The organism is Terrabacter ginsenosidimutans (assembly GCF_039539425.1).
Classification (GTDB): Bacteria; Actinomycetota; Actinomycetes; order Actinomycetales; family Dermatophilaceae; genus Terrabacter; species Terrabacter ginsenosidimutans.
Genome location: NZ_BAABDC010000013.1, coordinates 1 through 57,296, shown reverse-complemented (window position 1 = coordinate 57,296; position 57,296 = coordinate 1). Strand labels below are relative to the sequence as shown.

At 66.2% G+C, this 57,296-nt stretch carries 53 protein-coding genes and 1 riboswitch (1 of these 54 running past the window's edge); of the genes, 22 read left to right on the top strand and 31 right to left on the bottom strand.

Annotated elements, in window-relative coordinates; translation table 11 throughout:
* Positions 1–268, top strand: the 3' end of a protein-coding gene (locus tag ABD831_RS21255; RefSeq protein WP_344951775.1) for an MFS transporter. The gene continues 989 nt to the left of window position 1, outside the view; the window shows 268 of its 1,257 coding nt (coding positions 990–1,257); its start codon lies off the left edge, out of view; its stop codon occupies positions 266–268.
* On the opposite strand, the gene ABD831_RS21250 is transcribed toward ABD831_RS21255, so the two are convergent.
* The 7 genes from ABD831_RS21250 to prfB all read right to left on the bottom strand — a co-directional run bounded on the left by ABD831_RS21250 (position 188) and on the right by prfB (position 8,303).
* A complete protein-coding gene (locus tag ABD831_RS21250; RefSeq protein ID WP_344951772.1) occupies positions 188–2,164 on the bottom strand; it encodes a DUF2207 domain-containing protein in 1,977 nt (658 codons plus the stop codon). The genes ABD831_RS21255 and ABD831_RS21250 overlap by 81 nt on opposite strands.
* Before the next feature lie 136 nt (positions 2,165–2,300).
* Positions 2,301–2,774, bottom strand: a complete 474-nt coding sequence (smpB, locus tag ABD831_RS21245) for an SsrA-binding protein SmpB (RefSeq protein ID WP_142179900.1) — start codon at positions 2,772–2,774, stop codon at positions 2,301–2,303.
* 110 nt (positions 2,775–2,884) lie between these two features.
* A complete protein-coding gene (locus ABD831_RS21240; RefSeq protein WP_344951767.1) occupies positions 2,885–4,387 on the bottom strand; it encodes a peptidoglycan DD-metalloendopeptidase family protein in 1,503 nt (500 codons plus the stop codon).
* Positions 4,388–4,544: 157 nt separating this feature from the next.
* Positions 4,545–5,450: a permease-like cell division protein FtsX gene (gene ftsX / locus ABD831_RS21235; RefSeq protein WP_142179898.1), complete on the bottom strand. Its 906-nt coding sequence runs from the start codon at positions 5,448–5,450 to the stop codon at positions 4,545–4,547.
* 24 nt (positions 5,451–5,474) lie between these two features.
* A complete protein-coding gene (ftsE, locus tag ABD831_RS21230; RefSeq protein WP_344951763.1) occupies positions 5,475–6,416 on the bottom strand; it encodes a cell division ATP-binding protein FtsE in 942 nt (313 codons plus the stop codon).
* A gap of 178 nt (positions 6,417–6,594) precedes the next feature.
* On the bottom strand, positions 6,595–7,098 hold the full coding sequence (locus tag ABD831_RS21225) for a hypothetical protein (RefSeq protein WP_344951760.1): 504 nt from the start codon (positions 7,096–7,098) through the stop codon (positions 6,595–6,597).
* 92 nt (positions 7,099–7,190) lie between these two features.
* Positions 7,191–8,303 carry a peptide chain release factor 2 gene (prfB, locus tag ABD831_RS21220; RefSeq protein ID WP_344951758.1) on the bottom strand — a complete coding sequence of 371 codons (1,113 nt, stop codon included), beginning with the start codon at positions 8,301–8,303 and terminating at the stop codon, positions 7,191–7,193.
* Between the two features lie 251 nt (positions 8,304–8,554).
* Here prfB and ABD831_RS21215 point away from each other — a divergent pair, with 251 nt between their 5' ends.
* Both ABD831_RS21215 and ABD831_RS21210 read left to right on the top strand, forming a co-directional pair.
* On the top strand, positions 8,555–9,778 hold the full coding sequence (locus ABD831_RS21215; protein ID WP_344951755.1) for an alpha/beta hydrolase: 1,224 nt from the start codon (positions 8,555–8,557) through the stop codon (positions 9,776–9,778).
* Between the two features lie 122 nt (positions 9,779–9,900).
* A complete protein-coding gene (locus tag ABD831_RS21210) occupies positions 9,901–10,830 on the top strand; it encodes a hypothetical protein (RefSeq protein WP_344951752.1) in 930 nt (309 codons plus the stop codon).
* 94 nt (positions 10,831–10,924) lie between these two features.
* Here ABD831_RS21210 and ABD831_RS21205 read toward each other — a convergent pair whose 3' ends face one another.
* From ABD831_RS21205 to ABD831_RS21180, 6 genes are all read right to left on the bottom strand, one after another.
* The gene (locus ABD831_RS21205) at positions 10,925–11,443 is read right to left on the bottom strand and encodes a matrixin family metalloprotease (protein WP_344951749.1); all 519 of its coding nucleotides are present in this window, start codon (positions 11,441–11,443) and stop codon (positions 10,925–10,927) included.
* Positions 11,444–11,738: 295 nt separating this feature from the next.
* Positions 11,739–12,197 carry a lamin tail domain-containing protein gene (locus tag ABD831_RS21200; protein ID WP_142179888.1) on the bottom strand — a complete coding sequence of 153 codons (459 nt, stop codon included), beginning with the start codon at positions 12,195–12,197 and terminating at the stop codon, positions 11,739–11,741.
* Between the two features lie 195 nt (positions 12,198–12,392).
* Positions 12,393–12,938: a pilus assembly protein TadG-related protein gene (locus ABD831_RS21195; protein ID WP_344951743.1), complete on the bottom strand. Its 546-nt coding sequence runs from the start codon at positions 12,936–12,938 to the stop codon at positions 12,393–12,395.
* Between the two features lie 8 nt (positions 12,939–12,946).
* Complete coding sequence (locus ABD831_RS21190; protein WP_344951740.1) at positions 12,947–13,438, bottom strand: pilus assembly protein; 492 nt, start codon at positions 13,436–13,438, stop codon at positions 12,947–12,949.
* Entirely contained in the window at positions 13,435–13,794 is a 360-nt protein-coding gene (locus ABD831_RS21185) for a TadE family protein (RefSeq protein WP_425582866.1), read from the bottom strand. Before ABD831_RS21185 ends, ABD831_RS21190 begins: the two co-directional genes overlap by 4 nt.
* Before the next feature lie 176 nt (positions 13,795–13,970).
* Positions 13,971–14,186, bottom strand: a complete 216-nt coding sequence (locus ABD831_RS21180) for a hypothetical protein (protein ID WP_344951734.1) — start codon at positions 14,184–14,186, stop codon at positions 13,971–13,973.
* A 174-nt stretch (positions 14,187–14,360) separates the two neighbouring features.
* On the opposite strand from ABD831_RS21180, the gene ABD831_RS21175 reads away from it, so the two are divergent.
* Positions 14,361–15,779 carry a recombinase family protein gene (locus ABD831_RS21175; RefSeq protein ID WP_344951731.1) on the top strand — a complete coding sequence of 473 codons (1,419 nt, stop codon included), beginning with the start codon at positions 14,361–14,363 and terminating at the stop codon, positions 15,777–15,779.
* 440 nt (positions 15,780–16,219) lie between these two features.
* Here the strand turns inward: ABD831_RS21175 and ABD831_RS21170 are convergent, their stop codons facing one another.
* From ABD831_RS21170 to ABD831_RS21155, 4 genes are all read right to left on the bottom strand, one after another.
* Entirely contained in the window at positions 16,220–18,787 is a 2,568-nt protein-coding gene (locus ABD831_RS21170; RefSeq protein ID WP_344951728.1) for a DEAD/DEAH box helicase family protein, read from the bottom strand.
* A gap of 2 nt (positions 18,788–18,789) precedes the next feature.
* Positions 18,790–20,430, bottom strand: coding sequence for an Eco57I restriction-modification methylase domain-containing protein (locus tag ABD831_RS21165; RefSeq protein WP_344951725.1), 1,641 nt, complete (start codon positions 20,428–20,430; stop codon positions 18,790–18,792).
* Positions 20,427–21,077 carry an N-6 DNA methylase gene (locus tag ABD831_RS21160; RefSeq protein ID WP_344951722.1) on the bottom strand — a complete coding sequence of 217 codons (651 nt, stop codon included), beginning with the start codon at positions 21,075–21,077 and terminating at the stop codon, positions 20,427–20,429. The genes ABD831_RS21165 and ABD831_RS21160 overlap by 4 nt, the downstream gene beginning before the upstream one ends.
* 1,866 nt (positions 21,078–22,943) lie before the next feature.
* Positions 22,944–23,378, bottom strand: coding sequence for a hypothetical protein (locus tag ABD831_RS21155; protein WP_344951719.1), 435 nt, complete (start codon positions 23,376–23,378; stop codon positions 22,944–22,946).
* Positions 23,379–23,734: 356 nt separating this feature from the next.
* Here ABD831_RS21155 and ABD831_RS21150 point away from each other — a divergent pair, with 356 nt between their 5' ends.
* The 6 genes from ABD831_RS21150 (at position 23,735) to ABD831_RS21125 (ending at position 29,463) form a co-directional block, all read left to right on the top strand.
* On the top strand, positions 23,735–25,471 hold the full coding sequence (locus tag ABD831_RS21150; protein WP_344951716.1) for a hypothetical protein: 1,737 nt from the start codon (positions 23,735–23,737) through the stop codon (positions 25,469–25,471).
* Between the two features lie 103 nt (positions 25,472–25,574).
* The gene (locus ABD831_RS21145; protein WP_344951713.1) at positions 25,575–26,564 is read left to right on the top strand and encodes a DUF3293 domain-containing protein; all 990 of its coding nucleotides are present in this window, start codon (positions 25,575–25,577) and stop codon (positions 26,562–26,564) included.
* Between the two features lie 87 nt (positions 26,565–26,651).
* Positions 26,652–26,766: riboswitch (SAM riboswitch) on the top strand.
* Positions 26,767–26,802: 36 nt separating this feature from the next.
* Positions 26,803–27,348, top strand: coding sequence for a hypothetical protein (locus tag ABD831_RS21140; protein ID WP_344951710.1), 546 nt, complete (start codon positions 26,803–26,805; stop codon positions 27,346–27,348).
* Positions 27,345–27,755, top strand: a complete 411-nt coding sequence (locus ABD831_RS21135; RefSeq protein WP_344951707.1) for a cyclic-phosphate processing receiver domain-containing protein — start codon at positions 27,345–27,347, stop codon at positions 27,753–27,755. Before ABD831_RS21140 ends, ABD831_RS21135 begins: the two co-directional genes overlap by 4 nt.
* Before the next feature lie 188 nt (positions 27,756–27,943).
* The gene (locus ABD831_RS21130) at positions 27,944–28,390 is read left to right on the top strand and encodes a hypothetical protein (RefSeq protein WP_344951705.1); all 447 of its coding nucleotides are present in this window, start codon (positions 27,944–27,946) and stop codon (positions 28,388–28,390) included.
* A gap of 74 nt (positions 28,391–28,464) precedes the next feature.
* Positions 28,465–29,463, top strand: coding sequence for a hypothetical protein (locus ABD831_RS21125; protein WP_344951703.1), 999 nt, complete (start codon positions 28,465–28,467; stop codon positions 29,461–29,463).
* Between the two features lie 761 nt (positions 29,464–30,224).
* Here the strand turns inward: ABD831_RS21125 and ABD831_RS21120 are convergent.
* The 6 genes from ABD831_RS21120 to ABD831_RS21095 form a co-directional block, all read right to left on the bottom strand.
* On the bottom strand, positions 30,225–32,150 hold the full coding sequence (locus ABD831_RS21120; protein WP_344951701.1) for a DUF349 domain-containing protein: 1,926 nt from the start codon (positions 32,148–32,150) through the stop codon (positions 30,225–30,227).
* Positions 32,151–33,046: 896 nt separating this feature from the next.
* The gene (locus tag ABD831_RS21115; RefSeq protein WP_344951699.1) at positions 33,047–35,326 is read right to left on the bottom strand and encodes an AAA family ATPase; all 2,280 of its coding nucleotides are present in this window, start codon (positions 35,324–35,326) and stop codon (positions 33,047–33,049) included.
* 109 nt (positions 35,327–35,435) lie between these two features.
* Positions 35,436–36,482, bottom strand: coding sequence for an EcsC family protein (locus ABD831_RS21110; protein WP_344951696.1), 1,047 nt, complete (start codon positions 36,480–36,482; stop codon positions 35,436–35,438).
* A 201-nt stretch (positions 36,483–36,683) separates the two neighbouring features.
* Positions 36,684–38,009, bottom strand: coding sequence for an NYN domain-containing protein (locus ABD831_RS21105; protein WP_344951693.1), 1,326 nt, complete (start codon positions 38,007–38,009; stop codon positions 36,684–36,686).
* Positions 38,010–38,051: 42 nt separating this feature from the next.
* Entirely contained in the window at positions 38,052–38,306 is a 255-nt protein-coding gene (locus ABD831_RS21100) for a hypothetical protein (RefSeq protein WP_344951690.1), read from the bottom strand.
* 109 nt (positions 38,307–38,415) lie between these two features.
* Positions 38,416–38,841, bottom strand: coding sequence for a hypothetical protein (locus ABD831_RS21095; protein WP_344951687.1), 426 nt, complete (start codon positions 38,839–38,841; stop codon positions 38,416–38,418).
* Positions 38,842–39,069: 228 nt separating this feature from the next.
* Between ABD831_RS21095 and ABD831_RS21090 the strand changes: the two genes are divergently transcribed.
* Entirely contained in the window at positions 39,070–40,059 is a 990-nt protein-coding gene (locus tag ABD831_RS21090) for a S1C family serine protease (protein ID WP_344951684.1), read from the top strand.
* A 915-nt stretch (positions 40,060–40,974) separates the two neighbouring features.
* Here the strand turns inward: ABD831_RS21090 and ABD831_RS21085 are convergent.
* Positions 40,975–41,310 (bottom strand): helix-turn-helix domain-containing protein, encoded by a 336-nt coding sequence (locus ABD831_RS21085; protein WP_344951682.1) that lies wholly within the window; start codon positions 41,308–41,310, stop codon positions 40,975–40,977.
* A 550-nt stretch (positions 41,311–41,860) separates the two neighbouring features.
* Between ABD831_RS21085 and ABD831_RS21080 the strand changes: the two genes are divergently transcribed.
* The 4 genes from ABD831_RS21080 to ABD831_RS21065 all read left to right on the top strand — a co-directional run bounded on the left by ABD831_RS21080 (position 41,861) and on the right by ABD831_RS21065 (position 45,790).
* Positions 41,861–42,739, top strand: a complete 879-nt coding sequence (locus ABD831_RS21080; protein ID WP_344951679.1) for a hypothetical protein — start codon at positions 41,861–41,863, stop codon at positions 42,737–42,739.
* A 78-nt stretch (positions 42,740–42,817) separates the two neighbouring features.
* Positions 42,818–43,279, top strand: coding sequence for a hypothetical protein (locus tag ABD831_RS21075; protein ID WP_344951676.1), 462 nt, complete (start codon positions 42,818–42,820; stop codon positions 43,277–43,279).
* Between the two features lie 98 nt (positions 43,280–43,377).
* Positions 43,378–43,884: a hypothetical protein gene (locus ABD831_RS21070; RefSeq protein ID WP_344951672.1), complete on the top strand. Its 507-nt coding sequence runs from the start codon at positions 43,378–43,380 to the stop codon at positions 43,882–43,884.
* A gap of 343 nt (positions 43,885–44,227) precedes the next feature.
* Positions 44,228–45,790 (top strand): hypothetical protein, encoded by a 1,563-nt coding sequence (locus ABD831_RS21065; RefSeq protein ID WP_344951669.1) that lies wholly within the window; start codon positions 44,228–44,230, stop codon positions 45,788–45,790.
* Positions 45,791–45,862: 72 nt separating this feature from the next.
* Here ABD831_RS21065 and ABD831_RS21060 read toward each other — a convergent pair whose 3' ends face one another.
* Positions 45,863–46,189 carry a hypothetical protein gene (locus tag ABD831_RS21060; RefSeq protein WP_344951666.1) on the bottom strand — a complete coding sequence of 109 codons (327 nt, stop codon included), beginning with the start codon at positions 46,187–46,189 and terminating at the stop codon, positions 45,863–45,865.
* An 868-nt stretch (positions 46,190–47,057) separates the two neighbouring features.
* On the opposite strand from ABD831_RS21060, the gene ABD831_RS21055 reads away from it, so the two are divergent.
* Positions 47,058–47,240 carry a YegP family protein gene (locus ABD831_RS21055; RefSeq protein ID WP_344951663.1) on the top strand — a complete coding sequence of 61 codons (183 nt, stop codon included), beginning with the start codon at positions 47,058–47,060 and terminating at the stop codon, positions 47,238–47,240.
* A gap of 298 nt (positions 47,241–47,538) precedes the next feature.
* Complete coding sequence (locus tag ABD831_RS21050) at positions 47,539–48,267, top strand: hypothetical protein (protein ID WP_344951660.1); 729 nt, start codon at positions 47,539–47,541, stop codon at positions 48,265–48,267.
* A 10-nt stretch (positions 48,268–48,277) separates the two neighbouring features.
* Here ABD831_RS21050 and ABD831_RS21045 read toward each other — a convergent pair whose 3' ends face one another.
* On the bottom strand, positions 48,278–49,168 hold the full coding sequence (locus ABD831_RS21045; protein WP_344951657.1) for a tyrosine-type recombinase/integrase: 891 nt from the start codon (positions 49,166–49,168) through the stop codon (positions 48,278–48,280).
* 599 nt (positions 49,169–49,767) lie between these two features.
* On the opposite strand from ABD831_RS21045, the gene ABD831_RS21040 reads away from it, so the two are divergent.
* The 4 genes from ABD831_RS21040 (at position 49,768) to ABD831_RS21025 (ending at position 52,855) form a co-directional block, all read left to right on the top strand.
* Positions 49,768–50,796, top strand: a complete 1,029-nt coding sequence (locus ABD831_RS21040; RefSeq protein WP_344951654.1) for a DUF4192 domain-containing protein — start codon at positions 49,768–49,770, stop codon at positions 50,794–50,796.
* A gap of 103 nt (positions 50,797–50,899) precedes the next feature.
* Positions 50,900–51,796, top strand: a complete 897-nt coding sequence (locus tag ABD831_RS21035; RefSeq protein ID WP_344951651.1) for a hypothetical protein — start codon at positions 50,900–50,902, stop codon at positions 51,794–51,796.
* Positions 51,797–51,867: 71 nt separating this feature from the next.
* A complete protein-coding gene (locus tag ABD831_RS21030) occupies positions 51,868–52,122 on the top strand; it encodes a hypothetical protein (RefSeq protein ID WP_344951648.1) in 255 nt (84 codons plus the stop codon).
* A gap of 130 nt (positions 52,123–52,252) precedes the next feature.
* Positions 52,253–52,855 carry a recombinase family protein gene (locus ABD831_RS21025; RefSeq protein WP_344951645.1) on the top strand — a complete coding sequence of 201 codons (603 nt, stop codon included), beginning with the start codon at positions 52,253–52,255 and terminating at the stop codon, positions 52,853–52,855.
* 341 nt (positions 52,856–53,196) lie between these two features.
* Here the strand turns inward: ABD831_RS21025 and ABD831_RS21020 are convergent, their stop codons facing one another.
* From ABD831_RS21020 to ABD831_RS21005, 4 genes are all read right to left on the bottom strand, one after another.
* Entirely contained in the window at positions 53,197–54,954 is a 1,758-nt protein-coding gene (locus ABD831_RS21020) for an MAG1210 family protein (protein ID WP_344951642.1), read from the bottom strand.
* Positions 54,932–55,681: a LemA family protein gene (locus ABD831_RS21015; RefSeq protein ID WP_344951639.1), complete on the bottom strand. Its 750-nt coding sequence runs from the start codon at positions 55,679–55,681 to the stop codon at positions 54,932–54,934. The genes ABD831_RS21020 and ABD831_RS21015 overlap by 23 nt, the downstream gene beginning before the upstream one ends.
* A gap of 134 nt (positions 55,682–55,815) precedes the next feature.
* The gene (locus ABD831_RS21010; protein ID WP_344951636.1) at positions 55,816–56,076 is read right to left on the bottom strand and encodes a hypothetical protein; all 261 of its coding nucleotides are present in this window, start codon (positions 56,074–56,076) and stop codon (positions 55,816–55,818) included.
* 204 nt (positions 56,077–56,280) lie between these two features.
* Positions 56,281–56,481, bottom strand: coding sequence for a hypothetical protein (locus ABD831_RS21005; protein ID WP_344951633.1), 201 nt, complete (start codon positions 56,479–56,481; stop codon positions 56,281–56,283).
* Here ABD831_RS21005 and ABD831_RS21000 point away from each other — a divergent pair.
* The gene (locus tag ABD831_RS21000; RefSeq protein WP_344951630.1) at positions 56,480–56,815 is read left to right on the top strand and encodes a hypothetical protein; all 336 of its coding nucleotides are present in this window, start codon (positions 56,480–56,482) and stop codon (positions 56,813–56,815) included. The genes ABD831_RS21005 and ABD831_RS21000 overlap by 2 nt on opposite strands.
* Position 56,816: 1 nt before the next feature.
* Here the strand turns inward: ABD831_RS21000 and ABD831_RS20995 are convergent.
* A partial coding sequence (locus ABD831_RS20995; RefSeq protein WP_344951627.1) for a sigma-70 domain-containing protein occupies positions 56,817–57,296 on the bottom strand: 480 nt, incomplete at its 5' end.

Here is a 57,296-nt window from a genome sequence, read left to right as displayed (position 1 = left end):
CGGGCAGTACCAGGGGCTCTACACCGGGGCCGCGACGAGCGGCACGATGCTCTCTGCACCGCTCGGCGGGATCGTGTATGCCGCCGCGCCGGGTCTGCTGTGGCCGCTCTGTGGCGTCGTGGCCGGGGTCGGCGCGGTGCTCGCACTGGCTGCCGGCAGGGTCGGTGCCGGACCGGCTACGAGCGCCCTACCAGGATCCGGACGACGAACCGCCGCCACCGCCGCCGGAGAAGCCGCCACCGCCGGAGAAGCCCGACGAGCCCGATGAGCCCGGTGTCGAGGTGAAGGTGCCGGTCGAGGTCGTCGAGAACGAGTCGACGCCGGCCGCGATGCTCGTGAAGTCGGGGAAGGCGTTGCCGCTCCAGACGTACCACGTGGGCATGATGAGTGGCTGGTTGGCCGCCTCCGCGGCCTTGGCGACCTCGGCGAACGTCTGCGCCCACCGGTCCGCCACCCCGAACACGACGGCATACGGCAGGTAGCGGCTGAAGACGTTGGACGCCTCCTCGAACTCGATCTGGCCGGCCTCTGCGGTGGTGAGGTACTCCTTGAAGCCCAGCGACTGCGAGAGCACCGCGGACCCCTCGGCCGTCTTGGCGGCCATCCGGCCACCGAGGACCCAGACGATGAGTCCGGCGACGATGAGCCCGATGCCGAGCGCCACTCCCCCGCTGAAGCTGCCGCCGAGGATGGCGCTCACTGCCGGGCGCCCGTAGAAGAGCACCAGTCCGCCGAGAGCCGCGATGACGAGGCCCAGACCCTGCCAGGCGCCGCGCTGCGCCTGAGGTGAGGAGCGGAACCAGCCGCGCGTCACGACCTCCTGGTACATCGCGCTCTGGATGCGCTTGAGGGTGCTCGCGAAGGTGTTCTTCAGCTCGGACAGGGTCACGACGTCGCCCCGGGAGGAGAAGATGCCGTCGAGGAGCTGCCGCTCGTAGGGCAGCAGACGCTCGTCCGGTGGCGGCGTGAGCCGCGTCAGGCTCCAGTCGGTGCGGCTGAAGAGTCCCTCCGCGCCGAGCTCCTCGATGCGCAGGAAGCCGCGCACCGCAAGATCGATCAGGGTGGCTGACACGTCGATCGGGTTGGCGGTCTCGTCGATGATCGTGCCGACCATGCCGGGCTGGACCCCCCGGGGTGGCTGGAACTGCACCGCCACGGTGGCCGACCCGCCCCGGACGGTGGCCGCGGCGGGGGTGCCGTCACCGGCGGCTCCGGTGCCGAACGCCGGTGACAGGCCGGGGGTCAGGTCGGCGTAGCGCTCGTCGCGCCCGCGCGTCCAGACGAGCGCTCCCATGACGGCGAGGGCCAGCACGGGGGCGCCGATGGCTCCGGCCCAGGCGGCCGCGTTGGCCGCCGGAGCGGCGTCGGACCCGACGGACGACCCGGAGTCGCCCTGCCGGACGTCGGCCCGCACGTTGCCGAAGGCCGAGGCCGGGTAGGAGGCGAGCACCGACATGGCATCGCCGGGCGCCAGGGCAGCGGCCGAGAAGCGCGCCGGGTTGCCGGAGCTGGACTGGCACGGGGTGTCGGACCGACTGACACCTCGGTAGCAGGCGACCTTCGTGGACCCCGTGGGCGCGTTGACCGTGATCGAGACCCGGTCGCGCGGAGTCAGCTCGTTGGTGCCGAAGACGTTGTAGTAGAGCTCGACGGTCGAGGCCTGGCTCGAGTCCGGAGCGGGCTTGCCGTCGGCCGTGATCGGGTTGAGCACGTCGTGCAGGGTGTAGCTGATCTTGTAGACCTGCGTGCCGCTCGTGTACTCGTTGGAAGACCCGATGCGGATCTCGCGGGCGGCGCCGTTGTCGCTGACCTTGAAGGCGTCCGGCGCCCCGCTCGGGCTCGAGACCGCGACATCGGTGAGGTCGTAGTAGCGGTAGCGGTTCTCCTCGTTGTTCCAGCCCATCCGCACGACGACGTCACGGAAGATGCCGTGCTTCTGCTCACCGGACGGGAAACGCCAGGTGATGGTCTCGGTGACCTTCATGCTGCCGTCGGGCTGCAGGTCGTAGACGGCCGCGAAGGAGTCCATGCCCTCGTCGCCCGCGGCAAACGCACTGCCCATCGGTGTGAGGAGCAGCAGGGCGGCCGCGAGGAGGAGACCCAGCACACCGAGCCGGCGGCCGCGCCTCGCAGCCGGTCGCCTCGATCCGGTCCATCCAGCCATCGGGTCCCTCCACGTCGTTGGTCCCACCCATCCTGACACCGGACGCGGCACGCGAGCGCACGGTTCCGGCCGCCCGACTGCGTGTCGTGCGGCACTCGGCGACGGGTGTCAGTGGCAGGTGGTCAGCGGCAGGTGCTCAGCGGCGGCGGTTGGCCGCGCTCATCGCGCGCTCGGCCTCACGGTTGTCCTGGCGTTCGCGAAGCGCGTGACGCTTGTCGTACTCCTTCTTGCCGGTCGCGATCGCGATCTCCACCTTCGCGCGGCCGTCCTTGAAGTAGAGGGCCAGCGGCACGATGGTGCGACCGCTCTCGCGCGTCTTGTGGGCGATCTTCTCGAGCTCGGCCCGGTGCAGGAGCAGCTTGCGCTTGCGCCGCGGGGCGTGGTTGTTCCACGTGCCGTTGAGGTACTCGGGGATGTGGACGTTCTCGAGGTAGAGCTCGTCGCCCGTGAACATCGCGAAGCCGTCGACCAGGGAGGCGCGCCCCATCCGCAGCGCCTTCACCTCGGTGCCGGACAGGACGATGCCCGCCTCGAAGGTGTCGTCGATGAGGTAGTCGTGGCGGGCCTTGCGGTTGCTCGCGATGAGCGACCGCCCCTTCTCCTTCGGCACCGGACCGTCCTTCCGACTCTGTTGCGTGCAGGACCGCACGGCGCGGTCAGCGCACCAACGCTACCCCGAAGGAGTGACCGACTCAGAGTCGGTTTCGCCTCAGACGCGGCTCAGAGCCACTTGCGCGGGTTGACCGGGGTGCCGTCCTCGTAGACACCGAAGTGCAGGTGGCACCCGGTCGAGTAGCCCGTCGTGCCGGAGTAGCCGATCAGCTGGCCACGGTTCACCGAGCCGCCGAACTTCACGATGCTCGTCAGGTGGTTGTACGTCGTCACGAGGTCGACACCACGGTGGATGCCGTGGTCGATGACGACCTGGTTGCCCCAGCCGCTCGCCCGCCAGCCGGCACGGATGATGTCACCCGGCGCCGCGGCATACACCGGGGTGCCGCACGGGATGCCCCAGTCGAGGCCGTCGTGGAGCATCCACTTCTGCAGCACGGGGTGCCACCGCATGCCGAAGCCGGACGTCGTGGGTCCGATGGCCGGGTAGCTGAGGTAGTTCGACGGAGTGGGGTCGCTCTGGACGGGCGGCGGGGTCCTGGGGACGTAGACCTGTCCGCGCTTCTTGGCCGCCGCCGCCTTGGCCCGCTCGGCGCGGAGCTTGGCCTCGCGCTGGGCCCGGAGCTTGGCCAGACGCTTCTGCTCGGCGATGCGCGCCTTGCGGGCCTGCTCGACGAGGATCGCCTGGAGCCGGGAGGACTCGGCGCGCGCGGAGGCCAGGTCGGAGGCCTCGTTCTTGCGCTGCACCGCGAGGTCGGCCGCGTAGCTCGACTGCTTGGCCTTGAGCTGGTCCAGCTGCGTCCGGGCCGCTGCGGCGTTCTGCGCGGCGGTGATCGCGTTGTTCTTCGCGACGATGGCCTGGTTCTTGGCCTGCGTGGCGGCAGCGGCCGCGGCCTCGGCCCCGCGCAGCGCAGCCTCGGCCTGACGCTTGAGGTCGGCGATCTCGCCGCGCACGGACGTCAGGTAGGAGCGGGTCGAGGTGTTGTCGGCCGTCATCGCCGCGAGCTTGTCGATCGTGTCGCTGGCGACCGCACTGGCCGTGTCGGCCATGACGAGCCGGTCGGCGAAGTCCTGCGGGGAGCTCGACCCGAACACCATGCCGAGCTGGGACTCCTGGTCCGCGCCCTGGAAGACCTCGGCGGCATACGAGTCGAGGGCGTCCTGGCTCGTGACCAGCTCGGTCGAGCTCTTGGCGAGCTGTTCCTTGGCACGCTGCTCGTTGGCCTGCGCGACGGCCAGCCTCTGGGCGACGGCCTCGTTGTGGGCCCGCGCCTTGGCCTCGGCGTCGATCGCGCGCGCCTCGGTGGCCTCGGCCGCGGCCTGCGCCGCAACGGCGCGCGCCTGGGCACCCTGGGCCGCCACGACACGCTGCTGCGCGATCGGGAGCGCCGCGTTGGTCCGTTGGAGGTTGACGTAGGCCCGGGCGAGCGAGGCGTTGGTGCCCTCGAGCTGCTGACCGAGCGCGGCGATCTTCTGGTCGTTGCGCTTCTTCTGGTCCGACACGGAGTCGGCACGTGCGACGAGGGCCGTGCCCACGGACACCGAACACGCCACGACGAGCCCCGCGGCCGTCAGCCTCGTCGCGGGACCGCTCTTCTCAGAACGCCTCATGAGCCACATATGCTCCATTGGTACCACAGGTCACTCGCGTTGGGGAGATTTCGCGCGTTTCGGCCGCGGTCAGCATGACGCCGCCGCCCCGTCGCAGGGGTGAGAACCGCGAAAACCGTCCGACCAGAGGTCCGACCGAGAGGTCAGACCGGAAAGGTCAGACCCGCAGGTAGCGGCGCAGGGTCACCCAGGAGGTGAGGCTGGAGAGCACCACGACGCCGAGGATGACGAAGGGTGCCACGTAGTAGACGTCCGCCACGCCGATGAACGCCGTGTCGGTCAGGGTCTGGCTGAGGAAGCCGACGACGCCGTAGCGCACCGTCGCCCACAGCATGCCCATCGCCAGCACCGCCCCGAGCACGCTCGACAGGACCGTCTCCATGACGAACGGGAAACGGATGGTGAAGTTCGAGGCCCCGACCAGGCGCATGATGCCCGTCTCGCGCCGGCGGCTGAAGGCCGTCTGGCGGATCGTGGTCGAGATCAGCATGACGGCCGCGAGGACCATGAGCGAGGACAGGGCGATGGCCGCCCACGAGACGGTGTTCATGAAGGTGAAGAACTTCTCGAGGAGCTTCTTCTGGTCCTGCACGTCGGCGACGCCGGGCATGCCCTTGATGGAGCTCGCGACGACGTCGAACTTGCCGGCGTCGTTGAGGTTCACGCGGTACGAGTCGGCGAAGTAGGACTCCCCTGCCCGCGCGAGCGGCGAGTTCTTGTAGGTCTGCTTGAAGCGGTCGTACGCCTCGTCGCGGGACTCGTAGTAGACCTCCTTGACCGTCGGCTTGAGCGCCTCGAGCTCGGCCTTGATGGCCGTGCGCTGCGCGTCGGTCGTGGCCTCACCCGCGCAGTTGGTGAACCGGGTCTTCTCGGCACACAGCAGCACCGTGACCTGGACCCTGTCGTACCAGTAGTCCTTCATGGTGTCGACCTGCCGCTGGCCCATGAGGCCGAGGCCGAGGAGGTACATGGAGATCATCGTGACGATGACGACCGAGACGGCCATCGAGAGGTTGCGCCGGAGGCCGTTGCCGATCTCGCCGAGGAGGAACTGGAATCGCATGTCGTGTCTCGCTCCGTCTCGGGCTCAGCGGTCGCTCGTCTGGACTGCCTTGTGCCGGCGGAAGATCCCGCCCTTGGCACGAGGTGCGTCCGCGTCGCGCCCGATGGGCGCCATCGTGGCCGACTGCTCGCCCGCGGCGTCGCCGTCGGGCTCGTCACCGTGGTCGTCGCCGTGGTGGTCCCCGGCGTATGCCGCGGGGTCCGCGTCGTCGAAGCCGTCGGAGACCTCGGGCTCGGCCGAGGACCGCCCTGACGTCTCCTCCAGCCGGACGCGCGGGATCGAGCCGGTCGTGTAGTCGCCCGCCTCCATGTCGCTGATGAGCACCCCCCGGTCGAGCCGGATGACGCGCTTGCGCATGGCGTTGACGGTCACCGTGTCGTGCGTGGCCATGACGACCGTCGTGCCCGTCCGGTTGATGCGGTCGAGCAGCTGGACGATGCCGAGGCTGGTGTCGGGGTCGAGGTTGCCCGTCGGCTCGTCGGCGAGCAGGATCGGCGGTCGGTTTACGAAGGCGCGGGCGATGGCGACCCGCTGCTGCTCGCCACCGGAGAGCTGGTGCGGCAAGCGCTTCTCCATGCCCTCCAGGCCCACGAGCTCGAGCGTCTCGGGCACGGTCTGACGGATGCGAGCGCGGCTGCTGCCGAGCACCTGCAGCGCGTAGGCGACGTTCTGGAAGACCGTCTTGTTGGGCAGCAGCCGGAAGTCCTGGAAGACGCAGCCGATCTCACGGCGCAGGGCCGGGACCTTGCGCTCCGGCAGCCGGTCGAGGTCGCGACCGGCCACGAGGATGCGACCGCGCGTGACGTCCTGCTCCTTCATGACGAGCTGCATCATCGTCGACTTGCCCGAGCCCGACGTGCCGACGACGAACGCGAACTCGCCGCGCGCGATCTCCAGGTTGACGTCGTCGAGCGCCGGACGCGTGGTCCGGGGGTAGGTCTTCGTGACGTTCTCGAAGAGGATCATGCAGCGTGCCTCGACTCGTACTGGGCTGGGCGTCAGCGGGACAGCGGCTGGGCTGGGTGGGCACGTGCCGGCATACGACGGCGGGCGTGCACGAACCGCCTACGAGGCTACGTGCACCGGGGCGAATCACCCGGAAAGCAACGGGGCCCGGCGTGGCGAGAGTCCCGAGAGGGTCCCGTCAGCACACGAGCGAGCTGAGTCCCTGGGCCGACTCCGAGCCCGAGCGGGCGAGCTTGCCCCAGCCCTGCGTGCACGACGTCGTCGTGCGCACCGGCACCGAGTAGGTCAGCTGCTGGCGGTTCGCGCCCGTGGTGAAGCCGCGCGTCTCCGGCTCGCCGCGGACGGCGACTCCGGCAGACGCCCGGTAGGCGAACCCTCGGGCGTGGTACTGGTCCCAGACGTAGACGGACGCGAAGTTCATCCACGCCGAGCCGCGGGAGTCGCTGCACCAGCCGATGTACTGGCGCACCGTGAACGCGGACATGCCGAGATCGGAGACGACCTTCTTCTCGCCGAGCTGCCGGACGCTGCCGCACGGCACCGATGTGCTCGATGTGCTCGAGGTGCTCGACGCGGTGGTGGCTGCTGGCGCGGCGGTGGCCGCGGGGGCGATTGCGACGAGGACGACGGTGGCGGAGAGCACGGCGGCGACGGCCGTGCCCAGACGGTGGAGGGGTGACATGGGCGGAACCTCTCAGGCGAGTGCGTGAGCTGCCCCGACCCTACGAGCGACGCGGGCGCCCCGCTCGCCGAAAGGCTGAGCTGTCCGTCATGTCAGTCCTGCTGGCGGTTCTGGCCGATCTGCCAGCGGATGCCCGCCTCGATGAAACCGTCGATGTCGCCGTCGAAGACCGCGCTCGGGTTGCCGGTCTCGTACTCGGTGCGGAGGTCCTTGACCATCTGGTACGGGTTGAGCACGTAGGAGCGCATCTGGTCACCCCAGCTGGCCTTGACGTCGCCCGCCATCTCCTTCTTGACCGCGGCCTCCTCGGCCTTGCGCTGCAGGAGCAGGCGCGACTGGAGCACGCGCAGGGCGGCGGCGCGGTTCTGGATCTGGGACTTCTCGTTCTGCATCGACACGACGATGCCGGTCGGGATGTGCGTCATGCGCACGGCCGAGTCGGTGGTGTTGACGCTCTGGCCGCCCGGACCGCTGGAGCGGAACACGTCGATCTTCAGCTCGTTCTCGGGGATCTCGATCGAGTCGTCGCTCTCGATGAGCGGGATGACCTCGACCGCAGCGAAGCTCGTCTGGCGACGACCCTGGTTGTCGAACGGGCTGATCCGCACGAGGCGGTGCGTGCCCGCCTCGACCGAGAGGTGGCCGAACGCGTACGGCACGTTGACCTCGAAGGTGGCCGACTTCAGGCCCGCCTCCTCGGCGTAGGAGGTGTCCATGACCTTCGTCGGGTAGCCGTGGCGCTCGGCCCACCGGAGATACATGCGCATGAGCATCTCGGCGAAGTCGGCGGCGTCGACGCCGCCGGCACCCGAGCGGATCGTGACGACGGCCTCGCGCTCGTCGTACTCCCCCGACAGCAGGGTGCGGACCTCGAGCTCGCCGACGTCCTTCTTCAGCGTGGCGAGGTCGCGCTCGGCCTCCTCGAGGGTGGCGGCGTCGCTCTCCTCCTGACCCATCTCGACGAGGGTCTCGAGGTCCTCGATGCGCGCGTCCATACCGAGGACGCGGTCCCGCTCGGAGTTGGCGCGGGAGAGGGCGCTCGTCACCTGCTGGGCCGCGTCGGGGTCGTCCCACAGGTCGGGGGCGGAGGCCTGCTGCTCGAGCTCGTCGATGGTACGGGCGAGGTCGTCGAGGTTCGTGACCCCGCGCACGGAATCCATCGTCGCGCGCAGTTCCTTGATCTCTTGCGTGAAGTCAACAGCCACGATCGAACAGCCTACGGCAGCACGGAGGCGCCCCGCGCACGCCCGGCCGGCCGGGTCCGCCGAATGCCTCCTCGACGTCACCTCTGCGCGGACGCAACGCCTCCGCGCCGAAGGACAGGGACGACGGACGCGGGACGAGTGGGACGTTCGACCCTGACGGTCCCCTGTCGAAAGGCGTCATGCTCGGATGGGGCCTGGGCGCGCGTCCGCCGTCCCCACCGCCGCAGGGGACGCAGGAGGAGGTGGGCGCGATGACCGTCATGCCGGCGCCTGAGAGGCCGCGCATCCAGGTCGGGACCTCCGTCGCCGCGCCACCGAGACGATCGCACCGGTGGAGGTGGTGGGTCGCCGCGGTCCTCGGCCTCGTGCTCGCCGGGCACGTCGCCGGCGGCTGGTACTTCTCCGGCCGCATCGACAGCGATGTGCTCGCGGTCACCCCGGGCACGATGACGCCGGCGTTCGACGACGCGCAGGTCGTGTCGCTCGTCGGGGACCGCATCACGTTGCGGCGCGGAGCCGACGCCGCCGCCAACTTCGAGGCGCCGGCCTCCTACGGGCTGTCATGGGCGGGAGGCACCGGCCACGCCGGGCCGGCCGTCGTCAACCCGGACGGGACCGTGACCCGCCCGCTCGACCTCGTGACCGGGGTGGCTCCCAAGGCGGGGCAGGGTGCCGCCATCGAGCGGGCCTACTACTTCGGGGACCCGGCGAAGGCACTCGGACTGAAGACCCGGACCGTCACCATCGCGGGCGCGCCCGCCTGGTACGTGCCGGCCGCCAGGTCCTCAGTCAGAACCGTGGCGATCTTCGTGCACGGGCGGAACGGCACCCGGATGGACGGGCTCCGTTTCGTCGAGGCGGCGCACCGTGCGGGGCTGCCGGCGCTCGTCATCAGCTACCGCAACGACGAAGGGGCACCGGCCGACCCCTCGGGACGCCTCCAGTACGGCGTCACCGAGTGGAGGGACCTCGATGCCGCCGTCGCCTGGGCCCAGAAACAGGGCCTGAGACGGGTCGTGCTCGCGGGGCAGTCGATGGGTGGCGCGGTCGTCGCGGCGTTCCTGGAGCACTCGTCGCGTGGGAGCGCCGTCGCCGCGGTCTTCCTCGACTGCCCCATGCTGTCCCTCTCGCAGATGGTGACCAACGGCGCCTCGTCGGCCCTTCCCGGGGGTCTGGCGGTGCCCGGAAGCGTCGTCTGGGTGGCAGAGCAGATCGCCGGAGTGCGCTACGGAGTCGACTGGGGCGCGGTCGACTACCTCGACGACACGAGCTGGCTCAGGGTCCCGACGCTCGTGACCCACGGGACCGCCGACCCGACCGTGCCCGTCACGACGTCGGAGCAGCTGCGCGACGCGAAACCGAAGCTCGTCAAGCTCGTGGAGTTCCCCAGGGCGCTGCACGCCGAGTCGTGGAACTTCGACATGTACCGCTGGGACGGTGCCGTCGTGACGTTCCTCAGGCCCCTGGCCCGCTGACCGGGTCGCGCGGCCGGATCGTCGGGGACCGGCCCCCATTGCGGTGACGTCCCCGGGCGGCGAGGATGCCGACACCGCGTGACCGGCCGGTCGCTCGGGAGGATCAGGGGAAGGACAGGGGTATGCGCATTCGTGCTGCGCTCGTACGGCTGCTCGCGGTCGTCGGGCTCGTCGCACCCATGGGGGTCGTCGCGGCCACCACGTCGACGGCGGCGGTGACGTGTCCGCCGAGGTTGGGACTGTCATGGTTCACCGACAACTTCGACGTGGGGACGACGATCCCCTACACGAACACCGACTACGTCTCACAGGGTGTGGCCTACTGGCCGGCCAAGGACTGGATCATCACCTCGCTCAGCGACGACACATGGCTTCCCGGCCGCAACATGCTGGCCGTCAAGAACCGCTCGACGGGCACGCTCGTCAAGCGCGTCTTCGTGCAGTACTCCAGCGGTGCCGAGATCAAGGGCCACATGGGCGGTGTCTCCGTCGCAGGTGGCAGTCTGCTGCTCTCGACGAGCTCGGGCGACAAGAACCTCTTCCGCTTCTCGCTGCGAGCGCTCGAGCTGGCTCCGCACAACACGGCCCTCAAGACCAACGGCTCGTATGCCGTCAAGGCGAGCTCCTACAACACCGCTGCCGGCGGCTACCTCTACGTCGGCAGCTTCAACGACGCGCTGACCGGCTCGTCGACGATGTGGCGCTACCCGCTGACCTCGTCGCAGGCACCGACCGGCACACCGGTGGCGATCAGCACGCCGACCCGGGTCCAGGGCGCCGTCGTCGCCGACGGGCACTACATCTTCAGCACGTCCTACGGCCGGAACTGCTACAGCCAGCTGAAGTTCAAGAAGATCAGCACCGGCCGCTACGGCCGGTCCATCGAGATCCCGCCGATGAGCGAGGGCATCGTCAACGTGCCCCGCGGCGCCTCGGGGCCGGCCAGCGACTGGGTCTACGTCAACTTCGAGTCGGGCTCTGACCAGTACAAGGACGCAACCATGCGCCAGTTCCGGTTCCAGCACGCCTACCTCACGTCACTGACCCCGTGACGAGGGTCGGCTGAGACGCGCATCGGGCCCACGGCAAGCGCCGTGGGCCCGATGTCGTTGCGGTGCAAGCTCCCCCGAGCAGTGATGCGGTCGATCAGTAGTTGCCGGCCATCCAGGTGATGTCCTGGCCGGACGGCCGCGTCATGGCCGTGTAGGAGCTCGTCGCGGCATACATGACGCTCTTGAGCGAGCTGGAGTGCGGCAGCCCGCCGCAGTGGCCGAGCTCGTGGATGGCCATGTGCTCCGAGTAGAGCTCGTTGGCGAACGCCGGGCCGAGCTTGACCGTGCAGCCGGTGATGACGCTGCCGCTGCTGACGAGGGTGGCCTCACCGATGGCCCCGCTGAGCGGCTGCTCGGGAAGGACCTTGATGTTGGCCTTCGTGGAGTCGGTCGTCATGCTGACATTCCAGCCGGACTTGCGCCATTCCGAGACTGCCTCGGCGACCTTGAACTTCGTGTTGGTGCCCGTTGCGTCGTAGACCAGGGCCGGGGTGGCCCAGTGGCCCCAGTACGCGGGGTTGATCGTGGGGGCCGGCTTGGCTGCCTGCGAGGGGGCGGCCGCGCCGACGGCGAGTCCGATCGCTGCCAGGACGACGAAGATGATCCGCTTCATGTGCCTTCTCCTGCTGTGGGGGATGTGCTGGGGGCTCAGGACTGGGTTGGCTCCATGCGGTGTGTGTTCGGACAGACGCCGAGACCACCCGTGGGTGAGTGGTCTCGAGGGGGTATTGGCGCTGTTTGTCCAAATTAACGATTTCGTGGGGCTATGAGGCTTATTTGACGATCTCTTGACCTTTGCCGACCGACTGCTGGGACAAACTCCCTGCTGGGACTCAGCCAACGGGTCGGAACGGGGTACGCCGAAGGCCCGCCCCGGGGTTCGGGGCGGGCCTTCGGTCGTCAGGGTGTCAGCAGTACTTCGCGGTGCCCGCGCCCTTCCACGTGCACGTGTCGACCGTCGTGCCCGAGGCGTTCTTGAGGTAGGCCGTGTCGCCCGTGTTGTTCCAGACGTACCAGGACTTGTTGTAGTAGCGGTGCGCCGAGGTCGCGGACCCGCGGCCGGTGTGCACCGTGACGGAAGCGCCCGCCTTGAGGGTGAAGCTCGGGAACCGGTAGGTGTAGCCGGTCTTGTCGCGCAGGGTCCAGCCGGTCAGCACCCGGTTGCTGCGGGTGGTGTTCTTGATGACGACGTACTCGGCGTTGAGGCTGGCGTTGCTGCCGGTGTCAGAGCCCGGCGAGTCGTACTGCACCTTGTAGATCATGATCGCGGGCAGCGCCTGCGCGGAGCTCGCTGCTGCGATCGGGGCGGCGACGGCGAGGCCGAGACCGGTGGCGGCCACGAGGGCCTTGGTGATGAACGTGCGCATGTCTACCTGTCTGTCGTCGCGACCCCCTCGGCCGCGGCACGTGCGGATGGCGCCGCCCGTCGGACGGCGCCATCACTCCCTGGCTCGACGCTCGCGCCGCCAGGCCTTGGACGTGCTGGGCGGCGCGGGCGTCTGCCCCGGACGTTAGTGCGGGTTCGACAGGCGTGACCGTTTTGCGCGATCTGTACGGATTGCTCACGCCAAGGGCGCGCGCGCCCGCGACGTCACGGTGATCGTGACGCTGCCACCCAGCGACTCGAGCACCCAGCCACTCATCGGGAGAGTGGCCGTGCCGCGGACCGTGACCACCGCGGTCGCGCCGTCGCTGGTGCCGGTGTCGGGGACGACGGACCATGACGTGATGCCGGGCGGCATCGGCGTGCGGGCGAGGTGAGCGTCGGCGGCTCCCGCAACCGACTCGTCGGTCAGGGCGAGCTGGTCGAGGACGCCGCCCTCGTAGGCCGCCCGCTCGTCGAGGGCGTCAGCGGCGTCGAGGGCGGCCGAGTCGGCCGCGTCGAGGAGCCGCATCCGGGCCAGCTGCGCGGCCGTGACATCGATTGCCCCGAGGATGAGCACGGTGGCCAGCACGAAGAGGCCGAGGGCGAGCACCCCGATCTGGCCCTGGTCGCCCTCCCGTCGCGGCCCGGGACGAGATCCTAGCCACCCGGAGGACGCCCGTGCGAGCTCGACGAGCCGCACGGCATACGCCCTCGTCCGCTCCCAGATCCTCGCGCCGGACATGACGCCGGTCATCGCGCCACGAACCGGTCGACGGAGGCCACGTGGGTCGACGAGATCGTCACGGAGGCAGGCACGTGGGCTGCGATGAAGTCGGGCACGAGTGGCAGCCGGACCGCGATGCTCGCCGTGGAGGTCACAGACCCGTCGGGCCGCAGGCAGGGTGAGCCGTCGCAGCGCAGCGAGATCTCGGCGCCGTCGTCGAACGAGAAGTCGGTGAAGGCCAGAGCTGCTGCTGCCCGGGCGCGGGCGTGCCCGGCGTCGTCCGACGCGGCCGTGACGAACGCGCGCCCGGCCTCGCGCCCAGCCAGGGAGGCGGAGAAGGAGGCGGCTTGCAGGCGTGCCGCGGTCAGCACGAGGTACGTGAGCGGGAGCAGGAGCAGGATGCCGAGGAAGATGAACTCGAGGATCGCGCGGCCCTCGTCACAGGACCTCTCGCCCGCAGGGCCTGCTCCGGTTCGACGAGCGGTGGCACGGACGAGGACGTCCCGTGGCCGGATCATCGGCTCGCTCCGGAGACGACCTGCTCCTCGCTGAAGGCGCGACCCGACACGGTGAGCGCGCCGGACGGGCCGATCGGACCGATGACCGGCAGGGGCGCGATGACACGCACCTCGACCACGCGCACACCCGAGGCCGTCACGGAACGCGCGGCGCGGACGTCCTGCGCGAACGACGCGCTCAGTGACGACGTGATGAGCGCCTGCGTGCGAGTCACCCCGTCAGTCGGCAGCGCGTCGGCCCGCGCCCCGTAGCGAGCGCCCTCGGACGCGGCCGAGATCAAGGTATTGCGGACGTAGAGCGCGAGCCCGAGCTGGAAGACCCCCATCGCGACGAAGAGCAGGAGCGCGGCAACCATGACGAACTCCGCCACGGCAGAACCGCCCTCGCTGCGGACACCAACGCACCGATCGAGCTGGTCGCCGCGAGTAGCACCGGATGGGCCCCGAGGGTTTCGGCGCCTCGAGTCCGACCGGTGCCGCAGCCGCGCGAGAGCTGGACCGGGGCGCGGGACTGCCGCGAGACCCCGAGGCCTCACGGGCCCTTGACGTCCGAGATGGCGTCGCTGAAGAGCTGGCCGAACTGCGGACCCGCGATGGCCCACAGCGCCGTGACGAGTCCCGCCGTCATGATGGTGATGAGCACCCAGCCGGGGACGTCGCCGCGATCCCGCGGACCGGCGATGCGCCGGGACATGGCGGACGTGAGTGCCGCTCGTGCGCGGGACTGCCTGGTGATGAAGCGGTTCATTCTCTTTCTCCCTGTGTGGTGGTGCGGTGGCAAGACACCCGGGGGCCGGCTGTCAGAGCTTGAGGTGGAGGAAGCTGAGCCCGGGGTAGAGCGCGAAGAGCACGGTCACCGGCAGGGTCAGGAAGACGATGGGGAGTATGTTTGTCTAGACCTTCTCCTTGTGGAGCGTGCGCGATGACCCTGCCAGCCGGCATCTACGTCCGGATCTCTCGCGACTCCGAGGGGCTGGGCCTGGGGGTCAAACGTCAGCTCGCCGACTGCGAGCGGCTGGTCAAGCAGCTGGGCTGGGCAGTCGCGGGCGTCTACGAGGACAACGACGTGAGCGCCACCCGTGGCAAGCCCCGGCCGGCCTACGAACGCATGATGCGAGACGTCGGTCAGGGCGTCATCAAGGCGGTCGTCGTGTGGGATGTCGACCGACTCACCCGCAGCCCAAGGGAGCTCGAGGACGTCATCGACCATGCCGACCGGCTCGGGCTCAAGTTCGCCTCCGTCGGCGGTGACATCGACCTGGCCACCGAACAGGGCCGCATGATGGCCAGGATGAAGGGAACGGTCGCCCGGTACGAAGTCGAACAGCAGCGCCGCCGGCTCAAGTCCAAGCACCGAGAGCTCGCAGCCAACGGCACTCACATCGGCAAGCGTCCCTACGGCTGGGACTTCCGCCCCGACCGGACGCTGGCGATCAACCCGGAAGAAGCAGCGATAGTCCGCGAGTGCGTCGACCGCGTCCTCTCCGGCCAAGGGCTATGGAGGGTCTGCAACGACCTGAACCGTCGCAGCATCCCCACCAGCACCGGAAAGCCTTGGCAGACCGTCGTCCTGCGACAGATGCTGCTGCGCTGGCGCAACTGCGGGGTACGCACCCACCTGGGCAAGGAGGTCGGGCCCGGGCAGTGGGACCCCATCATTGACCGACCGACCCACGAACGCGTGGTGGCCCTGCTCACCGACCCGGGCCGGCGAAGCAACAACCGCGGCACCGAACCCAAGTACCTGCTCACCTCGATCGCCCACTGCGGCGTCTGCGGCGCTCCCCTGGTCGGCACCAACGAGTACACCTACGTGCTCCAGAACGGACGCACCCGCGTCTACCCCCACAGCTACACCTGCGCCCACGCCGGATGCATGAAGGTCCGCCGCCGCATGGCCGACGTCGACCAACTCATCACCGAGGTGGTCCTGGGCGTTCTCAAGCGCGACGGAGTCCGGCTCCTCGGCGGAGACCCCGGCGCCGCTACCCACGCCCGAGACCGCATCGCCGCTCTCGAGGCCAAGCTCGCCCTCGCCGCCGACCAGTTCGCCGACGACACCATCACCGGCGACCAACTCCGCCGCATCTCCGAGGGCCTCAAGCCTCAGCTCACCGAAGAACGCGCCCGGCTGGCCGCCGCCCAACCCAACCCCGAACTGGCCGGCTTCACCGGCACGACGGTCGACGACGCCTGGAACGCCGCTGACGTCGAAACCCGCAAACGCGTCATCCGGCTTCTTGGCATGCGCATCACCATCAAACCCATCGGCTCCGGAAACGGGAACGCCTTCAACCCGGAATCGGTCGGGATCGACTGGCCAACCGCACTGCAGGCGTGACGCCTGCGGCAACCGCGGAACTCGGTGGCGGCGAGCAAGGAACATCACATAGATACCCTCGCCCCGGGTAAGTCGCCGGCCGTTCGCAATGGCAGCACGGACGACGACGCGACGAGCCAGCTGGCAAGGCTCGTCGCGTCCGGGCGAGCAATCGCGAATCTTGTGTGAAGGCTGTCCCGTCGCTCGAGCGAAGGATCGACGCGATCCAGACCAGTGGTGCGCCAGCATGCCCTCAATCGCGTCGCTCACCCTGACCCACCGCCCCGTACCAACAAACCGCGCCTGCAGCGTGGCGAGTGTCGACTTGCCGCTCAGCTGCTCGACAGCCCTGAAGTCCCCGCCGTCGATCATTGAACGCTGCGTGCCCGTCGTTCAGGACGATGGGATCGGCGGCGGTCTTCGGCAGGAGGGTGGTGATGGGAGGGATTCGGCTGGCCAGCTCATGCAGACTCGTCGTCGATGGCGACCACAGTGTCGAACAGTCCGTAGTGCGTCAGGCCCTCGTGCGAGTCGATACCCGTGTAAGCGAGGCTGGCGTCCTCGTAACGACGGAAGTTGAATACCGCGTCGTTCATGTGGGCGCTATTAAAGACGTTGAGGCTAACCAGCAAGTCGAAGTCGCCAACCGTCAGGCCGGTGACGGTGCGGAACAGCTCCGGCTCCAACTGCGTGATGACGTCCTTCAGAGTGTTTTCACGGAAGTCGGTGAGGTACATGAAGGCTGGGATACGAGTGGCGAACTTGATGAGTTTCTCCTGCACCAACTTCCGCTTCGACTTGTACTCCTTCTCCTCCTCGGAAAGTTCCTTCTTCTCTTTAGGAGTTAGGTCGCCATTCTTCTGCTTCTCTTTCAGGCCTTTGATCTTCTCTGCCTTCGAGATGATCGTCTCTATGATGTTGTCACCGAGCGCCCGGAAGCCCTCGATTCGCTGGACGGCAGCCATCGCTTCGGCGCTGTCTAGGACTTTGCGAAGAGTGTCGTTGTCGACGTTGACCAGGACCGCGGATTCCCATTTGCGGGCAAGTAACGTTGCGGAGGTGCCCGCCATTGCGATGTCAAGGACGCCACCAGCATCGATCTGCGTCATGTGAGAGCCATCGTAGGCGAGCACGGGCAAGAACGACATGAGGTCGGCAACGGCCCTCTCGGGGTTGGACTCATACGGCGACAAGCCAATGCCGTACTCACTCAGCTGACGAAGCGCCCGAGTCGGCGCGAAGTCGAAGACGTAGCAAACCGGCTTCCAGATGAGTTCCTCGCCCAGTTTGTCACCGTTGGGGTTCTTAATCGACCAAGGTGACTGCACGCGGAAGGCGGCTTGGAAGTAAGTTTCCGGACTCTTCAGGTTGCGCAACATCAGGATCGCCGACCACTGGGGGATGGTGACACCGGTGGTTAGTTTGCCAACCGTGAGCGTTATGGTCTTGGTGTCGAAGCCGCCAGCGATGGCAGCTCTTACCGGCGGCAGCGCATCGAGGCCGACTCCTATGGTGGGCGCCGACAAGTTGACGACCCTGTAGTCGTGCCAGAAGACGTTCTGCTTCTCGGCCAGTAGGTTCGCCATCGCGTCACACGACGAGCGACGGGGAAGCGACCATAGCGAGTGGTTCAGGTATGGCAGAAGACGCACGTCGGAATAAGGAAAGGGCGGCTTAGTGCCCTTCTTCAGTTCGGATTCGATCTGGCCCGAGTGCTGTCCACGGATGATGTTCAGCCACTTCTGGACCTCGTCCTTGTACTTGAACTGAGCGTCCGAACCCGTGCCTTCGGCGGTGAAGAACTCATTGAGGTCAAACTCGTCGAATTCTCCGGCTGAAGCAACGGCGAGGATCTCATCGGGCATCTTGTAAGTCAGCAGGCGCATCTGCGGCAACGCGCCGTAGGGGTTCCACTCGTTGGGCTTCGTCGCCGCAAACTCGGCACGCGCGCGCTGCTCGTCTGTGTAGGTCCAGTTAAAGATTTGCTCTTCGATGAAGTCACCACTGGCCAGAGCCCTGAACGGTGTGCCAGACAGGTACAGGTACGCCCGAGTGGTGATCGGCAGGAAGTCGTCCTCGTCAAGATCGACGTCAAGATCATCGTTGACCTCGGCAAGACCCTCGGCGTACTCCACCTTCATCGCCTTCTTGACAACAACGTCGTCCTCACCTTCGAACAGTTCCTTCGCAGTGTCGCGCCAAGCACCGAAGTGGTACTCATCGAAGATGACAAGGTCCCAGTTCGTGGTGTGCACCCATTCGTTCCTGAACTTGATGCCGCCCGACTTCTCCTTTCCGAGCAAGTCCTGGAACGAGCCGAAATAGACGATGGGCCTCGCCTGGTCCAGCTGGACGACGTCGGTGCCGGATGCCTTGGAGGCGTACTGCCAGCTGTCGAAGTCGACGTGGGACTCCAGATCGGTCCTCCATGCGTCCTCCACCGCAGGCTTGAACGTGACGACCAAGACCTTCTTTGCTCTCAGTTCGCGTGCCAACTGGTACGAGGCGAAGGTCTTGCCGAAGCGCATCTTGGCGTTCCAGAGAAATCGAGGCACCGCCTTGGCATCCTCGTCCCAGCGGGATCGGTAGTAGTTGGCCGTCTCCGCTACGGCGAGCTTCTGCTCCTTCCGCATCTCGAAAGTCTCGTGATGCGAGCCGGTCAGGCGCAGGCCTTTCTGCATCTCGACAACGGCGGACTTCACATCCGCAGGGGTGCAGCGCATCCATTCGCGCGAAGAGCCAATCTTGACGTTTTCGAAGCCCTTATCGACGAGCCGCTGACGCACGTGGTTGTCGCGAAAGACGGTCCCGTCCTGCCGCTCGGCAGGTTCGTCAACGTGCAGTGTGTAAGTCTGCTGCATCTGCCCCTGCGACTGCTTGATACGAGCGTTGACGTCGGTCTGGGCCGTCTGGCCGACCTTGATGAGACCGACGTAGTCGGCGGGGGGGTCATTCGGGGTCCAGGCGTAGATGCGAAGACGTTGTTCGGGCTTGGGTACGAGAACCTCCTCGACAGTCGGCTTCTCCACGCTCAAGCCACCTCCATCGGTCGGATCGTCGACTCGATCAGTGCTATCTCTGCGTCATCGAGGCCGTACCTGTCGTACAAGTCCTTGTCCGTCCAAATGCGATCCCAACTCTGGATTGGCACCCACGAATAGGTAGAATGAGTGGCGTGCTGTGTGATCTTCCGGAGTGACACAAGGAACCGAAAGAAGCGGGTCGAATAATAGGAACGCAAGCTCTTTGCTTCGTCTTCGGAGTCCAAATAGAAGAAGAGGAAGGACTGAGTGCACACAGAGGGCGACGGTGCGATCATCGATGGCCCTAGCACCATGTCCACGCCCGACTTCTCGCGCTCTCTCCCCGACCCGACGGCGGGGACAAGGACCTTCCAGGTGTCGATCAAGTGGGCACTCTTCGTTACCTCACTACGGGCGATGTATCCGTGCCCCCGCCTGACAGAGCGGATGTAGTAAAGCGGAACATCCCCCGGCTTCTCTTGGTGGTGAAATCCATCGAAGTTGGAGGTCCAACCGAATTCTTTGTCTCGCGCCAGAATCGTGTTGACAGAAGGTTCGCTGAACTTCATCACCTTGCGCAGGATCTGCAAGGCTCGCGCGTCTCGGACGAGTACGTCGAACTCGCCCAATGACCGCAAAGTTGGACCGATGACTTCGCCGTTGCGGATCATTGTGACATTGCAGTCGCCGTCGTAAGTCGAGTCCCAGGCGAAATAGCACACTCCCCCGTTGATGCCGACCGACGGGAAGGCCTCCGCCGCATTTGGAAAATCCACCAGTTGCCGGATCCGCCGGTCTGCCAGCATCGTCTTCCGAAACTCGTTGAGACCGAGCCCCCCAGCCATCCATCTCGAGGGAATGACCATCACCAGGAGTCGTGGCTCGAGTTTCTTGGCTTGCTCTACGAAGTGCTGGTAGATCGGAACATCCCGCGTGCCACCGTTCGATTGCAGCTGGTACGGGGGGTTGCCGACGATGACGTCGAACTTCATCTCATCTCCAAAGAACTCCGCGATGCGCGTAGTGATGTCACTTGTATGCGTGAATGCATAGGCATGGGTTTCGGCATCTGCTCCGCGGTCGAGGGTCGACTGAGGTGACCCGCAGTAACTGCACCTGCCGTTGGTGTAGCGCTTGACCTGATTACCACCTTTGTCGGCGGTGTAGACCCACTCGGTGCCGCCCACCCACGTGTGCTCAGTCCGCTGGAACCAAATGTTGCCGTCCGGGTCATGGAACGACTTCGCGATGGAGTGCTCACCGGTCGCATCTTTGGAGCAATAAAGGCTCCGTCGAGCAAGGTAGGAGCAGATTTCGGTGATGGCGATGCCGAAGACCTGCTTGGTGAGGATGTGGTCGACGCGGGCTTCCAGGTCAGGAATCTCCTTGGCCAACCCATCGACGAGGCGCTTCGTTATTTCGCGAAGGAATACCCCGGACTTGGTGAACGGGTCGAGGAACGTAACCGTCGGGTCCGCCCAGATATTGGCGCCACTGTTGGCGGCCGCCCACCCATCGGCCAGCGTTTCGAGCATCTGATTGGCGATCTCCGGAGGCGTGAAAACCTCATCATTCGACAGATTCGCAATGCACGAAAGAACGTCGGGGTTACGAGTCCGCATCGCGTAGGCGGCCTTGGATTCGCTCATCGTGCCAACTCCTTGATCGTGGCGGGCTTGTAGACCTTTAGTGGCGTGAAGATCTCGTGCTTGCCAGAATCTGCGAAGCGACTGTCCGTGACCCGGAACGCGGCGCGCTGAGTCATCGACTCGAAGCGAAAGTCACGGCGCTGGTAGCGACCGCGGCCGAGGTAGGACCATTCGGCGAAGATAATTGGGTCCCCGAGGGGCGTCCTCATCGTCAGGGCGTCGGCATGGACGATATTCACGCCGAGAACATAGGACGCGGCACGGTAGAGATCATCGGAATCACGAAGTTCGAGGTACTCAGAGAAGGGGATCAGGACCTTCTCCCGACACTCAGCGATGTTGTCTTCAAGAAGTTCTATACCGTAGGTGCACATCAGGGCATGCAGTGACTGGTGGCGCTTCTCGAAGTTGGATTTGCCGTACCGACGCTCAACCGCGGCCAACTTGCGGATGAGCACCTGGACGAGAAAGTTGCCAGAGCCGCAAGCGGGCTCCAAAAAGCGAGAGTCGATTCGCTCAGTCTCACCTTTTACTAGATCGAGCATGTCGTCTACCAGCCACGTCGGCGTAAAGACCTCACCGTGGTCGGCGACGCGCTTCCTCGACTTGACAAGTGACTCCGGGAGTGCCGGGGCGCCACCGGTCACGACGTCTTGCCCTACCTTCACATTCCTACCCTTGCTGCGTATCGGCCGCTGGTCGCGCCCTGCCCATAGTCTCTCGTTGCCGTCGGACGCTTCGCGGCCCGCCCACCGTGTTGTGACCGAAGTCTTGGCTATTCTGCCGCGACTCAGCCGTCGACCCGGGCACTACGAGTCGACTCCTCTGGTGCCGCCCGTCCCAAGGCTTGACTGGCCGTCGCACCTAGTTGACGAAGCCACCTCCGAGCCCCTGCCGAACGCAGCGAGTTGGCGGAACTGAATCGTACTGGGTTGGTTGAAGTCCCGGGCGCGGGCAGACAGGGCAACGCAAGACATGCCAACGGGCGGAGGCTAGCGCCGGAGAGCATCGCGGTCAGCCCAGGGCATGTTGCCGATGAACAGCTTCAGGCAGCACTCGCTCGCGGGGACAGGCGCGCCCAGGAACGGGCAGCATGAGGCTGTACCCGAGGTCAGCGCCGAAGTTCCACACGCTCAAAGCTAGCCTCACGGTTCCACGGTGCTCCGCAACCGCGCAGCCAAGTGCAGCACCGGGCGGCCCGCGTCGATCACCTGCACATCCACCGGTCCTTCAACAGGGGTCGCCGCCGCAGGCCAAGCGCCACCGAGGCCCCGGCCGCGAACAGGGAGCAGGCCGACCCATCCCAGAACGGGCACCCGTGACTGCCGAGATGAACGCGTGCAAGCACCAACTTGCCGAAGTTGGGGCGGATCCCGCACTCGGCGCCCTCGCTCAGCGCCGGGGTCTCATACCCGCGGGCTGAGGCGGCGACACGATCGCGGCGCGATGCTGTCACAACGTACAGAGACATTGTCCGAGAGCAGGCGCGCAGGATGAAGGCATTCGTTGTGGTGCGTGGTGAAGTGGATGAGCGCGACATCTGGCCCTTTCGCGTCCGAACAGGATCGCGAGGGAGTGGTAACGACGTTGACGGTCCACGCCCATGACTCCCGTGAGCTCGTCGGGGAACTTTTGGCCCTGACCCGATTGCGGCTCGAAGTCGTTTCGATGCGGGTCATCACCGACCCGTCGGGCAGTGTCATCACCCCCGGAACCCAAGGCATGAAACACGGAGCGGCCAGATCCCGAGCACCTCGCGATCCTCGGCTCACAAGATCCGCGTGCGAGGAGCCCACCTCGCCGGACGCCTGGACTTTTCATCCAACCCAAGCAGACGGCAACGCGCCTTAACAGCGCGGACCTCCCTGGCAGCTTCGACGTAGCCTGCCGGCGTGTCGTCGGCTCGGTGGCATAAGCCGCTAACGAGCGTAGGCGGCGGTCGCATCCGCGGGAGGTTCGCCACGTTCAATCCCGAGTGGCACTCGGTCGGCGTGCGCAAACACGCTTCACGGCGGCGGAACCAGGTCCGCGGAGCACCGAAGAAGAGGGCCAGCGCAGGACGGCGTGAGCGCGGCCCGGGGTGATCTTCGAGATCGAAGCCAGCATGAGCGCCTGCCTTCGGCAGCACTTCGTTGAAGAACGCCTCCTGCGCCTTCTCCAGCCCTGTTGGGTCCTCGGCCGTGTCACGGGCATAGCCGAGAACAAGTCTTCCGTGCTGTTGGGGACACCACCTGTCTGCTTCGATGCCGCCCACGGCGTCAGTAGCCGCTCCGACGGCGCTCCCACAGGAAACGCCTCGGCCTCTACTCATTTGGCGACGCACCACGTCCGAGCTGCGATGCGTGCCCGCCTCGAGGACGGGTGGCGTCAGCGGATGTGTGGAAGATGCCTCGAGCGGCGGGCAGCGGAGAACGTCTAGCCAAGAACTTGCGTGCGTTGGTGCACTGCGCATGGGGAGCCAGCACTACCGGAGTTGCTCGCGAAGCGCTTTGGCATTGGGGCGGCGGTAGTCGTCATGCCAGCTTGAGATCGGGGCGGTATTCCACCCGATAGCCAAGGCCGCGCAGATCCTCGGCGATTGCCTCCGCGTCCGACCACTGGAGATCCATAGCGGGTCCGTTCAACACTGAGTCGAAAGCCTGGCCGTACTTCTCGCGCACCACACGGGGCAGGGCGTCGCGCATTTTCGCGGCGAGCCACTGGGGGTAGTCACCGTCGGAGTAACCGGGGAGACGGTCAGCCTCGAACGGCCCCTCCGTAGGCATCTCGTTGTCTTGGCTCTCCATAATCGCTGCCCACTCGGTCGCGGGCATCATCTTAATGAATCCCTCCCACGTCGCCGCTGTCTTGATGGCGTTCCAGATGGCGCTGACAGCCTCGGCCTCAGGGCGACTGGCAAAGACCACGAGTTCGTCTGACATGAGGGAACGGTTGTACACAAGGTCCATGCGAGGCATCGTGCCAGCGTCCGGTGACAGTCGCTGGTATCGGCGTCATGCCTGAGCAGAGATACTTGACTGCGACCGCGACCCGGTCCTCCTCAGGGCAGGACAGGTGACCGCCCGCCGCCTCCCCGACGTCGCTCTTCGACCGGATGTCTGTTGACGACAGCGAGGACACCGGCGTCAGCGACTTTCAGTCGGCCCGCGTGCTGGCCAATGCTTCGCGGGTGTTCCTGAACCGAAGTTGCGACACCCGCGCTCGCCTCCGAGTTGGTGTGTCATGACCTCAGTACGCTCCCCCTGATCCGATCAGCGTGAGTCGGCCTGACGAGCCAGGCCTATTGAGTCAGGGGTAATTCTCGGTGTCCGACCCGACCGCTTTCCTGCGCGAGAAGACGTGGCAGGTGGAACCAGGATGGTGGGAGGTCCACCCGGACGGGTTCTCGCACTGGCCGTTTCGTCTGCGTCAGCGCATAGCTCATGAGGAACTGGACGACGGCTTCGTTCGGTGGTCGGCGACCACGGACGTCATCCGTGACGTACGGGATCTCGACCAGGCACTGTCGCTATGCCATGCGCTGAACCGTCACACGGCTGGCTGGTCGTATGTCGTCAATGAGCAGTCGCGCACGGTCGAGGGCATCGCCACCGCCGTGATCCAGCCGGAGTGGGACCAGCCCTACGCACGGTGGGTGAGCGCTGCCACCGTTGCCTTCTGGCACGCGGACACCATCGCGGACGCCTTCGCAGGCGCCGTCGGCGGCACGGTGAACTCTTCCCACCCGCTAGGGGCGTCGGGCATCCGAGCCGAACCAGACGGCATGTTCCACCTGGTCCGCAGCGAACGAGGCCGACCCGAATGGGCCTTCGACCTCACCCCGGCACGCGTCGACCTGATGGCTTTGGGTTCACAGGTGGAAGCGTGGATCGGAGCTAAGGGTGGGGACTCCTCAACCGAGCAGCAAGTGTGCGTTGACGGCATCGACCACGAACTCCTCTCTGCCTCGGCCGCAGCAGGCACAGCGCCTCGAAAGGTGCCGCCGAACGCCCGGTACCGGGTGACCGGCCAATTCCGAGACCGCGAGCCGTTCGGGCTGGGGTTCCTCGCTCGAATCCGCTTTCCTCTTCTCGGCGGCCGAACGGTCCCAGACGCCTGGCTAGCCAATCAGCTCGCACTGGACCTCGCCGCTCAGTGGTCACTGAGCGGCGCCTGGACTGTGTCCGAAGAAGCGGTCCAGTACGAGATCTTCGTCCCCTCCTTCACGTTGCGAACGATGACCAACAGCTCACCAGATCAGAGTCTTCAGAGCGTGCTGCACAACGTCGTCGCCGGATTGAGCGCGGCGATGGCCGTCGCCGACTCCGCCGGACAGGCCGGCCCCGCGCGCACCGAGACGCTCGACGATGCCGTGCTCCCGGACGTCGCCGCCGACCTCCTCGCCGTCTTTGAGCAGCCCGCCATGGAGGCAATGATGGGCGTGCCCAGCCCGACACCGGATCGGGCTGACCGCCGATGGCTCACCGCCCGAACGTTCGCCGAACTGTGTCTCTACGGGATCTTCAACCCCATAGGCCCGACGGTTGTATCTCTGAACCTTGTTGAGGTACCGGGCAGCGACGGAGAGTTCGCCGTCCTGCATCTGATGCGCCACCCGTTCCTGCCCGAGTACAAGGAACTGGGCCGAGTTCGCACCGAAGACGACGTCCGTGATCTCATCGGCTCCCAACTCGGCGATGAGCTCGGGTCGATGCCCGAGTTCCTACTCGTCCAAGCCCGCGACGGTATCGGTGAAGCGGTGGTTGACGGCCTGCGACGGGCCCTGTCACAGCATGCCGAATCGGTCGAGGAGGATCTGGCCGCCTCAGCCGCGGAGTACAACCGCTATGCCGGCCGCGCTTGGGACAGGCTAAACGGCACCCACCCCACCCCGCATAGCGAGGCCGGCCCGGCTGGCATGGACCCGTTCGAAGACTGGTTCAAGGCAGTCACCGACCTCGACCACGTCTACGGCACGCTGTTTTCCTTGCCGAGCGCGTGGGAGGGCGCCATCAACTTCCAACTTGAGCACGGCTCACTTGCACCCTTTGACATGGAGTAACAGGTCGGCGGGATATCAGGAAGACGTTTACGTCAGGTCAGGGACCAGCCGCACCACGGCCGGTCTCGAGTACCCGCCGCTACGAAGAAAGCAGGACCGACGCATGTCCGAAGACCCTTGGGCCAGCTACGAGGCGGCCGTTGTGCGGCTACATCTGCCGGACGGGTTGGTCGTCGTGGGCCCGGACCAGCCGGATAGAACTAGCGGGACATTCCCTCCCGCTGCCTCCGGCGGCGCCATCGTGGTGATCACGGCCCACAACCCGGGCGGTACCGAGGTCACGACGACGGAAAATGCACGGGCCCACCGTCAACTGTTGGAACGACTAGACCGGGAGGGAACGGAGTACCACCCGGCGGCCGGCGGCGACCAGAACTGGGCCCACGTCGAGGAGAGCGTCGCGATCCTAGGCATGGACGTGGAGGTAGCTTGTGGCATCGGGCGTGACTTCGGCCAGGACGCCATCTTCGTCTGGACCGACAACGGCTTGACCGTCACCTCCTGCACCACAGACGCGACGACACGCGCCGGCTGGCAGATCCTGGACGCCCCCGAGACTGCCCGGCGAGTGGACGAGGCCTACCGAAGGTTCGGGTTGGACAGTCCCTACGTCCAGGTGGCCCGCGCGTACGCGGCCGCGCAGCGTGTGATCGACGACACTAAGGACCCCGACGAAGCGGAGAGACTCGAGCAGCTGTCGCTGGCCTTCACCCAGGAGTACTGGCGACTCGCGGACGCCCGCGCCGGACGTGAGGCCGCCCGCCGCCGCCGGACTCGCCTACCTCCCTTGGAGGACGAAGAAGCCGCCCGCGCCCGGTACGCGCTGGCGCCAATCCTTGAGGCGGCGGCGTCTGGTGGCTTCGACCCAGACCTCTGGGTACCGGAAGCCGGCCGAGCGCTGGCCGACTCGATCGCGCCGCGCACCAGAGCCTTGGAGACGGAGGGCATACCTCGGCACCTCTTGGACCTGTGGAGTCATCTCTGCCATGCGGTTGAACAGGGCGACGCCGCCGGCGCTCGGGACGTGGCCGAGCGTCTTGGCGAATCCGCCCTGTTCTACGCCGCGGTCGCATCACGTCACCCGGAGCCATAACCGAAAGCGCGCCGCCGGCTCAAATCAATGTCCTCTTTGCGCGTTTGAGCCGCCTCGCAGTCCCCTGGCGTGGCACTCTGGTGAACAGGTTCAGAGAAGCGACGTGAACGCCTCGGAGTAGTCGCTCGGCAACCGGTCCCGCGCCGGTGCCCACCGAGGAAGACCTGACCGACTAGCGTCCGCCAGTCGGTAAGCGCGGGTTCCGGTTCTTGGGACCCAAGGAACCGAGAGGGACACCATGTCAAATGCCCCACCCGTGCGGTCCGAAGTCGCCACTCCCCCTGCGATCCTGGAGGCCGCGGTCGCCGCCGAAGCCGCGCGCGCCTGGGCCAGCACCGTACCTGCACCTGCGGCCGACTCCGACAGCCAGAATCTACGGGATCTGCCCGCAAGCGCCTGGTGCGCCCGCCCACCAACCGCCGACGAGCAGCAAGCTGAGGCCCTGCGCGCCGAGAAGGAACGCGAGTCCCAGCCCGATCCGGTCGAGGTGGAGCTCGACCAACTCGCGAGCCACCTCGTCGGAAGGGCGTACTACAGGAACCGCTCGACCTTTCCCGAACTTGGCATGGTGCCGGTCGCCAAACCAACCATGTCCGTGGAGGCGAGAAGGCGAGCGCACGGTTGCCGGATCGGCAGGGTGCGCATCTGGAAGTACTTCAGCAAGCAGGCCTTCGTCTGTCTGGACTGCCAATGGATCGGTGAACCCGTGCCCGCCCAAGTCGACGGGGTAGAACCAGATGCTTCCGCCGCAGCCGAGCACCCGTGCCGGAGTAAGAAGGCATGACCGAGCGACCAGACGCTGCGACTGGCATGGTCGTGCTGATCGATGACACTCGCCTCTTCCGCGACGGGCGCCCATGCCTGATGGCCCGCACCCCCGACCACGGGATCTACCTGCTCAATGAGCTTGCAGGACAATGGATCGACGAGCTGTGGCTGGACTACGACCTCTTCGACGAGAACAGCGAACCCATTGTGGAACACCTCATCGGACTAGCCGCGGCTGGGCACCCCGCTCGCATCCGCCAGATCCTCGTGCACAGCGCCCGCACCCTCGAGGGCTTCCAGATCACGACACGCCTCCGCCTCGCAGGGTACCCAGCGCGCCGCGAGTTCAGTGCCGGAATCTGGACTCGCAACCTAGACCGGCGGCCCCTCCCCCACGAATACCCGCGGACCGCACACACTTAAGGGTGCCCGCGGGCGCCCTGGCGAAGCCTGTCGAGCGACCGTCGCCTAGACGAAACAGGAGGGATCCTGTTCGGCTGCCTCGTTTTGCATTGTCGCCTTGGAACACAGTGCGAGTCATACATGCACTGGGATTGACGTCCCTGTCGGGGCGCGCAGCGAAGCTACGCCTAAACACGCTGCTCGTGCGGTTGAATCTGATCATGCTGGGTTGGAACATCTCCGTGTTGAGGCTTGATCCGCGACTGTCAGCGGGAGGCCCGGATTCTGGAGACTCCGTGCATGGACGGCTGACCATCGACGAGGCGCAAGCCCTTCCCGAGGTGACGACAGCCGCAGAGCGACTCGCGCTCTGGCAAGCAGGCGTAGGCGGTACCGATTGGCTGCATGCGCTGGTAGACGCCAATCGAGCGATCATGACCGCGGTGAACGGGTATCCCAGCATTTACTACGCCCTCGCAGCGGATGTGATTCCACAGCTTGAAGCGCCCCCGCACGCGAACGCGACCTGGCACTTTGACGTAGGCGACATCATCGACCCGCACTGGGTAGGAAGAGGCCCCGAGGTCGACGCTTCGGCGGCGGCCGCCTGTGCCCCTAATGAATGGCTGCTCGTGCAGGTGTGGGACGAAAGTTGATGCCTGCCGACACACCTCGCGCTGATGAACCGCGTGACGTCATGAGTTCAAGCAGCAGGTGGGGGGACAAACGAGTGACCACTCTTCCCGAGGGGTTTCTCGCAGCTTCCCCGGATGACACTTGGGCGGATCGCCGACGTGCGGATGGAACGCGCACCTTGTGGTTGCTGTCTGGATCGGGTGAGTCGCTGTTGAGGCGCTGGGACAGCGTCGACGAGGAGTGGTTGGTCGCCTCGGAGCAGGAGGTGGACTCCGTCCGTGAGGCATGCCAGCCCGGTTCGGAGTGGCTGACCCTGCTCGAGGACGAGATGACTCTTTACGGGACGCCCGATCCGTTGATGCTGGTCGACTGTCTTGCCGTGGACGGTGATGGCGGTGACCCCGACATCATCGACTGGCCTTTCGACGTGGAAAGGTTCCTTTCCGAGGACGACGTCTTCGACTATGAAGGAGACAATCTCCGGCGGTGCGCGCTCGTCAACGGGTACAGAGTTCACTTCGCGCCGTGCGGTGATCAGGCCGTGGCCTTCCTGAGCAACGAGGAGGAGGTCCTCGGGGACCTTATGGCCGAATTCCACTGGGGAAGCGAGGCCGGTATGGGCCCTGGGGCGGGCGGCTGGGTGCTCCACCGCAGCGGTGCCCAGCATGCGGTCACGACGCCTCGCGGCGACAATGCTGGCGAGAGCATGCGCGGCTTCACATTCCAGCCGGAACCCTCCGGGACGGCTCAACTTCTACGACAGTGGATGGACCACGTCGAGTACTCGTGCCCTGGGGTATTCGGCGCAGCCGCCATTGCATTGGAACCGCTGGACCCGGCCGGCATTCTGAGCGCCGAACGACGGCGGGACTGGGAAGTTCAACTAGGTGCCTTGACGAGCGGTTACGGAGAGACGATCGAGTTGACGGTTCGGACCGATCCATCGGTAACTGTCACGCTTCGAGCCATGCTCTCCAGCGACGACACTTACCGCTCGGTTCAGGAGGCTCTGGCCGACCCCGTCAAGGGCGACTGGATGCGCGCCGCGCTCGCCGAGGGAGACCTCTCGCCGTTGATGGGGCCTCGTGACTGAGGCCCGCTGCTTCGTACTGCAGCGGATCCCAACACATTCGACCCCGCCGCGTTCATGCAGATACTCATCCTCAATGCTGAGGATCCCGACAACTAGACTCAGATCGACTACCTGGGAGGAAACTTGAATAAGGCAGAATGGGCTGGCCGCCTGTCAGAGATCGTGGGGCCGACAGTCGGGACTTCGGAGCGCGTTTGGCTTGAAGGCTTTCCGGCCCCCGACCCGTCAGGGTTCCGGTTTCGGGCAGCACACCTCGAAGTTGACCCTTTAAACGGACAAGTGGACCTCAGTCCTGTCACAGCGACGCCGCAGGATGCTCTGCAGGCAGCCCGACAGATGGTCATGCGGGCAACACAACTCCGCCAAGAGACGGCCCGGGTGGCCGAAGAATTCGCAGGCAGGGCTGAGCGAGCCCGTCTCTTCAAATCTGCGGCCTCCAAAGAGGCGCAAGCGTGGGCAAGGCGACTGGCTCTGGTGGACGATTTCGTGGCCTCAGGTCGACTCCTAGTCTCCTCGGCCAGCGGTGGGCGGTCGCTAGACGTTGACACCTTCCAGAAGGGGACGAGACGACTGTTGGGTTGCTATGACTCATTCGTCGCCGCCTAAGCCCGCGCTCGCCGCTGGGCTCGTTAATCCTCTTTTGCGCCGACGCCGACTGGTCGCGCTAGAGCGAGCCGCCATGTCCGGTCGTCTGACTATCTGCGTGTCGCGTAGGCGATCTCTCGGCGCGACGGTGCGACGGTGCGACCTCCCTGAGGTGGCTATCTCTCGGCGGGCGAATCACCGGTGAGCACCCGGACCTCACGTACGGCAGTCGACAGGCGAACCAGGCTGTCGAGATCCGCGTCCGCCACCTTCACTCGCGCGCAGCCACCCGAGCCATGCGGGCGCAGTCGTGCATCTTTGGCCTGCGCCAAGAAGCCCTCAAGGTCATCGGCGTCGCACGCGACCAGGAAGGCGTCGATCGTCGTCTGGTAGCGCCTCCGCAGGGGCAATTCCATGTCAGGTCCCGCCCATGCCGCGGCGTCCCATTGAGCTGCAACCTCGACGAACCGCAGCGCACGCTCGTCCCATCCCGCAACGTCGGACAAGCGCGCAGCTTCAGCGATGATGTGGAGCCGGGCCCGGATCGCGTCCTTGAAGCCGGGCCCGCGGGCGACCATGTATGCGTCCAGGAACCGTGCTCGCAATGCCGACTCAAACGGTGAACCCGATGCCTTCCAGCGCAGGCTCAACTTCTCGAACCCCTCAGCGTCCCAATAGGGAGCACGCGCGAGGTTCTCGGCCTCGGCGACGACACTCTCCTGCTCAGCCCGCCGTTCCTCCGCATCCCGGATCGCGCGCTCCCGATCCGCCGTCGCCCGCGCCTCATCACGGGCCTCGAGATAGGCCGCTTCAACTCCCTCGAACGCTTCAGACAGCTCTGATTCGCCTTCGCTGGCGAAATGACCTGCCGTGATCCACCGCTGCTTGATCTCCCGGTACCGGCCGTCGGCAACGCTCCAGTCTGCGGTCCGCAGGAGAGCCTCCAACGCTGTGATCAGTTGCGTCTTCGTCGCAATCCGCGCCTCGCGGGCGCGCGCATCGCGCCTTGCGGCGGCCTCCGCCAATGCCCGAGCGCGCGCCGCGGCATACGTCGACTCCGCCTCCCGGAAGGCCTCCGAGAGCCAGGCCTCGTCGCCCTCTTTGAAGTGGCCCGTGCTATTCCAGCGCTTCTTGATGTTCTGGTGTCTGCGATCGGCGACCGACCAGTCGGTGGTCTGGGCGAGACCGTTCAGCTCGGCGATGAGCTTCTGCTTCACTGCGACTCTCGCGATCTTTGCGCGAGTCCGCTTGGCATCGGCCTGTTTGGCTAGACAAGCCTGCTCTGCGGCCACGAATCGGTTGCCAAGATCGGCGGTTCCGGAGCGGCCGAGGCCCCCGCCGGCTCGCCAGCGCTCGAGCACCTCAGCGAAGCGGGTGGAGACGGACTCCCACTCGGACGAGTGAGCCAATGTCTCCAGTTCGGAAACGAGGCGCTCCTTCTCGGCCAGCTCCGCACGCTGCGCGCTCACCACTCTGTTCTTTGCGCGGGAACATGCTGCGTGGAACCGAGCCCAGTGCGGATTGGCCTCGTCTTCGGATAGATGCTGCGCCCAGGTCGCAACCACCCGTTCAAGCTCGTCGAACCGTCGGATGGCCTTCTCAATGTCAACGACCTCAGCCTCGTCCTCGGCGATGGCGACGACCTTGAGAAGTCGCTCGATGATGTGCCTGGTCTGGCCCGGGGCCGACCGTGAGATCTGGATCGACCGAGGCGCTGCTCCGGTATCCAGCTCCACGAACGAGATGATGGTGTGCCCGCCTTCGTCCCACGGCCGCATCGCAGCAGCGGCTGCGCCACGAACACGTACCTCTTCATCCAGAAAGACCTGGAACTCGCGGTAGCCACCCTCCCACGTGACGCACCGCATGGCATGAGCGCCGCTGACGCGAGTCGAGGACTCGATCTGAATCGGAGCCCAACCGTCGACTTGCCAGCCTGCAAGACGGCGATCAGCGGACAGGCGCCGAGACGCCGTCGGCGCCGGTTTGGGGGCCAGAGCCACCGAGACTCGCGGGTTGTCCGTGCACGGGTGCTTCGGCCACGGAGGGCCGAGCTCGTCGAAGAGCACCCGACCACCCGAGGGTGCCTGGTAGAAGAACACGTTGTCGCCGCAGACTGGGCACCGGGCGTTGGGATCGGTGTAGCTCTCAAAGATCCGTGTGACGGGCAGCGAACGCCGACTGGCGGCTCGCCTCGGCGCCATTTGATACCCGCCCGGCGAACGACCGAGGTGACCTTCTCCGCCCCAGCCACACCGACAACCGGGTGGGTGGTTCGACGCATTACACATGTGACGCCTATCCAGGAAGCTCGAGCAAGATGTGATCGCAGCGAATCGAACGGATCCTACGAATAGGGATCAGGATCCGCTGCCCAATCGGACAACCTTCTGACTGGGCCCGGTGGTCCGAGTCGCCAACGCCTTGACAACGGTGAACCCGAGCGCGTGTCGTGGCATGCTTTTCGACGGTCACGACTGGTTCGGCCACCACGACGTCATCGCTCACGGTGGCATTCGATCACGTGAGACCGACATGTCGGCGCACGACGGCGTGCATCGTCGACCTCTCCGCGGTGGATCAACGCAAGCGACACATGATTTAGTCGAGCTCGAGGTCCCCGCCAACCCAGCAGCGGCGACCCTCGCCCTGCGACGCCAGAAATGCAACGGCGCGTTCTCAGATCCCGAACTCCTCATGGTCCCCGGCCCCCCAAGCACCGCCGTCCGCGGCGGCCACGCCTTCGGCCGCTTCCCTCTCCCTGGTCCTGGCAACCGGCAGCGAGCCATGATGACCGCGCGGACCTCGGAAACCGCCTCACATCAGCAACCATGCCCTTCTCCCTCCGCGCCGACGAGGACGCCTGCAAGGGCCACGCCTGAGGCGTGCGCCGCTGTCTCATCATGTCGCCCGTTGGGTATGCGGCGAATCGCGCGTAAGCCAGCGGACCGTCACATATGCGGGAGGGAAGCGAGTCAGGAAGGCGGCCGATTGCCGTTTAGGCATCACCATCGGTGTATGAGGAAGAGAGCCACTGACCCTCATGCGCTCGCCCCAGGATGGACTGGACGGCCTGACTCAGATCCGACTTACGCGTCAGCGGAATATCGGACATCGCTTTCACCGCTTCCCGCACGCGATACGCGGTCGTCAGATCGACGCCGAACTCCTCCAACACCCACGGCTTGAAACTCGGCCTCGGTGAAAGCTCCTTGAAGCGTCGAACGACAAATGCCCAACCGGGAAAATCAGGGCTGTGAAGCTGTCGGACAACGTCGTCGTCTATATAGGCAACAATGTCGGGCCAGCGAAGACCATAGACGTCGATGGGCCTCCCCTTGCGCTTGCACTCCCGCTCGAGTTCACGCAGAGACCTTTCTTCACCCGTCAGGAACCGATCGGGTCGAGACGACCGGACATGCTCCATCGACGCGTAGTCCACCATCACGCCAACAGGGACGTTCATGTGACGGAGTAGGAAATCCATGTCCGCGGTAGCGAGGAGATGGGAGGTGCCGTGCATGCGCAAGATCGCGACACCTGCCTCCCGCAGGTCCTGCCCGTACAGCTCTTCCAAGACGATTCGGTCATGCTCGCCCTCGACCACTAGGACGTAACTAACCAAGGACAACAGCTCGCCACGGGTCCATCCCATGGCTACTGCCAGACCGTGCCGTGCGTCAGTCTCCCCAGGCGTGAGCACGTGAATGGTAGTTCCGGCGAGCGTTGCCTCAACATGCACCAATTGCCAATGAGGAAGGTCGAGGAACTGGGGGCTGTGCGATGCCACAACGATGTTTTCGCCGCGCAACCTGAGGCGCTCGAGGGCACTGGCGATTGTGCGTTGCGCAGCAGGGTGCAGGTGCGCTTCCGGTTCGTCGATCACTCGGACCGTGGTCGGTCGCCGCAGGCTCGACAGCCCTGCGAACTGAGCCTCGACCAAGCCCCTATTCAACGGATCGTCAGCGTCCTTCAGCACCTCTTCCGCGGCCGCTACGAGCGGGTCATCAAGCGCGCGCAGCACGGCGACCATGGCCTCTCCGCTCCAATAGCCATCCCGGTCGTACAGTGTCTGCACCGCGGCGGTCACTTCACCGAGGGCCCCGATCAACTCCGACTCATGCACCCGCTCCAACATTGGCGCTTGCCATGCCGCGCGCGCTGCCGCCCTGGCAAGCGCCCGAGCGCCGCTGGCAAGGGCCTCGTCCACCCACCTGCGCTCCCCCGCCGAGAAGAACTCCAGAACGTTCGAGTCGCCTGTTCGGGCCACTGGCCGCTCCCGCCGCCTGTCGACTAGAGCTAGGTCTGGGCGGCCTTCGGCGATGATCTCGACTTCCATATGCGGGAGCGTGAGCGATAACTCCTCTTGCAATGCCTGTCGTAGCACGAGGTGAAGCCACCAGATCACGTCGGGATCAAACTCGACCGTGCCTATCGGAAGCAAGGACAGCTGCGCGGCGAGCTCTTTGGCTGATGTCTCGGCAACTTCGTAGGCCTCCTCTAGGTAGGCGTTCGCCTCTCGACTCTCGCGAGCCCTCGGGAGCCACTCAAGAGCAATAGGGCTCGCTTGCACGTCCGGCAACCGAACGAGCTCAACGAAGCCCGCAAAGTCGCTCAGGTCCGCAGGATCGAAGGCGCCGTGGAGCGACGGCCACGCGCTCAGCGACTCTAGATCGCCATGCCCGACCTCGGCGACGAGTGTGCGCGCGAGCCGGCGTTCTACTTTGTCCAGGCGGCTAACCGCATCGACGTGCTCGGCAATCTGAAGGGACTCTAAGTCGTACCGAACGTAGGCATGATAGAACCCCTCCTCCATCTCTCGAATCAGTTGCAGCACGTCCTCGTCGACGCCCTGTTGAGCAGATGCCAAGCCATCCGCGAAGGACCATCCTTCCGTTGCACCCAGCTCTTGCCACCAAGCACGGTCTTGAAGGACGCGCCCGACGACCGGGTACTTCTTGATAAGGTCCTCCCCTGCATGAGCGAGATTGAGAGGCGCTATCACGTCGGGTGCCAACGGCATCTCATCCCAAGCGACTCTGCAGACAATGGACAGCGACACCGACTCTAGGTCGGGAAATCGATGACGGGCCAACGCAACCGTGTGGTCAGTGCCGAGCAGGATCGCAAGCGCCTCCAGAAGGTTCGTCTTGCCGACACCATTCAGACCGAACAGGGCAATGCCGTCTGCCCATGGCAGCCAGACGTTTTGAAAGTTCTTGTATGACCGAATATGAACCGCAACGGGCTGCGGCCCACTTCTATGACTGGCTACCACGAAGACCCTCTTACCTATTGAGTGCACTCAACAACCTGCTACACGCTCACCGCGGCTCTCGTGCCCACCGCCTTAAAAAGGGTGGCGTCCATCCACGACGCCGAAAGGTTCATTGAGCAAGCGCGGAGTCGTCCTCTAGCTCCCGTTCTTCGGCAAGCTCGTCCTCCAGTACCTCCACCACGTCGACCGCCTCTTCTCGCTCCTGGGTGCCGTCGGTGACAGGATCGGCCGAGGGAGCGCCGTCCATCCACTCCTTGGGGTCGATGCCGTAGGTCTCAGACAACCAACGCAGCCGGTATACCGCCTGCGCCCGCCGGAACGTCTGCTCGGTCAGTTGAGCGCTCAGGGTGGCGTTCAAAGCAACACCTACGAATGGCACCGCCTGTGCCAGCTTTCGCTGCGTCAGCCGCAAACCGAGCATCTGATACGCCTTGGCGACCGCGCGGACGAGCACGTGCTCGTTGAGTTGCCTCCAAGTGGCCTGGCGCATCATCTGTTGCGTGAGTCGCGACAGCGCCGCCAAGGCCTGAGTCTTGGAGCCGAGCGAGGCCGCCACGCCAAGAGACAAGACGCCCATGGCAAAGAGCTCCTCGTCAGGCAGGCGCACGTCATAGCCGTAGCGGGTAGCGACAACGCCGATGGTGCGGCCCATCATCGCCATCGACGCGACGGAGTCCGCAGCCACAGCACCGACCACGACGGCTGCGGTGGTGCCGCCCGACACGGTAGTGGCAACCTCCGCACCTGTCACCGCCAGGGCGGTGACTGCGCCTTGGCCGGCGGAAGCGGCGGTGTAGCCGAACTTCGGCGGAATCATGGCGTCGCGCGCCTCAAGACTCAGTTTTCGGATGTCACCAAAAGTGCATACTTCCTGGTGCCGCTCGGCGTACCGCTTGAGGATCGAGTCAGGACGGGCGCTCCGCATGGCGGGCTGGAAGGTCAGCGCAAGGGTCCCGTCGAAGGCTTTCTCCGCGATTTCCTTGACCTGATCGGCGCCAGGCAGGTCGCTGAGCCTGTCGACGACCGCACTGCCCAACGACGAGATTCGGTCCCGGGCCTTCTTCGGGATCAACTTGCGGCGTGAAGGTGCATAGAGCACCCCGATGGACTGCTGCCAGGCCCTCTGCTCATACGGTGTCATTGCTTCGAAGCTCATCTTCACCATTCCTATTGACCTACTTGCGACGGACACGCGGGCAAAGTCTGCCTGAGCCACCCGCAAAGCGCAGACGCGGGCGCTTGATCGCGGTGCCAGCGAGGGCACACTCGCTGCCGAGCCCATCCGACTCATTCCGCATTGCGTGGCGCAGTGATCAAGGCCCCTAGCGCTCACCCGCCGTGATGCCCCTATTGGGCATCAGGTGCGGAATCCGGGGGTCTCGCTGATTCGCGGCACCATCTCAGGCTCGCCGGAGAGCCAAGCCTGAATCACGTCCGATTCTTCTGCGGTCAGTTCCATTGCGGCTGCTTCAGCTCGGCGCAGGACGTTATTCGTGAAGGCGGCGGAGATTTCCTCGGCGCTAGGCGCTGGTTGCCGATACACGGGACACCCACCGTACGAAGAGCCGCGGGCAACGAAGGCGACCGCATTGCGGCTCACGTCGACGCCCTGCTCCGCGAGCCGGTCTCGCGACCAGCGTGTCGCCTCTGTCAAGTTGAAGTGGTGCGTCCCGGCGTAGTCGGCAAGCACCCGGTACAAGGGTCGCCAACTGGATTGCGGAAGACGAGGCAGGTTCAGAACGGCACTCACCTTGCTCACGGGCTGAGGCAGTGTGGCCTGGAGACCTTGGGTCTCGGTGAGCCCCTCCGGCGCTTCGTGCCGACTCGCGTCCCACAACCAGTGTTGCGACAGTCGGAGATGCGGAAGGTCGAGGAGCTCCACGGCGCGCACGAAGCTACCGGCGCCGAACCACCCAGTGCGGGTAATCCACGGCCCAAGCTCTGTGCGCACCTCCCCGGCCAAGGACGCGAGGTTCAGCGGACGAAGCGCCTGAGAGTATCGGTCCCGGACCATGGAACCGAACGCCTCGAAGGGCTGCTCGAGGGCGGCGCTGTCGGACGGTCTTGGACTTGGGGGCGATTCACCGGCGTCCGCGGAGGCTTCTTCCGGCAGGACCGGCTGATCTACGTTGGGTTCTGCTTGGAGCAGCTCGAGGACGTCCTGACCGGTGACCAGTCTGTCGGCGATAGCGGTGAATGCGTCCGCCGCATCGGACGGGGAAACGATCGTAGTGCGCCTGTCGGCCGCACGAAGCCGTACCAGCAGGGCGGTCATGTCTGCATCACCGGAGGCGATGACGAACTCATCATAGGGAGACGTCATGCTGAGCGTGTCCATGGCGTCAACGACCATCCGGATGTCGGCGCCGTTCTTCGTGTGCGCCAGTCGGGGGCAGTCAACGACATCGAACCCGGCGCGCGTGAAGGAAGGCCGGAAGCGCGAGAAGTAAAGCCGCGGCCCACTCGCACCGGTATCCGGATGAGGGACCCAGCCAGCCGGATTCATATAGCAACGCAGGACGAGCCAGCGACGGTCACCATCGACGGTGAGCGAGGACGTGAGCCGGTCCAGCCACAACCTCGGCTCCTCGGCGAATTGGATGGCGGCTTCCGGATCTAGTTGGAGCAGGCCGCTAAAGACGTTGTCGAAATCTAGGTACAGCGCGGCCCGAACCGGTGTCATGAACGAGAACCTACCCTCGCAGTTGGGGAGCGTTCTGCTTAGTCAGTGCATTTCGCGCCAGATCGATTGAGCGCCTGCAGGTGGAGGCCCGTCTGCCGCCTTGAGCGCGTCGCCCATCCAGCGTGATTCGGCGTCGGTCTCGGCACAGTCTGCGCACAAGCACTCGGAGAAGACTTGGTCGTACTTCCAATCGGCACTGCCGGTGTAGTAACGATCAAACTCAGCCTTCACTTCATCAAGGTCGAACTTCCTCTCGCATCGGTCGCACACGGTCAAGGCTGGAGTGTTCTCGTCCATGCGCCCAGTGTCGCCGCTTGCCTCCTGCAACCCAAGCGCCGCGGCGCTCGAGGTCCAATGTGTCGCCGCTCCTTCAATGTGCAGCCCAAGACAGGCAACGCGGCTCCAGCTACAGTCCCAGCGCCTCCCGGTCCTTCTCCGACAGGACTACCGTTCGTGGCGTCCAGGCTCCCGGCTGCTTCGACCCCTCGTGCAGCCCGACGAGCCGGCATCGGGCCATGATGACGGCCCTGACCTCTCGTGCCGCCTCCACATCACCAGCCATGGCCTGGTCCCATAAGGCGGCCTGCAGGGCGTCCAACCGCGCCAGCTCGAGCTGCTGGTGGTTCTCGACGGCGTCCTTGCCGTGGCGGGCCAGCGCGGCGTGGACGATGTGGTGCACGGTGCCGCGGTTGGCGTAGCCGAGCTCATCGGCGATCTCCTGGTAGGTGCGACCCTCCGTGGCCAACTCGACGGCGCGGGCCTGCCGGGCAGCGGCGAGGGCGCGGTTGCGGTGCTTGCCGGAGACGAGGGGGATGGCTGCAGGGAGGCTCATGAGAACCATTCTCGCCGCCGGTCTTGCTGTCGTGCTGCAACCTCGCCGGTCGGTCACGTCATCCGTCAAAGCGCGTGTCCATTGTCTGGCAGGGCGTTGTCCGATGGGCCGCATATAGGGACGGCATGAAAAAGGCCATAACGGCAAATCACCCGACCCGGTAGTGCCACGATCAGTGGACAGGGGGCCCGAGATCTCAAGGCCCGGATTTGCCGTGTGGAGGGTCTCGTGACTACCAGTCCGTATCAACCCGTTCGTGAACCGGAAACGCTGAACGGTTCGCCGTTGCCCGCGACCCTTTCTCCGGTGCCCAGCGGAGGTCGAGGAAGGGTCGCGTCCTGGGTGGTGGCGGCTCTCCTGCTCGCCAACTTGGGAGTTCTGGGCTACGGCGTCGTGCAGCAACGTCAAGGCGATGCCAAGGTCACCGAACTGACAGCGGCTCTGGGTAAGCAGGCCTCACTGATCAAGGATTTGCGCACTGACCTCGGAACCGTGAGCAAACGAGCGGCGGGGGCCGAGGCTGCAGCAAAGAGCGCCAGCAATGACGCGGCGAGGGCGAGTGACGCCGCGTCGAAAGCGGGCACTGAGGCGTCCAAAGCCAACACCGAGGCCTCGAAGGCGACCAAGGCGCAGCAGGAGGCAAAGGCAGCGACGCTTGATACGAAGAGCGTCGCCGATAAGGCGACGCCCTCCATCGTCACCGTCCACTGCGGGTCCGCTCTCGGGTCAGGATTCGCGATTAAGGCGGCCTCACCCAGCGGATACCAGACGGCCATCCTGACCAATGAGCACGTCGTCGACGAATGCACGCTCGTCGGCGGGCCAGACCCCTATGCCTCGCACGGAACCACCAAGTTCGCCGCGACGCTAGGCGAGTTCGACACCTACAACGACCTTGCGATCATCTACATCAAGCCGAAGCTCTCACCACTCGAGGTCGCCGCAACCGCGACCGTCGGCGACCCTGTCGTCGCGATCGGCTCCCCGTACGGTCTCGAGGGCACTGTCACCACCGGCATCATTTCCCGCATGAACCAGGACTGGTACCAGACCTCGGCGCTGATCAATCACGGCAACTCCGGCGGACCACTGCTCGATCGCAGGGGCGACGTCCTGGGCGTGAACACGATTGACGTCGGCGGCGGAGGCACCGGGCTCGGTGGCTCCATCCGGTTCCGCCTCGTCTGCCAGGTCATCGCCAAATCGGCGTGTAGCTGACCTGCTCCGCTGCCAAGTAGTCCGGCCGCCCGAGCGCGAGGTGGGACCGCAGGCTGTGCGCTGGGTGCTCCACGGCGGTCACTGCCCGAACGCGGCCTCGTACTTTTCGGCGACCGACGGCTTGAGCTTCCCCGTGACGCGCAGCAGAACCGGCCCGTTCTGGGTGTGGTACTCCCTCCCCTAGGGCCCCGTTGGCGCCCTTCAGGATCGCGAGGATGTACTGGGAGCGCTGCGTGGCGGACGCCTCGTCCGGCCAGACCTCGACACTTGCGCTCTCTGGTCCTTCGGGTCCTTCGGATCCTTCGCTGCCTGCCTCTCGGCTCGAGAAGCCGCCCGAGGGCTGCCGCGAGCTCACCGGGATCGTCGTGCGTGGCTCTCAGAATGCGGTTGGCGGCCGTTCCCCACCCCGGAGTTGCCGATTCGTACTTGGGGCCTGCGTCCTATTGACACCATATGTTCCATGGGTCGACGCAAGATGGCAGCGGTGTTGGGGCTGGGCGCCTGGAGCGCACTTTGCGGTATCGGAGGCGCGGTAGACGCCGTGCAACTCCCCGCCGTCCAGGAGAACCTCCGCTGAGCCGACGGCTCACGGGGGATCCAGGGGCAGACTGGGCCTGCCGGCCCCGCTGGCTCGGTCGGACCTGCAGGGCCTGCCGGGACGGCCGGCAAGGACGGGGCGAGTACTTCCGCAGTGGATCTCCCTCGGCTGCTCTCCGGTGTCGCAGTGGTCAGCAACGGCGACTGTCCGCTGGGGAGCTCCGTCACGGGCAGAGTCGTGACTCCGGTGGACCTCATGCGGGACCCGATCGCCGCAACGACCGCACCGCCGTCTCGTCTGGTAGTCACCTCGGCCAAGCTCTGTGCCTTCTGAATCGCATCTGCCCAACCGATCCTCAGCTTCTCCACCAAGGGCGACTACTGAGCCAGGTCGGACACACGTTCTTCGGCGTTGACGGACTTGGTCGCGCCTTCCGGCACTGGGTTCGCCGTCACGTACGCCTTGGTGGCCTCGTACTGGTCGGCGATCCACTGATCGAGCATCGTGACTTCGACCCGCCAATGCCCGCGTCCGCCGATCTTGATGGCTGGCAGATCTCCGGTTCGTACGAGCGAGTAGACCTGCGCCAACGTCGTGGCGAGTAGGACTGCAACATCGTCCAGGGTGTAGAACCGCGGCGCCAGCTGCGACGCAGCCGCCTTGACGGAGTCCGATCTCTTCCGAGGCATGCTCGACATGATGTCAGGCGGCATGTGGCTGCCCCTCGACCCCAACCGACCAACTTCACTTCCCGCGCCCTTCGCTCGCTCGTTGCAGACCCCACTGCAAGACGGAAATGCGAAGGGCTCGAAGGACCCGCTCGGATGACCCCTATTAAGACCCGACTGGTGAGTGCACCGCGACGGTCCTTCGGGTCCTTCGCTCGTCACCCGATCCTTGTGAGCCGCTCGGCAGAGAGCCACTGTTGCACGAGGACGCGGTCGGCCTCGATGAGGTAGGCGACCAAGGCGAACCAGGCGCCGTCCCGCTGCTGCCACTCGACGACGATCCCTGGATGGGGTCCTGGGGCGTCGGGTCCACCAGGAACCCAGCAGTGCCGGCGGCTCGGTGGGGTGGGCGGGATCGGATGCTCGTGCCCCCGTCCTGATCCGCCAGCCATCGCACAAGTGTGGCTCATCCTCGAACACCTGTTCTACCGATCCGCTCGACGGCCGCCGAGCAGGTGCCCGGCGCTGACCGCGACGTGGCACCGACCTCGCCTCCTCCGGCTAGCCGCCTCGCCAGAGACGCGTGGATGCCGGGATGCGCGACGTCCTGGCAATCCTCCCGAATTCAGGACATCTGGTGCAGGGGGCCCGTAGCCTCCAGGGGCACGTGAACCAGGGGAGAATCTTGAAGCTTCAAATGAAGGCCGCCCTTGCGGCTCTTGCGGTTATCGCGCCCCTCGGCGGCTGCTGCACCGCGCAGCAGCTCGCCACTACGCCGGTCAAGGGCTTGCGAGTGGCGTCACAATCCGCCTCGCTCGTGAGCACCTCCACCGCCGATGCAGCGGCTCAGCAGGCGGTCCAAGACGCGGCCGCGGCTCAGGCCTCTGCAGCGCAAGCCAAGGCCGCGACTGACGCCAGAGCTGCCGCGGCGAAGGCTGCCGCCGCCGCGAAGGCGAAGGCTGCCGCTGCCGCGAAGGCGAAGGCTGCCGCCGCCGCGAAGGCGAAGGCTGCCGCTGCCGCGAAGGCTCAGGCTGCCGCCCAGGCTCAGGCCGCGGCCCAGGCCCAGGCCCAGGCCCAGGCCTCCCAGGACGCCGCTGCTGCGGCCGCAGGCTCATTCGACAAGGCATATGCCAAGGTCATCGCTGGCCGAATCATCAGAGACATCGCAACCGGAGACGAGCGATTCCTTGATCGTCCAGACCTCGGTGGATCGACCACCATGGACTTCCTATCGAGCGACATGGAAAAGCTCTTGAGCTGCGGCACCCCCGGTGGCGTATCGGCGGCGAAGTACCAGGCACTGGTCACGACGCTGCAGGACTTCTACGCCAAGGCGGCCATGCAGCTTCCCGATGACATCACCGGCGCCGCGGCCACCTACACAGTGGCCAGACAGCACACCGCTGACCTACTCAAGATGCTCAACCCCGCCTTGGGAACGAGCTACTCGTTGCCTCGGTGGAGTTACACGTGAATAGCGCGCGGGCAGGACGCGCTAGCCCAACTGCAACCAGCACCCTCGGCTGTGTGGCGTGGTGAACGGAGCTAGTCGATGATGGTGGACCGACCTGGCCGACTGCTGTCACAGGCGGGGGCATCCTTCGCGGTGCTGCCGGTCCCAGACCTTGAATCATTCGCCGCGCGACGGGCGGACCCCGCACTGGTCGATATTGAACTTCTCACGCCCGACCGGCTGGTGCGATACCTCGGCCGACGTGTAGGGCTCAAGTCTTTGGACGAGCTCGCGGGTGCATACATGGACGCAGCGTCCGTGGACCATCCGGAGGTGGCCGTGCCCTCCGTTCAGGACCGCGAGGCAGGGTTGCTGGTCAGTTTCCTTGAGTCCACGCCTTTCTCAGTCACTGTCGAGATCCAAGTGAATCCCGAGCTCGAGGGTGAAATCCTCGATCCTGACGGTTTGAGCTTCGATGTGACCCGTGCCGCGCTGGTGACCGCCGCCATCGAGCTGCGTGAATGGCTGGGTCCCGATGCAACGGAACGGGACCTGCAGTGAGCGCGTTGGGCAATGCCTTGGAGCTTCCTGATGGGAGCCGCCTTGCGGCCGTCACTCTTACTCCGCGTGCATCGGAGTGCCGCGAATCAGACGCTCAGTTGTTCCTGCACCGGATCAGGTTCCAAGATGTCGTCGAACCTGGCCCCGCGACGCAGGCGCTGTCCTGCTTCATCGAACCAGCCGTCGTCACGTTGTCGGGTTCGGAGCCCGACGGGCGAGGCTGGGGTGCCCTGTTCCAGTACGTTCGATGGCCGCGCCTGCCCCGACGCGTGCCCCTGCGGGCGCAACTGCTGGCCGCAGCCGGATTCGCGCGGGCCCTTCACCTCACCGGACTCGCTGGCGAGGTCGTCCACCAGAACTACGGCGAGGCCACACTGCGACAGTGGTACTCCCCCTCGATCCACAGCGTCGAAACATGGCCGGCGATGGACCTTCTCTCCGGACTCGTCCTCGAGCTAGCGACCAACGTGCCCCTGGAAGACCTGGCCCGGCAGGCCAACGATCTGAGCCTGGACGGATCCGATGTGCACGAGTATCGCGAAGCCCATTTCGCCCACCTGCTCCGGGAGTGGGCCTCCACGTACGAAGGGCCTGGCGCCCATTGACTCGACGGGTCTCCAGAACCTCAAAGACACTGCGGTCGCGAGCCCGACATGATTGGTTGGCTTCCGGAGGGGGCCCGATGAGCCGGCCGCGGACGAGCCGTGGGACGCATTCGGCCGATCCGTGGAGCTGAGAGGAAGTCTCGGTATGGAAGTAGGGCACACCGCGCCGAGGGCGTCCCGCGGGAGTTCAGCCGCTCAGGAGGCGGTGCGCTGCCTCGAGTCGTGGGAGTGGCACCCGGAACCTGACGGCGACCTGATCACCTTCGACTTCGATGGCATCCCAGGAGTTGCTGACCTGCGCGCACGTCGCGGTCTGGGTGGCCCCCTCCTCAGGGTGGCTTTCGTGATCGACGACAACCCGCACGCAGACCTCGCGAGAACCTGGGCGAAGACCACTAATGCCTCCATCGGTTCGGTGCACGTCACAAGCTCGGCTCCGCCGCACGTCCTGTTCGTGGTCGAGGTGCCGCTTGCGAAGTGCGACGCAAACCAGGGCCGGGATCTCGAGGCGGCGGCATCTAAGGTCTGGGACGCCTGGGAGGCCGCGGTGCAGACCGAGGAGCAGATCCTTGTCGGACACCTGAGGAACTGGGGCCTGGAGCCCGACACAGCGGATCTCACCGCGCCGGCAGACCACCCCTCGGGCTGGGTGTCCTTCCACGGGGACGACGTGTCGGGGCGGGTCTACCGAACGGGCGAGCAGCTGGCGCGAGTCCGGGTCATGTACGTGCTGGATCCGAGCCCGAACGAGGACACCGCACGCTCGTGGATGGCGCGGCCGCGCGAGGGTGGCATGGGCCGAATCGAGTTGGAGCAAGTTGATGACGAGCCGCCATATCTCCGTCTGGTGGACGAACTTCCGTACGACGACCCGCGTCAGCGCGGCCGGAGGCTGCGGGATCGAGCCGCGAAGCTGTGGTGGTCCTGGTACGAGTTCAGCCTCACGGAGGTGCTGCCGCCCCCTGATCTCAGCTGGGAGCAGGCGCTGACCCAAGCACCCCGAAGCGCGTGGCTGCTGCTGGGGGACGAAGCCAGCTACCCGAGCGCCGATGCGCTGGCGCGACAAACTGCGGCAGCCGAACGAGGCGTCTTCGACGTCTGGACCGCGAGCCCCCAGACCCAGCCAGGGGACCTCCTGCTCTTCTACTTCACGGGTAAACGCAAGGCCGTCCACTTCGCCGCCCGTGCCGTCTCTTACGCCCACTTCCGCGGCGACATCAGTGTCAACGCGACCACGGAGGTCAACGACCATCAGTGGTGGGTCAGAGTGAGCCCAATGATCGAGCTGAACTCGATACCGCTGGACAGCCTCCGCGAAGCGTTCAACGGGCACCTAATGCTGAAGGGCCGATCAGGCCGGTACATCCCGACCGCGGCAGTCAGTCAGATCTTGGCGCAGGCCCGCGCGCGCCGACCGAGGGAAGGCCGCCGCATGCTCAAACCTGTCCGCGCGTCGGTGGCACTCCCCCGAACACTGAGCCGGTGGCGCGACTTCACCGCCGGAGAGCTAACCCTCACTGGCAGACGAGTCTTGGAGGCACGTATCGAAGAGCACATCGTCAACCCGCTCCTGTCGCTCGCCTGCATCACGTTCTACCAGCAGCAGTACCGGGTAGGCCGCGGGTTCGCCGACTACGTCGTTCAGGACAGTGGCCTCCCGGCGTCCGTCATCGAGGTGAAGGTCCGTGTCAAGGAGCCGCTGCACGCTCCGTGGGTCACGTCTCCCGACTTCGCTCAAGTCATGCGGTACTCCCACGCACTGGGCGGCTGCCCGGCGATGCTCATCGACTCCCACCGGGTCTTCCTCATTGGCCCCGGAGACGACTCACCGTCGCGGATCATCGAGCGCGCCCGAGCGAACCGCAACGATCTGAAGGACATCCGATCCCACCTGCTGGGTCACTGAACGGCGCCACCCGCACTCTCGCACCGAATGGCGCCCCCGAGCGCTCAGGCGAATTGGTCGGCACCTCATCAATCATCCGCGGTAGGCGATGGCCACGTAGTTGACACCAGGATCTGCATCGAGGCAGAACGCAGCTACGTTCGTACTGCTGTCGTCCACCACCTGCATGTCAGGGCGAAGGTCAAGTTGCTTCGTGCCATCACTTGCAGCCGCAGTCGCTTGCACTGACTTGAGCCCTGCAACGGTGCCAGCGAGGGACTCCGTGAGTTTTGCGTCAGTCGCGGCGACGGTTCCCCTCTCGAGATCGTCGGCCCACTTCTTGAAGAAGTCGGCGATTACATAGTGCGCCTGCGGATTGGTCGCCATGGTGGTGATCATCTTGTTGGCAGTCTGCTCCACCCGTTGATACGCCTTACAGGCCGCCACGTCGCCCGCGCTAGCAGCGGGAGTAGTCGTGGTGGTGGTGGTGGTGCTCGCGGTGGTTGACGTTGAGGCCGCCCCCGTGGATTGGGAGGGCGTGGCCTGAGCACATCCCGTCAGGGCCAGAGATGCTAGGACGATCCCGATAACGCTCTTCATACAATCTCCCTTGTTGAGGCCGCCCCCGTGACGACCCGCTGATCTTGGTTGAGTCCGGCCGATAGGAAAAGTGCGGCACGCTCAGACGGGTGCAGATATCTCAACCGCACGTGCAGCACGTCCGGGCCCCCGCATGGACGACTACCCCTCCGGCGCCGCTGGTATCGCCCAGCGCCACCGCGTCATCGGCTGAGCCCGGCGCCGAGCGGCGGCGTCCTCGCTCGGGCTATCTCCGACTTCAGGTCGTTGGCATGGCGCTCGGGCTGCGCCCCGGGCAGCGGATCACCAGGTCATCGGCCACCCGGGTCCGTGCAAGGAGATGCCAACCGCAAGAATCGCCGGAGTAGTAGTACCGCGCGTCTTTCGGTTGGTATCGACTTGCACGGGCGCGTAGCCGCTTGACGAGCTAGCGCTAGAAGGGCTGGCGTGCGGTACAGGAGATGCAACTCTCGGTTCGTAAGGTGAACAACAAAAAAGGAACCTCGGCGGGAGGAGTTCTTTGTTGTTCACCTTGTGGCGCTGCAACCCTGGAGATGCAACATGGCCGGCAGAGGGCGCCTGGGCCGCCCTAGCGCACCCCTTCCAGCAACATTCCCCGGCGCAAATCCGGGCGGCGCGTCGCGACCGCTCCAAGCGCTGAGCCCGTACCGTTTCCCCCGTCAACGACGACCGATCAAGGGAGCATCCGATGGCGGGCAATTTCGAGCTGTACAAGGACGCGGCGGGTAAGTACCGGTTCCGCCTCAAAGCCAGCAACGGCCAGGTCATCGCGACCGGCGAGGCTTACGAGAGCAAGGCCAGCGCTCTGAAGGGGATCGAGTCGGTGCGCAAGAACGCGGGAGACGCCGCCTTGGAGGACCAGACCGCCTGAGAGACAGATGAATGAATCAGAGACGCGCCACACGCCCACCCCTCGACTTGCGCGGCTCTTCGAGGACTGCTCTACGGATATGTGACACCTGATCTGTGGCGCTGAAAGGCATCACAGGAAAGGCGCATCACAGCAGGATGCTCGCCCGCCCCGTATCTCCGAACGACTGACTAGAAGGTGCACCATGACATACCCGCCTCCACGGAACGCAAGGGCGGCACCCGTCTCCGCCAGCTCGCTTGGCCGTATGTCGCGGCACCTTCTCGTTGCGGCAACGGTCGCCTACGTCGCGCAGGTCATGACGACCTTCATCATTCTTCCCCTGCGCAACACCGGTGGCCTCTGGTTCTTCAACGACTACGGCCAGACCCAGGTGGTCGTTCTTTTCGCACCCCTCGTGGCGCTCTGCCTTGCCCTCCTTATCTCTCGTGTGCGGCAAGTGCTCACCGCTGTGGCCGTGGTGCTCATGGTGGGTGCCCTCATCCAGCAGGTGAGTGGGTCGTGGGGCGCCCCGTCCGGTGACTTCGCAGTCGTGACGGTCTTCGCCATAGGACTCGCCATCGCTGCCTTCGCTGTAAGTCTGACCCGGGCCGCCCCATTGCCACGCCGCCGCGTCGCCGAGGTCCCGAGCAACCTGGTCGGCGGTGCACACCCGCTGACGATCATCCGCACGACCGGCTCGGTCTTGCTCGCGGTGGCCGCTCTCTGGATCTTCTTCGGCCTAGCCCCAAAGAACGTAACCCTAGACGCGAGCGCACGAGTGGCCTCGGTGATGGCCGCCGACGCCTCCAACCAGAGCCGCGCCGAAGGGGCGCCGCAACAGGCAGTTGTGAACGGGTGGACCGCACGTGACCTTCTCGAGATCATCGCAACTCAACAGCAGCCTCAGCCTCGGGACGAGCGCCCGGCCGCGCTCCTGACACTCGCAGTCGTGGGCATCGCCCTCGGACTCCTCACCAGTCCCACACTGCGAGGCCCAGTGCGGACGTTTACACCCGTGCTGGGGGACGGGGACCCACCCAACTAACCTTCAAGACCTATTGATCGGTGGGCGCCGGGGCGACGAACGACACGAGCGCGTGGACAGCGTGGTCGTCCAGCTGAGTGCGGTTCCGGTCGTAGCGCATGGTCGTGCGTGGCTCGCTGTGGCGGGCCAGGTCCATGACCTTTCTGAGCGACGCGCCTGCCTCCAAGGCGTTGGTAATGGCGCTGTGCCGGAGGACGTGGGAGTTGAAAGGGAACTCGATGCCCGCCCGCCGCCCTATCGTGTGCACGATGGAGTTCAAGCCTGATCGGCCCAGCGGGAGGCCATCGAGGCGAAGCAAGATGGAACCGTCGGTACGGTCGCCCACAGCGGCATCGAGAGCACGCAGCACGGGTACTGGGAGCGGCATTTGGGCAGGCAAACCGGCCTTGCCGATGAACTCAAGGACCCGGTGCCCGCGAACCGTCTGCTGGTAGTCCCCGACCTCCAGGGAGCAGGCTTCGCTTGCGCGGAGGGCCATGCAGCCGAGCAGAAAGGCCGCGGCGTAGTAGCGGCCGCCCATGGCGGTTCCCGCCGCAAGGAACGCGGTCAGTTGGCTGCGGTCGAGCCCGAGTGTGTCACTGGGGCGGAAGTAGTAGCGGGGCCTTCGCGCGTGCACGGCGGGGTCTCGGTCGATGGCGCCTTCGTGGTACCCGAAGCGGTAGAACCCGCGGACCGGGCACAGGGCCGTGGCCACGCTCGAAGGGCGCATGCCCAGGTCGATGTGGAGATGGTGCACGTAGCGCTCGACATCTGCGCGGGTGACGGTCAGAGGCTCGTACGCCTGGAGGGCACACCAGTCGAGGTAGCGGTCGAGGTAGTACGTGTACAACTTCCGGGTGCCACCAACGTAGGGCATTAGGTACTCGTCGCGGATCACTTGAACATCTGGGTGGAGGGTCATCTACCCGATGAAACTCCGACAGGGCTGCCCGCCGCCAGTGGCGTCGCCGCTCGCGGTGGTGCACCAAGGACAGGCGGGTTCCGACCTAAGCCGTAGTAGGCCCGGGTGATCACCTGGCGGCCGTCAAGACCGTGCGAGCTCGATTCCCCGGATGACGTGCTCTAGCCGATTGGCGGCGATCTCGCTGTTGACGCGGCCGCGTTCAACGTCCGCCTCGACCTGGGACATGGTCGCCGCCAATCGGTCCGTGCGCGATCGCACAGCATCCACCTGTGCGGATCCCCAGCGCTGGCGAGCCTCGTCAGTGGCGCAGGCCCAGAACCACTGCCACGAGCTCCTGCGGGAATCCGAGGTGTATGTCATGCGCCCACAGTACGTAAGTAGAACGGAACCAGCCCGCGAGCCACGCCGCACTCGCCGAAACCATTCTCTTGCAATGGAATTCAAGGTAGAATGGAGAGCACGAGGCATTGGGATAACCACGTCCGAGGCTGGACTGGAGAAACCCCCTCGCAACAGTTTCACGAAGGGCCCGTCACATCCGTGGCGGGCCCTTTCGCATGCCCGAAGTCAGACCGGGCTCATCTGGAAGGAAGACCATGACCGCATCACCCATCAAGCTGCGCAGTCCCGCAGAGCTGCTCGCCGTCCTCCCCCACCTGCTCGGCTTCCAGCCCCAGCACTGCATCGTCGTCGTGGCCATCCGCGACAACAAGATCGGTCTCACCCAGCGGATGGACCTCCCCGACCACGAACGCGTCAAGGCGGTCGCTGACGCCCTCCTCGGGCACGTCCTCAGAGATAGCGCCAACGCCGCACTGCTCGTCGGCTACGAAGAGTCCGCTGGCGAGAGCCTGCCCCTCATCGAGACGGTCAGCGCACGGCTGAAGAGCAGTGACGTGTCGGTCCGTGACCGGCTCGTCGTCCACGACGGCCGGTGGCGCTCCCTCGATTGCAACCGCCCGTCCTGCTGCCCTCCAGACGGCAACCCAGTCCCAGCCCCGACCGAGGTCGCCTCAGCGGTCGCCGAGTTCATCGGCGTCGGGAGCTCGCCACTACCCGATCGGCAGTCACTCGCCGACCAGGTGAAGGCCGGCCCGGCCGCCCGCGATGTCGACGAGCTGTTGTGCCGCGGCCGGGAATCGAGCAGCACGTCGGCAGGCGGCGAGGCTCAGCACCAACTGGCCGAGGTCTGGGCGCGGGTCCTCGCCATCGGGTCGGCTCCGATCACCGCCGCGGACGCTGCGGTCGCGCTCCAGTCCCTGACCGACATCAGCACCAGAGACGGCATCACCTCGCTGCTCAGCCCCAACAACCTCGACCTCGAGACCCTGCCCGACGACACCCAGGCACTCGTGCGTCGCATCACCTCAGCTCGTGCAGTCGATCACGACGAGGACTCGACGACCGGCGCCATCAAGGCCCGGCTCATCGACCTCTGCCAGCACGCCACCGACCGGCACGCTGCCCCGGCCCTGACCGTTCTCGCCACCTACTCCTGGTGGCACGGCGACGGAGCCCTCGCCCGGGTCGCCATCGACCGAGCCCTGAGGTGCGAACCGGGCTACCGCCTCGCGCGGCTGCTGTCCCTGATGCTCGACGAGGGCATCCGACCCGAACCCTCCTGACACCTCACCACCCGAAGAACCAGGCCTGCCGCACCACGCGGCGGGCCTTCCTCATGCCCGGAGACAACCACACGACCGGGCCTCAACCAGAAGGAGATCCACCATGTCCACCGCACCCATCGACGGGCGGCTCTACGCCGTCCCGGCCCCACCACAACAGGAACAGTTCGCTCTCCTGCTCCGCCTCCGCAGAGCCGCGCGTGCGGCTTTCGACACCGTCCTCGCTCTGCCCCGCGGCGCGGCCGGTTGGGTCCTGCGCCGGGTCCAGGCTGTCATGTCCGCACTCGGCGGCAACCCGGTTCTGCAGCGCCTCGGCGCACGCCTCGCGAGCCTTGGCGACCTTCTCAGGTCCGCCGGGCCCGTCACCGCAGCGGCAGCTGTCTTCAGCATCCCAGCCGTCTGGCGGGCAACGGTCCGGCTCGGACGATTCCTCGGCTCGAAGATCGCATCAGGCGCGAGCGCCCTGTGGCAGCAGACCCGTTCGCTGCTCGGGAAGCTCGGCCCGACCGGCACCCGCATGGCCACCGGGCTCGAAAGTGCCGGCACGGTCGTCCGGCGAGTCTTCGTCGCGATCGTCACCCACCCGGTCACCCAGAGCGTCATGCGCGGCGTCGCCGCCGTCGCCGGCCTGGTCCGTCCGGTCAGCCAGACCGCCGTCCTGCACCGGCTCCTGAGCCGACTCGTCGGCGCTTCCTGGATGCGCTGGACTATCGAGATGCTCCTCCTGCCGCTGGTTCTCGCACCGAGCCTGCTGGGCGACCTCCTCGGCGAACTGCGCACCACCGCAACATCCTCGGGGGGTTCGTCGACACGGCCATCACCCCGAACGACGCGTTTCGTCACAGTCCCCCCAGCAACCGTGAATGAGGAGAGGGTCCACTCGGAAGCGCCAACCGAGTCGGAAGCCCGGACCGCGGTCGGTGAGCCCCAGAACCGGGCCGAGCGCCGCTCCGCACAGCGGGCCCAAGCCAAGGCCAAGCGCAACCGCATCCGGCACTGACCGACACCACCCTCGCAGGAGGCCCGCCCCACCCCGGCGGGCCTCCTGCCCTGTCCCACAGAGGAGAACCGATGCTCATCGTCTTGTCCGTGGCCGCCGCCGCGGCCCTCGTCGTCGTCGCCTACCGCAGGCTGCGCGAACAGGAACCCGAGACCGCGAGGGCCGGCCTGAGCGCCGTCCGCGACCTCGCCGACGTCGTCCCCGTCTGCGTCAAGGCCATCGAGGGCGTCGTCGAAGTGCTCTCACGTCCCGCACGTGTGGCCTCCCCCGCCAGCAACAGTTGGGCCGACGATCCCGACTACGACCTCGAGGACGAGCCGCTGTGAACGCCACTGTGCCAACTGTGGAGGTGTCCAGCGGGGTAGACCCCAACAAGACACCACAGGGCCTCCACGGGGCACGTCCAACTGCGGTCCCTTCCGCGGGTATGGGACACATCCGGGGAGGGGTCTAGAGATGCCGGGACAGGTTCTGGCCTACGTCCGAGTCTCGTCCGTCGACCAGAACCCAGACCGGCAGGTCGCCGCCATCCGCGACGCGCTCGGCCGCGAGCCGGACCGGTGGTTCACCGACCACGCCTCCGGCGCCAGCACCGATCGCCCAGCCCTGACCGCCACGCTGCAGCACGCCCGCGACGAGGACACGCTCGTCGTCCCCTCGATGGACCGCCTCGCGCGCAGCGTCGTGGACCTGGACCGACTCGTCACCCAGCTCACCGGCGAGGGCGTCACAGTGCGCTTCCTAAAGGAAGGCCTCATCTTCCAGCCGACGGCCAGGGCCGATCCGCTGGCGATCTTCCAACTGCAGGTCATGGGTGCGTTCGCCCAGCTCGAGCGGGCGCTGATCCGTGACCGCCAGCGCGAAGGCATCGAGGCAGCCAAGGCTCGGGGTGTCTACCGGGGCCGCCGACGCAGTCTCACGCCCGAGCAGGTGGACATCGCGACAGCGGAGATCGCGGCCGGCGTGCCGAAGGCTGTGGTCGCTCGACGGCTCGGTGTCGCGCGACAGACCCTCTACAGCGCCCTACAGCCTGGCTCAGTGTCGACGACAGGCGTGTGAGACCGCAGTTCCACTCCATCGCGCACCATCACGCAGCCTTGGCCCCTCTCGCACCCGTGGCGAGAGGGGCCCAGGCTGCCTTTTTGTGTGTCCTGAAACGCTGGCCCCGCAGGTCGGCAGGCGCGTCGGGTATAACAGTCAGAGAGTTCTCAGGCGCCGTCCGTCGCCTGGCATCGGCAGGATGTTGAGCTCTATAGGCACGCCGTGGCCCTACTCAGGGACCCAGCCGACGTCGTACTTCGCGGCGAGCCAGTCCTCCTCGGTCCGGTCCGAGGCACGGTCGAAGTCGTGCAGGATCCGGCGCCGTGCCCGGCCGCGCCCGGCCGTCTGAGGTCGGCGTATTACAGCAGGACCCCCACCAGTGAGTCCCGGCCGATCGCCGCCGCCGGGTCGGCGCCGTACTGCCTGACCGCGTCGTCCCAGTTCCGCGCCAGTTGGTGATCCGCCGGGCCCGCTGCCTGAGGGTCTGCAGCAGCACCCACGAGCATGCGCCGCGTGCGGTGGACACCAAGGTACTCGGTCCACGGGACTGGGACGGAGTGAAGGTTGCCGTCGCCGCCGCGCACCGAGACGTGGTCGACCCGGCTGAAGCCCTGGTAGCCGTAGGCGGTCACGTCGACCGCGTGCACCGACGGGTTGACCTGCACCGCCGACGTCTTGAGCACGTTGCGCGTCACCGATGCGGAGTGGTGGAAAGCTGCCTCCCCGAACGTGTTCGCCACGCGCTCGTGCTCCCACCAGGAGCTCGACGGGACGCCGGCGAGCGCCATCGGGATGGTGCGGCGCTCCCGGTAGAGCGGGATTGCCAGCAGTGGCGCGAGGCTGAAGTAGAGCGCCTTGAAGTAGTCCGCGTGGAACGAGAGGAAGCGGCGGCGGGCGTCCGCCACGTCGTACCTCCAGAACAGGCGCGGGTTGTCCTCGAGACCTGCGCGCAGCAGGTGCGCCGGCTCGAGGATGTTGAGCGACCCTCGCTTGGTGAAGCCAAAGTCGTCGCCGTAGCCGAACTGCCGGTCGTTGAGCAGGCTCACCATCTCCTGCTGCGCCAGCGGGGTGAACAGCAGGCGGAAGTCGATCTCGTTGGTGCGGTCGACCGCGTGGAAGAGCGCCTCAAACTCCCGGTTGGCCATCACAGTGAGCTGCCCTCGCCCGGTAACCAGGTCACGGCGCGCCAGGCGCTCGACCTTCTTCACCTTGCGGTCCTTGCGCCAGTCGGCGAACCTGCTCTCATTCCGTCCGGACAGCCACGTCGACGTCCGGCTGAAGGACAGTCCCGGCACGGACTCGTGGCCGTATACGAAGGCCACGTGCTCGTCATACTCGGGGAAAGGCTTGGTGACGCTTGCGGTCAGGGTCTCCGACCGCGACTGCGTGACCCACTGCCCCTCGCTGGTGCGGACCTGCTCGGTCCACTGGATGTGCAGCGAGCCGTTGTAGGCCCGCGATCCCATCCAGTGGCGCAAGAAGCGCACGGCCACGAACGGGTTGTCCCGGAACGAGCCGCTCTGCGCCACCGTCACCGAGGTGGCGTCGCCGAGCTGCGGGTCGAAGCCGTAGGCGGTCTGCAGGTCCGCCACCCGGGAGGCGGTGACGTAGGGGTCGAGCCTCATGTCAGGGAACGTCCGCTCGAGCAGGAGCCGTGCCACACCCCACGAGTGGAGTCGGTTCAACGGCTCCGTCTGCTTCCAGGCCATATCGCGCCGCGCGTCCCGCTCGCACTCGGCGTCGCCTAGCAGTGCGTTGACCCGCGCCAGGTCGGCTCGGACCTTGGTGGCCAGGACCGCCGACACCAGCACCGCGGGCACGAGCAGGAGAAGGGCGCGGTGCTGCACCGTCAGGGCGACAACCGTCGCGCCCAGGGCGAGCAGGGCGCCGATGACGAGGGCAGCGACACGGGCGTTCCGCGCGGACCGGTACGACGAGGCGGCGCGCTCCAGCTCGCGCAGCTCGCCGACCAGCCGAGCGTTCTCCAGCTCGTCGACGCCGGACAGGGAGACGAGGGTGTCGAAATAGTCGCTGGCGTGCGCTGCATGACGGGGCGCGAAGTGGTCGGCATACGCCGCCAGCGGGTGGCCGAGGTCAGACGCCGAAGAATCGGTCACGGGCGGCGGCCTTGGTCTCGAGCGAGGCGGTGAACGGGATGCGGGTCGTGTAGCCGCGGTTCGAGGCGACGATCACCTTGGTCGGCCAGGCGAAAATGTCCCGGTTCCAGGTGGCCACCGTGTCGTTGTAGAGCGTCCGCGCGGCCGTGACCTCCTTCTGGAGGTAGGCGTTCTGCCGCATCGCCTCCGCGATGTTCGCGTGGGAGCGCAGCTCCGGGTAAGCCTCGAAGGCGACGTTGATCCGACCGAAACCGGTGTCCAGCTGAGCGGCCTTGTCGTTCAGGTCCTGTGCCCCGGCGCCCGGCAGCCCCGCGCGATAGGCGGCGATGGAGGTCATCACCTGCTTGTCGAGCTCCACGCTGCGGGTCACCAGTTGGGCGAGGTTCTGCAGGATCTGCACGCGCTGCTCCAGGTAGTTGTCGATCTGGGATGCGTCGGCCTGGACCTTCTGCTCCAGCTGACGGAGGTAGACGCCCGCGTTCGTCTTCATCAGCTGGAAGACCAGTCCGGGCACGAGGCCCACGAGCATCGCCAGAGACACGACGGCCAGGTCAGCCTGCGCGGCGAGCGCCACGCACGCGGCTAGGACCACGCCTCCCACCCAGATGCCGGCCTCGAAGACCCTGGTCCCGGCGCCGATGGTGGCTGGGATCTGCTTGTCGATTACGTTGACGTCCCGGCCGTCGTGGCGCGTGGGTCCGGTGACCTCGTCGAGCTCGTTGACCATCGTTCTCCCCTGTGTCGGACCTACCCGCGCCCGGCACGGCCACCCGACGGTCGAAGCTAATGGTGGTGGACCGCGGGCAGCGATGTGCGGCTTTTGGACAAATTTGTGGCTCGACGGAGACCCGTCCTGATCGGCTAGGAGTGGATGTCCGACCCACGCAGCATGCGGGCAGACGGGTTCATCGTGTCGAGTTGCTCCATCTGACCGCTGCCGACCACGACTGACCGGATCTGCCCCTGTTGGTGAACTTGGTTCACGCCGGGGAAGTTGGCCTCCGGCCGGGGCCGCTTCGGTGTCTGGTCGATGGAGCCCACCGCCGCGGCGGACAGCAGGACACCCGTGAACCCGATCGCGAGCATGTCCAGCGTCTGCTTGGCTTTGACCTTCCACCACACCCGTTGACCGGGCACGGTCGGGTAGGTGCCGGCGGGCGTCCCTGATTACGAGGCCTTTGATGCCACAGCTGACATCGTCAAGAACAGCTCGCAGGCCTCGACGCACTGAAGAATGCGGGCATGGAGGCGATCGACTGGGGCGATGTGTGGCGCGATGTCGCGACGCGCATGTCGGCCCACCGGCAGGCCGGCCGAGCTCACCTGCTAACCGAGGACGCCGTCCGCATGGAGACCGTGCTCGCCCTCGGCGAACACGGAGTAGAGCCTGCGCGCCTTGCAGCCGAGGTCTCGGCGCCGGCGCTCGCCGGCGGCAAGCTTGACCTGGCCGTCGACCCGCCGGGAGGGACCGTCATTGAGCTGAAGTGCCCCCCGGGACAGCCGCACGGGGATTTCGCCAGACACCATGACCTTCGGCGAACTGCTGCGCGACTTCCTCCGGGTCGCCAGCGTGCCAGCGACTGACCGATGGGTGGTGCAGCTGCTCAACCCAAGGCTGGTGCGCTACCTGGACGGTGCAGCTCACCGGCACGCGCTGCACTGGCCGACGGCTGCGGACGACGTGCTCACGCTGACGCCGGAGGTGCTGAGCACCCTGCCGTCCACTGCCACCCGTGCGATTGGCACCATCGCCACCTCAACCGCTGTTTCCGCGACCTGCACCCAGGTGGCCGCCGTCGACGAAGGGCTCACGCTCTACGGGTACAGAGTGGCCTACGACGGCTACGACGAGCCACCCTGAACTACCTCAGGTGCCAGACCCCTATCTTCGCGTCCGACGTCCAAGTTGGACCGCCGAGATCGCGCAGTTTGGTGAGCGTCTTGCACTCGATCTGGCGTATGCGCTCCCGCGTCACGCCGTGGGCCTCGGCGATCTCGTCGAGGGTCTTCGGCTGACCGTCGGTCAGGCCGAAGCGCATCGACACGACGCCGGCCTCGCGCTCGGCCAGGGTGTCGAGGGCCGCGGGCAGCTGCTCCCGCAGGAGCGCGAACAGCATCGCATCGGCCGTGGGGACGGCTTCGGAGTCCTCAATCAGGTCACCGAACTCGTCGAGTAGGGCTTCCAGCGAAATCGGCTGCCGACCCCACCCCCTGGCCTCGACGACCTTCTCCGGGGTCATGTCGAGCTCCTTGGCGAGCTCCTCCGGGGTGGGCTCACGGCCCAGGTCCTGGAGCATCTGGCGCTGCACGCGGGCGAGCTTGTTGATGACCTCGACCATGTG

Excerpts from the sequence above, each read along its gene's own strand:
- ABD831_RS21000 (WP_344951630.1), top strand. The coding sequence starts at position 56,480 with ATGACCTTCGGCGAACTGCTGCGCGACTTCCTCCGGGTCGCCAGCGTG.
- ABD831_RS21140 (WP_344951710.1), top strand. The coding sequence starts at position 26,803 with ATGTCAAATGCCCCACCCGTGCGGTCCGAAGTCGCCACTCCCCCTGCG.
- ABD831_RS21040 (WP_344951654.1), top strand. The coding sequence starts at position 49,768 with ATGACCGCATCACCCATCAAGCTGCGCAGTCCCGCAGAGCTGCTCGCC.
- ABD831_RS21030 (WP_344951648.1), top strand. The coding sequence starts at position 51,868 with ATGCTCATCGTCTTGTCCGTGGCCGCCGCCGCGGCCCTCGTCGTCGTC.
- ABD831_RS21100 (WP_344951690.1), bottom strand. The coding sequence starts at position 38,306 with ATGGACGAGAACACTCCAGCCTTGACCGTGTGCGACCGATGCGAGAGG.
- ABD831_RS21175 (WP_344951731.1), top strand. The coding sequence starts at position 14,361 with ATGACCCTGCCAGCCGGCATCTACGTCCGGATCTCTCGCGACTCCGAG.
- ABD831_RS21145 (WP_344951713.1), top strand. The coding sequence starts at position 25,575 with ATGTCCGAAGACCCTTGGGCCAGCTACGAGGCGGCCGTTGTGCGGCTA.
- ABD831_RS21240 (WP_344951767.1), bottom strand. The coding sequence starts at position 4,387 with ATGAGGCGTTCTGAGAAGAGCGGTCCCGCGACGAGGCTGACGGCCGCG.
- ABD831_RS21185 (WP_425582866.1), bottom strand. The coding sequence starts at position 13,794 with ATGGTTGCCGCGCTCCTGCTCTTCGTCGCGATGGGGGTCTTCCAGCTC.
- ABD831_RS21005 (WP_344951633.1), bottom strand. The coding sequence starts at position 56,481 with ATGGTGTCTGGCGAAATCCCCGTGCGGCTGTCCCGGGGGGCACTTCAG.
- ABD831_RS21055 (WP_344951663.1), top strand. The coding sequence starts at position 47,058 with ATGGCGGGCAATTTCGAGCTGTACAAGGACGCGGCGGGTAAGTACCGG.
- ABD831_RS21215 (WP_344951755.1), top strand. The coding sequence starts at position 8,555 with ATGACCGTCATGCCGGCGCCTGAGAGGCCGCGCATCCAGGTCGGGACC.
- ABD831_RS21080 (WP_344951679.1), top strand. The coding sequence starts at position 41,861 with ATGCGCGACGTCCTGGCAATCCTCCCGAATTCAGGACATCTGGTGCAG.
- ABD831_RS21190 (WP_344951740.1), bottom strand. The coding sequence starts at position 13,438 with ATGATCCGGCCACGGGACGTCCTCGTCCGTGCCACCGCTCGTCGAACC.
- ABD831_RS21180 (WP_344951734.1), bottom strand. The coding sequence starts at position 14,186 with ATGAACCGCTTCATCACCAGGCAGTCCCGCGCACGAGCGGCACTCACG.
- ABD831_RS21135 (WP_344951707.1), top strand. The coding sequence starts at position 27,345 with ATGACCGAGCGACCAGACGCTGCGACTGGCATGGTCGTGCTGATCGAT.
- ABD831_RS21085 (WP_344951682.1), bottom strand. The coding sequence starts at position 41,310 with ATGCCGCCTGACATCATGTCGAGCATGCCTCGGAAGAGATCGGACTCC.
- ABD831_RS21205 (WP_344951749.1), bottom strand. The coding sequence starts at position 11,443 with ATGAAGCGGATCATCTTCGTCGTCCTGGCAGCGATCGGACTCGCCGTC.
- ABD831_RS21035 (WP_344951651.1), top strand. The coding sequence starts at position 50,900 with ATGTCCACCGCACCCATCGACGGGCGGCTCTACGCCGTCCCGGCCCCA.
- ABD831_RS21195 (WP_344951743.1), bottom strand. The coding sequence starts at position 12,938 with ATGTCCGGCGCGAGGATCTGGGAGCGGACGAGGGCGTATGCCGTGCGG.
- ABD831_RS21095 (WP_344951687.1), bottom strand. The coding sequence starts at position 38,841 with ATGAGCCTCCCTGCAGCCATCCCCCTCGTCTCCGGCAAGCACCGCAAC.
- ABD831_RS21110 (WP_344951696.1), bottom strand. The coding sequence starts at position 36,482 with ATGAGCTTCGAAGCAATGACACCGTATGAGCAGAGGGCCTGGCAGCAG.
- ABD831_RS21075 (WP_344951676.1), top strand. The coding sequence starts at position 42,818 with ATGATGGTGGACCGACCTGGCCGACTGCTGTCACAGGCGGGGGCATCC.
- ABD831_RS21045 (WP_344951657.1), bottom strand. The coding sequence starts at position 49,168 with ATGACCCTCCACCCAGATGTTCAAGTGATCCGCGACGAGTACCTAATG.
- ABD831_RS21015 (WP_344951639.1), bottom strand. The coding sequence starts at position 55,681 with ATGGTCAACGAGCTCGACGAGGTCACCGGACCCACGCGCCACGACGGC.
- ABD831_RS21025 (WP_344951645.1), top strand. The coding sequence starts at position 52,253 with ATGCCGGGACAGGTTCTGGCCTACGTCCGAGTCTCGTCCGTCGACCAG.
- ABD831_RS21225 (WP_344951760.1), bottom strand. The coding sequence starts at position 7,098 with ATGTCACCCCTCCACCGTCTGGGCACGGCCGTCGCCGCCGTGCTCTCC.
- ABD831_RS21200 (WP_142179888.1), bottom strand. The coding sequence starts at position 12,197 with ATGCGCACGTTCATCACCAAGGCCCTCGTGGCCGCCACCGGTCTCGGC.
- ABD831_RS21050 (WP_344951660.1), top strand. The coding sequence starts at position 47,539 with ATGACGACCTTCATCATTCTTCCCCTGCGCAACACCGGTGGCCTCTGG.
- ABD831_RS21165 (WP_344951725.1), bottom strand. The coding sequence starts at position 20,430 with ATGAGCGAATCCAAGGCCGCCTACGCGATGCGGACTCGTAACCCCGAC.
- ABD831_RS21250 (WP_344951772.1), bottom strand. The coding sequence starts at position 2,164 with ATGGCTGGATGGACCGGATCGAGGCGACCGGCTGCGAGGCGCGGCCGC.
- ABD831_RS21105 (WP_344951693.1), bottom strand. The coding sequence starts at position 38,009 with ATGACACCGGTTCGGGCCGCGCTGTACCTAGATTTCGACAACGTCTTT.
- ABD831_RS21155 (WP_344951719.1), bottom strand. The coding sequence starts at position 23,378 with ATGGACCTTGTGTACAACCGTTCCCTCATGTCAGACGAACTCGTGGTC.
- ftsX (WP_142179898.1), bottom strand. The coding sequence starts at position 5,450 with ATGCGATTCCAGTTCCTCCTCGGCGAGATCGGCAACGGCCTCCGGCGC.
- ABD831_RS21210 (WP_344951752.1), top strand. The coding sequence starts at position 9,901 with ATGCGCATTCGTGCTGCGCTCGTACGGCTGCTCGCGGTCGTCGGGCTC.
- ftsE (WP_344951763.1), bottom strand. The coding sequence starts at position 6,416 with ATGATCCTCTTCGAGAACGTCACGAAGACCTACCCCCGGACCACGCGT.